Origin of the sequence: Nitrosomonas sp. ANs5, assembly GCF_050584665.1 — a bacterium.
GTDB lineage: Bacteria > Pseudomonadota > Gammaproteobacteria > Burkholderiales > Nitrosomonadaceae > Nitrosomonas.
This window is the reverse complement of record NZ_JBEUDO010000003.1, coordinates 57,672-107,959: the sequence shown is the minus strand read 5'-3', so window position 1 is coordinate 107,959 and position 50,288 is coordinate 57,672. Positions and strand designations below refer to the sequence as shown.

Below are 50,288 nucleotides of genomic sequence, written 5' to 3'. Positions count from 1 at the left end.
GGGCGGAAACAGATAAGCAAGTCCTAATGGCAATCAAAACCAGTCCTTTACTCTACCTTTTATACTTTGTTGATTAAAAATTAGACACGACAACTATTCTGACACAGGGGGATTTCCAAGCAGCTTCTAAGGAAGAATTTGTCGAAACCATGCAGCAGCATGTGCGACATGATAACAATATCAGTGAAATTTTACGCGTACTGCGAAGAGCAAATGCCAAGCCGCTTTCATATTATTCATCATTCAATGATAGAAATGCAGGGATTGCAGCAGCCTATCAAACAGGCGACTATACAATGAAAGCGATAGCGGATGAATTCGGGCTGCATTATGCGACTGTCAGCCGCATTGTGAAAATATCTCGGATATGATATTTCACATCAAGACCTGACCCCATTTTTATAAGGAGGTTGTATGCGTTCACAAGATTGTCATCATGAACACAAGCCAGGCGAGCGTCCGGCGCAATCTGCATCCGCTGTGGGTGCAGACGGGATCTACACCTGTCCGATGCATCCCGAGGTCCGGCAGAAAGGCCCTGGAGATTGTCCGATTTGCGGCATGGCGCTGGAAGCGGAAGCGATCACCGGAGAAGAGGGTGAAAATCCCGAGTTGACCGATATGCGCAAAAGGTTCTGGATCGGCCTGATATTGACGCTGCCTGTTTTTGTTCTGGAAATGGGCGCGCATGTGACCGACATGCACCGTTACGTGAGCGCGCCCTTGTCCGGCTGGATCCAGCTGGTGCTGGCGACGCCCGTGGTGCTGTGGGCGGGGCGTCCTTTTTTCACGCGCGGCTGGATCTCTTTGACAACGCGCAAATTGAACATGTTTACCCTGATCGCCATGGGGATAGGCGTGGCTTGGTTGTACAGCATGGTGGCGGTATTGGCGCCGGGTGTTTTTCCCGACGCTTTCCGGCAGGCGGATGGTACGGTAGCGGTCTATTTCGAAGCGGCAGCCGTCATCACGGTGCTGGTTTTGTTGGGCCAGGTGCTGGAACTCAAGGCGCGCGAGCGGACAGGGGGCGCGATTCGGGCATTGCTGGATCTGGCGCCCAAGACAGCCCGCCGGGCGGGGGATGAGGGAGAGGAAGAGGATGTGCCGCTGGCGCAGATTCAGGTGGGTGATTTATTGCGCGTGCGGCCGGGTGAAAAAATACCCCTGGATGGCGCCGTGAAGACAGGGCGCAGTGCCGTGGATGAATCGATGGTGACGGGTGAATCCATGCCAGTGAAGAAAATGCCGGACAGCCAGGTGATCGGCGGCACGATCAATCAAACCGGCAGTTTCGTGATGCGTGCCGAGCGCGTGGGCAAGGATACGATGCTCTCACAAATCGTGCAGATGGTTGCCGAAGCGCAGCGCAGCCGTGCTCCGATCCAGCGCCTGGCCGACCATGTTTCCGGTTGGTTCGTGCCGGTGGTGATAGGTATCGCGTTGCTGGCTTTTGTCATTTGGTCGCTGGTCGGTCCTGAGCCTGTCTTCAGTCATGCCTTGATTGCCGCAGTCAGTGTTTTGATTATCGCATGTCCTTGCGCGCTGGGGCTGGCCACACCCATGTCGATCATGGTGGGTGTCGGCAAGGGTGCGCAAGCAGGCGTGCTCATCAAGAATGCCGAAGCGCTGGAGCGTATGGAGAAAGTCGATACATTGGTGATCGACAAGACCGGCACCTTGACCGAAGGCAGACCCACCGTGACCCAAGTCGTAGTCACAGAGGATATGACTGAAGACAACTTGCTGGCACTTGCCGCGTCTCTGGAGCAGCAGAGCGAGCATCCGCTCGCGCACGCCATTGTCACGGCTGCGAGGGAGCGGTCGCTCGATCTGGCCACTGCAGAGGAATTCGATTCGCCAACCGGCAAGGGCGTGATCGGAAAAGTCGGGGATCAGGCGGTTGCACTCGGCAATGCCATGCTGATGGCAGAACTGGCCATCGATGTTGCCTCACTTGCGGAGCAGGCCGATGGGCTGCGTGCGGACGGTGCAACGGTCATCTATATGGCCGTGAATGGCCGTCCTGCCGGGCTACTGGCAATTTCCGATCCGGTCAAGGCAACGACTGCGGCCGCAATCGAAGCATTGCAGCAACAGGGTATCCATGTCGTGATGCTGACGGGGGATAACCGCCGCACTGCCGAGGCGGTTGCCAAGAAACTGGGGATTGATGCAGTCGAATCGGAGATTCTGCCCGAAGACAAAGGGAAAATTGTCGAGAAGCTGCGTGCATCAGGACGGGTGGTCGCCATGGCCGGCGACGGTACCAACGATGCACCGGCCCTGGCGGCAGCCGATGTCGGGATTGCCATGGGAACCGGTACCGATGTCGCGATGGAGAGCGCGGGCATCACGCTCCTCAAGGGAGACCTGACTGGCATTGTGCGCGCCCGCAAGTTGTCGATAGCCACCATGCGCAATATTCGCCAGAACCTATTTTTCGCGTTTGTTTACAATGCTGCCGGTGTGCCGATCGCGGCGGGCGTGCTCTATCCGTTCTATGGTCTTTTGTTGTCGCCCATTTTTGCAGCTGCTGCGATGTCGCTCTCTTCAGTCAGCGTGATTGGGAATGCGCTGAGATTGCGCTTCACTTTACTGCAGTGACTGGTCCGGGCGGGCTCGTTACGAGGACAAAGGTCCTGCCTGCCTGATTTTGAGTGTATCAATAAAGCGTTTGCGGAGTGCGGGAATTTGCTTGCTATGCGTGATCAGGACTACTTCGTCATCGTTCCTGAGTTTCGTTTCTGCATCGGGCAGTATGAAGTCTCCGTTACGGTAGATGCACATCAGGCGCGCATTGTCTGGTAGCGCCAGGGCTGAAACTGGCCCTGCCAGGCTTTCGTTAATGACGAAGGAGAGCACTCTGGCTTCGCCTTTAATGATCGATGATAATTCAAGAAGGTTCTGGCCTTCCGCTATGTCGGCGAGAAAGCTGCCGATTGTGCGTGCTGGCACGATGATGTTGTCCAGCCCCAGCTCGATGGCGACATGTTCAAACTCCGGATCCTCGAGTTTAGTAATGACTCTGGGGAAGCCGAGCGAATGGGCGACCAGACTCGCCAGAATGTTTGCTTGATCGTTGGCAGTCATGCAGTAGACGAGACGGGTGGTTTTTGCATCCACTTCACGCAGAATGTCCGGCCGTGTTCCATCGCCGAGTATAAAGCCGCAGTCCAGCTGGTCGGCCAGCTCATCGATACGGTCTTTATTTTTTTCTATGATCACCACGTCATAGCCACGATGGATAAGCTGCCTGACCGCCATGACAGAGGTTGCGCTGGCACCGATAAAGACCAGTTTCATCAAATTTTCCTTGTTTTGATCCAGGTTGCGGGATAGAGGAGTATCAACAATGCAATAATTTCAAGCCGTCCAAGCAGCATATCCATGCAAAGTATGATCTTGAGCCAGCCGGACAATTCTGGCTGTGTGATCCCGCTGGACAGTCCAACCGTGCAGATGGCGGATACCACTTCAAACAACGCCTTCAATGTATCATGGCCTGCGGCGACAAAGGCAAGCCAGGAGCAGAATATCACGGCGATGAACAGTAGAATCAGTGCTAGCGCACGATTGACATCATCATGATCGAGATACTCCCTGCCCAGATTTTGTGGAATAACGGCATGGGGCGCAATGGTGATGCGTTGCATGATCAGCCGGATCAAATGGGCAAAAGTGACCAGCCGCAGTAATTTGATGCCGCCAGCGGTCGAGCCCAGAGAACCGCCGACAAACATGGTGAAAATCAATATTAGCAACATGTCATGGCTCAGTCCGGTCAGGGGTAGGGTAGCGAAACCGGCTGTGCTTTGCGCGGAAATGGCTAATAGCGGAGCATGCCACAATGCTTCGGACCAGGGGAGATTCTGTTGCCAGATGAACATGCCGCCCAGTACCAGGCTGATAATGAGGCTCAGAATCAGTAAAGCGCGCAGCTGAATATCTTGAATGAAAGCTTTCCAGTCGCGTCGCTGGAGACGCTGATACAAAAGTATAGGCAGTGCGCTAAACAAGCATGCCGTGATGACAGTGAGCGCTGCGAGTTTGTTCTCAAAGCCAGCCAGGCTATTGTTATAGCCGGAAAAACCACCGGTCGAGACGGCCGCAAACGCGTGCGTGATGGCGATGAATATATCGCCCTGCGCAGCCCATATCAGCACAGCAACCAGTGCAGTCAGGATCAGATAGATCTTCAAAATTGTGCGTGCATAGGACCGGGTGGAACTGGCCAGATCTTCACTTTCATCCAGATGAATCAGGCGTTTTGCGGCAATACCGGGGCGGACAAGCAGTGCCACCGTCAGCACGACAATCCCGAGTCCGCCTATCCATTGCATGTAAGCGCGCGCGAAAATAAAGGTGGGCGGCATGGACTCCACATCCGCAATCGTGCTCAGACCAGTGGTTGTGACGGCCGAAATGGTTTCGAATAAGGCATCGATAAAGGTCAGCCCCGCGCCGCTGAACGCGATGGTCATGATGAGCGGCGCGGCGATGAAAATGAGACTGGTAACGACCAAACCTTCATTCGCCTGAATGTCTGCCGGCGCATCCAGTCGGGATAACAGCGCGCCACCCAGAAAAAGCATCAATTCTATGAGCAGATAGCGCAAAGTGCTGTCGAAGTCGCTGAAGTAGAGAGAGACCAGGCAGGGTACAAGTGTCAGGCAGCCCAGTACGACCAGTAATTGGCCGCTATATTTGGCAATGACATCGATTCTGGCTACTTTTTGTAACGGCGCAAGTTTGTGATTGAGAAACATGAGTCAGCTCCCTGCCGGGGTTTATCCTCAAGAAAGGCGCAAATTTTCATCCTGCCATCAGTATGCGATAAAATGAATTGGCCGACCCGGAAATAAGCAGCGTGATATGCTTTTCAAGCAGTTTGCCCATAAAGGAAGGAGCACGAACCCGCCATGAAGACCCCCCGCCTGCTGATGCAGTACCAGCAAGATTTGCCTGCCGACTTGTTGCCATTGGTGGAGCAGGTGACCGATTTGGCAACGGATTTGCGCTGGACCTGGAGTCATGCCGGTGATGTGGTATGGAAGGCGATGGATCCGCAGTTATGGGAGCTCAGCGAGAATCCATTTGTGGTTTTGCAGAACCTGTCGTATGAGCGGCTGGAAGAGTTGAATCGCAGCGCATCGTTCAAACAGCATCTTGATTTGCTGTCGGAGGCGCGCAGGCACTACTGCGAATGTCCTGGCTGGTTTGGGGAAGCGCATGCCGAGACCAAGCTCAAAGGCGTTGCCTATTTCAGCATGGAATTTGGGCTGGGCAAGGCCCTGCCACTGTACGCCGGTGGATTGGGTGTGCTGGCCGGAGATTATCTCAAAGCAGCCAGTGATTTGGCCGTGCCTGTCACTGCGATCGGTCTGCTCTATCAGGAAGGCTATTTCCGGCAAATGCTGGATGGCAATGGCTGGCAGCAGGAAATCTACACGTATAACGACTCCAACAGCCTGCCATTGCGTCCCGTGTTGACGCGTAATGGTACCTGGCTCTGTATTCCGATCGAGTTGCCCGGGCGTACCGTCCGCCTGCATGCCTGGGAGGCACGGGTGGGAAGGGTGAGCCTGTATTTGCTCGACAGCAACAACTTACTGAACAGCGCGCTTGACCGCGGCATTACCGGCAAGCTATACGGGGGGGGAGAAGAAATCCGCCTGGTACAGGAAATTGTGCTGGGAATTGGCGGGTGGCGCTTGATCGAAGCCCTGGGGCTGGAAATCGATGTTTGCCATTTAAACGAGGGGCATGCCGCTTTCGTGACGCTTGAACGTGCCCGTTGCTATATGGAAAAGAAGCGGGTGGATTTCTGGGAAGCACTGTGGGCGACCCGGCCGGGCAATGTATTTACCACTCATACGCCGGTGGCAGCCGGTTTCGATACCTTCCCGCGCGAGCTGCTGGCCAAGTATGGTCTGGTCTATGCCGGGAATCTGGGGGTGGCGCCCGAGGATCTGGTGGCACTGGGCCGCAGCAATGCGAAAAACGGTGATGAGTTTTTCAACATGGCCTATCTGGCGGCTCGGACCTGCGGCATGATGAACGGTGTCAGCCGCCTGCATGGCCAGGTCAGTCAGGGCATATTTCAGGACCTGTATCCCCACTGGCCCCAATGCCAGGTGCCGGTGAGTTATGTGACCAATGGCGTGCATGTGCCATCATGGGATTCTCCGTGGGCAGATGATATCTGGACGGAGACTTGCGGCAAGGGCCGCTGGCTCGGTAACGAGGAAACGCTGGCCGCCGCAATCGAGGCGCTGGACGATACGGCGCTGTGGACCTTGTGTGGTCAGGAGCGTGCCGATCTGGTACGCCACGCCCGGCAACGCTTGCGCTTGCAGCTGGGTCAGGGGGGGGCGCAGATGCATCTCATTGACCAGGTTGACCGGATTTTAGATCCCAACGTTTTGACACTTGGATTTGCGCGCCGCTTCACTGCCTACAAACGTCCTAACTTGTTGCTGCGTGATCCTGACAGATTGATCAGACTGTTGATGCATTCAGAACGGCCAGTACAGCTGGTTGTCGCGGGCAAGGCCCATCCTGCCGACAAGGAGGGCAAGCGTTTCATTCAGGCCTGGGCGCAGTTTGCCGCTCAGCCAGCGGTGCGCCAGCATGTTGTTTTCCTTGAGGACTATGACATTGCCTTGGCGCAGGAGCTGGTGCAGGGGGTGGATGTGTGGATCAACACGCCGCGCCGGCCCTGGGAAGCGAGCGGCACCAGTGGCATGAAAGTACTGGTTAACGGGGGGCTGAATCTTTCCGAGCTGGATGGCTGGTGGGCGGAAGCCTATACCCCGGAAGTGGGCTGGGCGCTGGGTGATGGCCAGGAGCATACCGAACCCGAGTGGGATAGCGTGGAAGCAGAGCAGCTGTATCGCCTGCTGGAAGAAGAGATCGTGCCGATGTTCTACAATCGTGATGCCACTGGCATTCCCCGAGCTTGGGTTGCCCGTATGCGAGCCAGTATGGCGGGCCTTACTCCTCAGTTCAGCAGTAATCGGATGGTGCGTGAATATGTCGAGAAGCTGTATTTTCCTGCGGCAAACGCTTTTCAGCAACGGTCTGGCGAGGGCAGCGAAGTTGCGCAGACGTTGCGTTTGTGGGACGAGCAGTTGAGGTGCAATTGGCATGAGATCCATTGGGGCAATCTGAGCGTATCCCACGAACGGGGCGGCTGGGTCTTTGAGGTGCAGATCTACTTGGGGGAAATGTTGCCCGATGCCATACAAGTCCAGCTTTACGCTGATCCGGCCGGGATGCAAGCGCTTGTCTGTGAGGTGATGACACGTCATGCCAGTATCCCAGGCGCTTTGCATGGATATCTTTACCGTTGCCAGGTGCGCACGACGCGCCCTTACACGGATTTCACGCCGCGCTGTGTGGCGTTTCATCCCGCTGCGTCCATTCCGACCGAGAACAACTTGATTCAATGGTGGTCGGGAACGGCAAACTTGCTTGCAGCCGCCCAATGAGGCTGAGAGGCCGTTATTAGCTTGCCTGCTGGTCGTAGACGCGCAGCACTGCCCGGGTAGACTGAGGAAGGGTGTCCCAGGCCTGCCGGACTTGCGCATGCAGACGATCGTGTGCCCGCTTGTTGCCGGGAGCCAAATAAGTGGAATGGCGCGTGGTGTAGTGAATCATCAACACTCTGCGCTCGATACCGGCTTGCATCCTCGAGCCGTGGTGATAACACCTGGCGGTATCGGTCAGGAACATATCGCCGCTGTTGCCCGTCAGTGATAAAAAATGGGGGCAGAAGGGTTCAAACAGGGCCTCGTCTCTGACTTTTTCAGAAGAGACAGGGCCAAGCTTTTCGGCAACCTGGTCAGAGTATCTGGTTGGCAGAATGATGGTGGGTCCGTTGGCTGGCGTGATTTCGGAGCACAGCAGCCAGAGCTTGAGTGTCGTGATGTCCTCTCTGTCGATATGCCATAGCTGACTGCCTTTCAGTTTGTTTGTATTCGATATGGGAGGCGGTGAGTACATAGCCGTGATGTTCCAGAGAACCGGGCAGCTTCCGAAATAACGGGCCACTGCACCGAGTATGTAAGGCGCGGTTGCAAGCTGAAAACAAGGGTTGTCTGGTGCATAGTCCTTCAATGAAGATGTTTCCGCCAAGTATGGCTTGGTATTCATCTGCATGCCGGCACCCGCGATGAAGTGTTCGATACGGGCATGCGTGTCGGCAATGCAGGCCGGTGCCGGCTGATCCTGTATGTCGAGGCGTGCCGCGCCCATTTGCGGGTCAACCGTAAGCGTCGTGGGGCAGGCGTCCAACAGTTGTGCGTGGTATTCGCGTTCCTGTTGTTGTGCTTCGGCAGGCAGGCTGGCCGCTATTTTTTCAACCAACTGCGCCCTGTGTGCGCGTGGCAGAATATTGTTGTTGCCAAGATAACGGTGCAGCTTGATATGACGGGGTGCATTGATATACCGGACATCAGAGATGTTCCTGGCCCAATTGGCGATTTTCCGGGCTTTAATTTTGGCACGGTCTTTGAATATTGCGAGGTCCACGATGCGCTCCCAGCCGCGAGTGATGGAAAAAGGCTACGCTTTTTTAAGTGGGGTGACTGTACTGAAAGCATCTGTGGTTGTCAAACCAGACGAGACCGGGATAGGAGATGGTCTCATCGTCCAGGCGTTGTAACGCTGTCATGTGGTTGAATGGTTGGAAATGCGACGCATGGCCGAAATTCAGAAATGGGAAGGAATGCGGGGCAGCCTGTGCGTGCGCAATACGTGCGGCTTTGCCCTGAAGCTGAAAGGCGTTCAGAGGCATGGTTCGTATTGTGCTGATGGGCTGACCTGAAACCAGTATTTACGAACTGCTTCCTACCATGATCATGGCGTATGGCAGGGATAGAATAGCGGTCCCAAAGCCACGTTTATTTGTATTTTGCGGCGGCCGGATGCATTCTATATTGCACAAGTGCCTTTCCAGGCACAATGCGATCCACACATACAGTTACCCAGGAGCGTGTTGGGCGTAGTAACCAGGATCCTGGGAATCTACTTGAGTTTGCTCGCCGATCTCGATGCTACGGTCAAGGAAGTGCTGGCCGATCCACAAGCATTCAAGGCGAGTCCGGCTGCCGCTTGTCAGCGGGGTAGCTGATTGGTTGTGCCGCGCCCCTGGGAGCGTCATCTATTCCAGGGGCGTTTCGTCATTCTCCCGGCATTTGAGCCAGCATATTCCGCAAACAGCTGTCCAATCCGGTGTTAAACCTGCCTTTTTATCTTGTTGTCTCGAACTAGAATATAACCAGGGGCAAGGACTTTTCTTTTTAAGACGGAACATTGCAGATGAATGAATCGGCAGGTGTGAATTTCATAAAGCAAGGCAAGGTGCTGCAACCTGATCGTGCATGGTCAGAAGCAGGCCAACTGTGGTTTTGGGGTTGAGTCAGTGCCATAACTATTCAGCCTGTTAATTGAGAAAAATTGAAATGCAATTGTTTTTTGATTACACGAGCATACGCAGAAAGCTGATCATGGTTTTTGTGGTTTCCCTGCTGTTGGTGCTCACGCTCATCAGTGCTGGAATTTTGCAGATGATCTGGGTGAAAAGAACACTCAATGCTGAATTTTATAATGCGATTTCAGAGATGCATTATTCGCTTACCCTGAAGGGCGTGCTGGAGCAAAGCCGGATTCAGCTGCTGACATTGCTGCTTGAACCGGATAACCGTAACCTGGCTCAGGAACACAAGGCGATCAAGCGTTCAACAGAGCATATCAACCACATACTGGGTGTTTTGCTGCGTGAAGATGGTGACAAAGCGCGGGAAATCCATGTGCAACGGGATGCGCTCAAGGCCATATGGGATCAATTTGTTCTGGCCCGGGACGAGGAAATCTTTCCCGCTTTGTTTAGAGGGGAAAACCACGCAGCGCTTGAATTGGTCATGGGAAAGCAGCGAGAAAGGTTCGAGACCTTTATGGCGCTGGCGGATGCGCTGGTCGAGAAGACCAGTCGAACAGCCGGGAATACCCAGACTTTTCTGGAAAATATGCTCCTGCAGACGATCACGTTGTATGTGATCATTTCCCTGCTCGGGCTGTCTCTGGCGACGATATTGGTTTATCGATTCACAAGAAATATTTTTTCAAGATTCAATATGATCGTTTCAAGGCTGGAGCGATTTAAAAGAGGGGAGAAACCTGCATGCTCCAGTCTTGTGGAGATCAGGAAAGATGAACTCGGCAATCTTGAAAGCATGCTCGAACATTTTCTAGTGGAGCTATATGAGCATCGAATAGAGCATGAGCGATTTCTGTTGTTGCTGCAGTCAGAAATGGTGGAAAACCGGAAGAAAAAAGATGCATTGAAAAAAAGTGAAGAAAAATACAGGGCTTTGGTGGAGACTACGACTGACTGGGTGTGGGAGGTCAATGCTGATCTGGTTTATTCCTACGCAAGTCCAAAGGTGGAGAATCTGCTTGGCTACAAACCGGAAGAAATCATTGGGAAATCCCCTTTTGCCTTGATGCCGCCTGAGGAAGCGGCAAGGATATCCAAAGATTTCGTCGAGATTATTGACAAGCGGTTGCCTATTTTCAATCTGGAAAACAGGAATTTGCACAAGGATGGCCATATCGTGGTTTTGGAATCGAGTTGCGTGCCGTTTTATGACTCCCATGGCGTTTTTCTGGGTTACCGAGGCATAGACCGGAATGTTACTGCAAGGAAAAAATCCGAAGCGGAGGCCGCGGCTATGCGGGAACAGCTTCTTCAATCCGAAAAAATGGCTTCTGTTGGGCTGCTCGCTGCCGGTGTTGCGCATGAGATCAATAATCCGGTTGGCTACATCAGCAGCAATCTGTATGCATTATCGGAAGATATCTCGAAAATCAGTGCCACTTGCCGGAGCAATAAAGCATCACTGCGTGCGCCAGAGCGTGGTGGCCAATATGCGGTCAAACAGGGTGAGACCGGGTGGATTCGTGATGTGGATGCGACCTTGCAGGAAATGGCGCAGGTCGTCAGTGAATGCAAGGATGGACTGGAGCGGATACAATCAATCGTAACGGGGCTTAAAGGCTTTTCGCATAGAGAAGCGGATGAGGCGAAAGTATACGATATCAACCAGTGTATCAAGGATGCGGTCAGACTTTCCTGGCACGAGGTGAAATATGGCGCCAGTCTTGAGAAGGTGCTGCAAACGCTGCCACGGGTCTTGTGTAAACCGCGACAGATTACCCAGGTCCTGGTGAATATGTTGCTCAATGCCGTTCAGGCGATGGAGCAGGGTCATATCAAAATCAAATCCTGGGCCAGCAGCGACCTCAAGGAAGTGTTTATCAGTATAGAAGATAATGGGCCTGGGATCAGCAAGGAGATACAAAGACGGATATTCGATCCTTTCTTTACCACTAAACCGGTTGGCCAGGGCACGGGCCTGGGTCTTTCAGTCGCTTATGGGATCGTTACCGAGCATGGCGGCAAGATTCAAGTGAAGAGCGCGCCGGGATGCGGAGCGGTTTTTGTGATCAGTTTGCCTGTAATGAATAATTTTGCCAGCACAGAGTAGGAGTGGTATGCACGAAACAATCATGATCGTTGACGACGAGCCTAACATTCTCAATGCCCTGGGACGCTTGTTTAGAAGAGAGGGGTTCAATGTCATCACCGCTGAAAGTGGGGAAGCCGGTCTTGAGTTGATAAGAAAAAATGAAGTGGCGGTGGTGATTTCGGATCAGCGGATGCCGGGAATCGATGGTGTGGAGTTTCTGCAGCGACTCATGGCCGTATCGCCGGATACCATCAGGTTCATGCTCACGGGTTACGCCGACATGAAATCGGTTCTGGAAGCGATCAATCGGGGAGAGGTGTACAGGTTCATTACCAAGCCCTGGGATGACGAAAAGCTCAAAGAGGTTGTCAGCGAAGCATTGGAAAAATATCGTGTAGCGGTGAGCAGCAAGAAGCTAGGTGACGCGATAAGGGGGCAATACTTGCGTATGCTCGAGCTGAATCAGCAGCTCGGCACTGAAATTGAGACCAAAACAAAATGTATCGAAGCAAATTTTTCGGTATTTGTCGAGCTCTGTGCCGATATGAGCATGTTGCATGACCGGTGTTCTGGCGAGCAAGCAAGGCGCGTGGCGGCGCTCGCCGAGAAGCTGGCGTTAAAACTTGGAGTTGGTGAGGCGGACGCAGAGACTATCCGGGCTGCGGCCTTGCTGCAGACTATCGGAAGGATGGCTGCTTCTGATGAAGGATATGTACAGGAAAATGAGGAAGTTTCCGTTAGTGCGCGCGTGCCGCATGGTGACCATGCCGCACTATCCCGAGCGCTGCTTGTGAAAATGGATGCGCTTAATCAGCAGGTGAGCGCAATCATGCGCAGTTATGCGGAGAGTTGTCAGCGTGATGAGTATTGTGATCTGCCGCAGGGGAAAACAGTCTCTTCGGGCGTAAAGATTATCGCGGTCTGCAAAGCGTACGATGGACTCAGGCACCGTTCTCGTCCATTCTCCCAATCTGAAGCGCTGGCGAGGATTGAAGCCGAGCGAGATAAAAAATATGACTCTGCCGTTATTGATGCTTTGGCTGAATGGGTGAGGGAGGAGGAATCCCTGCTTTGATCGGCTTGATTGCAATTGGCACGGCTGTTCGTGCAGTGTAACTGATGCCTACTTGTTCGTGGTGCCGCAGAGAGGAGTCGAACCTCCGACTTGCTGATTACGAATCAGCTACTCTACCAACTGAGTTACTGCGGCAACAGGCAATGCTGAAGTGGTCTTTATTGATTCGATAAACCCGGCGATTATAAAGCTTTATGGACATGTGAGCAAATGTTGCTGACAATGATGCTATTGAGTGCTGGTGATGATTTTTATAATTCTGATGGCCTGACTTGATCTGTCGCAGGCATATAATTTCATTCATCTGTATGAAAAATCAATAACTGAAATGATAGTATGATCATGAAATTGTGGTTATTGTCTCGACTCTGTTTTTGGTGTTCAATCCAGCAACTGGAATGAACATTTATTGCGCTGCTGCATAAATAACCGGGTGAATTTCAACCGTTTGTTTTGTGGTGTAAATCGAGCTGTACGTAGGTTGTTTGACTGATGTTTTTAATCAAGGAGATAAATATGAATAAGCAAAACGCCTTAACTGTATCTGCTTTACTTGGCGTGTGTGCCATCTTGTCGGGGTGTGCGACGACCGGTGACTTTAATGCCCTCAAGGCGCGTGTTGATGCACTGGAAGCCAATGTCTCCGCTGCCCAGTCGGATGCCGCGGCTGCGCATGCTGCGGCCAATGACGCGGTCAATACGGCGAATCGGGCGATGGATAAGGCGAATGAGGCCAATGCACGTTCTATAGAAACCGAGACCAAGATCGATCGCATGTTCAAACGGGCGATGCATAAATAGATTTTCCGATTTTCCTGGGTTTTACTTCACTGTCTGGCTGCCTGTTTTTAGGTATGGCGGCTGGGAGAGTGGGTGAAATCCGGGGCTGTCATTTTCCAGGTTTAATCTTCGGAAATCAGTCTCGGTATGCCATTGCGTTCCTGTATTGCCAAATCGAGTGCCTCCTGGTCGATCCTGACGAACTTGATGGTTTGGCCGTGCGCATCCCGGGTGGTTTTGTCCAGAAATTCGACAATTGTGTCATGCACCATATGGATATAGTCGGACGGTGCAACATTCTCTTCTTCCAGCGGCGGGTGGAGTTCGATAAACAATAGTTTGCCTACCCAGCCAAGTTTGATGGGCTGGTTGACTATCTGTACGGGTGTGCCTACCGGTACCATGTCATAGAATTTTTCAATGTCTTCGGGATACATGCGGATGCAGCCATGTGTGACCCGCATGCCTACCCCGAATGGTTTATTGGTGCTGTGTATGAGGTAGCTGGGTATTCCCAGATAGAGCGCATAACGGCCAAGCGGATTATCGGGGCCTGGCGGTACGATGTCGGGTAATGGGGGGCTGCCTTCTGCTATGGCTTTCTCGCGTAGTGACTGGGGGGGGGTCCAGGTCGGGTCTTTCTGTTTTCTGGCGATAGTGGTTCTGCCAAGCGGTGTATTCCAGTCCATTCTGCCTATACTGATAGGATGCGTGATGACTTGCGGTTTCTGTCCTTTTTCCGGCTTGGGGAAGTAATAGAGCCGCATTTCCGGCAGATTGATCACTATTCCAGTACGCTCTGCTGCTGGAATGATGAATCGCAAGGGCAGGATGACTTCATCGCCATCTTGCGGTAACCAGCGGTTGATATGTGGATTGGTCAACAGGATTTCATCCTGGCCGATGCCATGGCGCCGGGCGATATCAAGCAGCGTTTCTTCACGGCTGGCAAGCGTAGTCTGGACTTCACCAAAAAGATCCACGTCACGCGGAGGGAGTACCCAGCTGTTGGCGTGAACACTTCCGAGAAACAAAGTGGCCAATAATGCACACCACAGTCGAGGACCGGTTCCGAGCAGGTGCCGCAGGTTTTCGCCTGGGCGAGACGGAGCCGGCCGTGGTGATCTGTCGCTATTTGATTCTGACAACCTCCTGGATGGATTGGCTGTGTTGGCAGCAACTGTCTTGAAGTGCTTCACTGTATCCTTAAGTATGCGCATGTTCGTTAAATATTTTCATATGATGTGCTGCTATCCATGCCTGACCTAACGAGATGGCGCTGTCGTCCGGTAATAATTGTTCGGCAGACAGCACTTTCAGGCCATGTCTGGTGAGCCGATTGCCCAATTGCTGGGAGAGTAGCTTGTTGTGGAAGCAACCGCCGCCCAGCGCGATGTGCGATAGCCGGCGCTGCCCGGCAGCCTGTGCTGCCCATTCGGCCAGTCCCGCAGCGAGCGTAGCATGAAAAACTGCTGCGGCGTGACGGGTGTCGTGCTGGTCGCTGAGCCAGCTGATCAGCGGCGTGTAGTCAAGTATATTATCTTTATGGATTTGATAGCCTTGTGACAACGGTGCCGGTAAGTGGCCATATTCACTGGCCAAACTTTGCAATCTTATGGCCGCTTGCGCTTCATGTGTTTGAACCGGCGCAATGCCCAGCAATCCTGCGGCGGCATCGAATAACCGTCCCATGCTGGAAGTCGTGGGACTGTTCAGTTTTTGCTGCAACATGGTGGTGACCGTGCCTGCTGCAGATTGATCAGGGAATCTCTGCAGGATTTCATCGGCACGTCCCAGATGATGCAGTGCAGCAGCTGCCATGCGCCAGGGTTCGCGTGCCGCGCGATCTCCGCCCGGCATGGCCAATGGTTGTAAGTGCCCGATGCGTTCGAAGGTGGCGCCCGCACTGTACAGCAACTCGCCGCCCCAGGGGGTGTGATCTGTTCCCAGTCCTACGCCATCCAGCGCGATGCCGATCACTGCCTGAGTGATGCCATGCTCTGCACACAGTGCGGCAATGTGCGCGTGATGATGTTGTACCGCAATCACCGGCAGGTTGTGCTGGTGTGCGTAATAATGGGCGAATTGGGTGCTATAAAAATCAGGATGCAGGTCATGGGCGACATGCTCGGGCTGCGTGCCAACCGTTGCAATCAGCCTGGTGATGGTGTCAGTATATGCCTGACAGGCATCTGCGCTACCCAGGTCCCCAAGCAAGGGGGAGACATAAGCTGTGCGACCGCTTGTCAGGCAAACCGTATTTTTCAGCCAGGCGCCACACGCCAGTATTGTAGGCGCATCAAACGGCAGTCCAATGGTAATCGATGGCAATTCAGTCAGGACTGGGGGCCGGTTTGATGGGGTGCTCATTTTGGCTTGGGTGCTTGATCCAGTCCAGCCATTTGGGCATGCCTTCGCCGCTGGTGGCTGATGTTTGAATAATCTGGAGTGATGGATTGACGCGACGCGCATAGTGTACGGCAAGCGCTGGATCGAAATTCAAGTAAGGGAGCAGGTCGCATTTGTTGAGCAGCATGAGACTGGCCGCCCGGAACATATCCGGATATTTGAGGGGCTTGTCTTCTCCTTCGGTAACGGACAACACCACCACCTTGTGCGCTTCACCCAAATCGAAGGCAGCCGGGCAGACCAGGTTGCCAACATTTTCGATCAGCAACAGGCTGTGCTCGTCGGGCGCAAGCTGGTGAAGTGCCTGCTCGATCATATGCGCGTCCAGATGGCATCCTTTGCCGGTATTGATCTGTAGTGCGGGTGCGCCGGTTGCACGGATACGTTCGGCATCCTGATCGGTTTGCTGGTCGCCTTCGATCACAAAGATGGGCCGGGTATGCTGCAGGGCGCGGATGGTTTCGATCAACAATGTTGTTTTGCCGGAACCCGGGCTGGAAACCATATTGAGCGCAAGGATGCCACGTTCGGCCAGGTAGTGGCGATTTGCCACGGCGTATTGGTTGTTTCTGGAGAGAATGTCGCGTTCAATACGGACCATGCGCGATTGGCTGATACCGGGTGCATGGGTGCCCGCAATGCCTGCGCCGAAATCCATCAGACCCGGCCGAGGCGCAGTGGATGGATCGGGTGTCGATTGAGCAGCCAAGGGCGTGCGATATCGTATCGGCCCTTTGGTCTTGTGCAGGCTGTTGTGTGATGATTTGCCGGGTGAAATTGAACTGCTACCACATCCACAAGTGGTACACATATTTTTGCTCCCTATTCGACTTCAAGTTCCTTTATTCGTAAACTATCGCCGCCCGTGATTTCAATTCCATAGCTGCCGCACCGGGGGCAGGCATCATATGGCGTCGTTAAAGATACCTTATTTTGACATATGTGGCACCAGCCGTCGCCCGGTAGCCGGATGATTTCCAGCTGGGCACGGTATGCGATACTATGACTGTGCTGGGTAATGCTGTCAAAACAAAAGCGTAGTGCTTCAACTTCCACGCAGGAAAATTGACCGATTTCCAGCCAAATGGTTTTGACGCGAGTGAAAGATTGCTGCCGGGCTGCATCCTCTATAATGGCCAGCACTTCGGCCGCGAGAGACATTTCATGCATGGTGTTCGCGTGCGGGCGGGATGGCTGCGGGCGTTGCCGTCTCCAGGTTGCGTGCCTTGCATGCCTGTATGGCCCATTGGGAGGCAATTTCCAGATTTGCGGCCGCGCCGGCGCTGAGCGTGGCGCCAAGGTCGAATCGATATCCCCGGATTTGCAGCAGAAAAACTTTGGGCGGGGCGGTTCGAAAATGCTGTGTGTAGAGATATAACAATGCTGCAGGTGTCATCGCATGCGTCGAGTAGCTGTTATCTTTGACCGGCAGGACTCTCGAGTATTTGTAGGGCGGGTAGCACGAACAATCGGCATCGATGAACAGAACCTGGTCGTGGGCGTCCAAATCAGTGACATGTTCAATCTGTAATTGCATGTCGTTCTGGCAGCAGACTTGTTCCAGGCCAAGTGCCTCGATGCGTTCGACCAACTTGGGTCCAAGCATGTCATCCCCTCGACCAGGGTTGCCGTAGCCAAATACAAGTAGTTTTGTCATGCTTTAGCTTTATTTAGGTTGGCTGGTTACTTTTGTGGCGGCTGACCATTGGCCGGCGCTTGTGTTTTTGAAATACGGTAGAATCGATCGTGGACAGCGCTCGCAGCGTACTTTGATAACCTCTTTCGATGATTTTATCGGACTGATCGAAAGCCAGAAAATGTACATCGCCGAGTGGTGGCTGGATGATCAGATCAGGTGGGTCGACTTTCATTTGGCTTTCAGTGATTTTAGCTGCCATGATATTGATCGAAGAAAGGATGATTTCGAAAATATTCAGGCCCGTATCCATTTCAAGCCATTTCTTGAGGCGTGTGGAAGTGGAATGATCCAGTGTGGACATGACTTGTTTGAAACGCTGCATGGCTTGCAGTACCGATGCGGATGTGTCGTTGTCCAATCGGTGTGTCGCCGCGCTGTCCATCAATGGATTGGCGGCTGTTTCTGTTTTTTGAGTTAAAGAAGAAAGGGGCCTCTTGTCCCTGCTATAGGGCGCCTCATGATTGAGGTCGATTGCAATCACAAAATCTGCGCCCATCGCACGTGCCACACTTACCGGGACCGGGTTGACTAGGCCGCCATCCACCAGGATGTGTTCATCGTTATAAACCGGAGTGAAGATGCCCGGCACAGCAATACTGGCGCGTATGGCATGGATCAGGTCGCCTGTGCTGAGCACAATCTCTCTGGCAGTGAGAATGTCGGTTGCCACAGCCCAGAAAGGACGCGGTAATCGCTCGATTTCTCTGATTTCCAGGTGAGCACTGACGAAGTCCATGACTTTTTTGCCATCCATCAATCCTGATTTGGGCACGGTCAGGTCAAGCAGTGAGACCAGCTTTTTCCAGTCAAAGGCTCTAAAACTGGATTCTAGGGCATCGAGATTTCCTGCGGCGTATACGGCACCTATCAGAGCGCCAATGCTGGCGCCCGCGATCAAGTCGACTTCAATGCCATGTTCTTCGATGGCACGCAGGGCACCGATATGCGCGAGCCCGCGTGCGGAACCGCTGCCAAGCGCCAGGCCTATTTTTATGTCTGATGCCATCGATGTAGATGAGGTGAATGGTTTTTGCATAAATACGCGAATGGATCTGTTGTTGTCCGTTGTTGCCTGTTGTATTAAAACAACGCTGAATGTAACATTGTCTTGACAGTCAAATCGCCCTTATATAAGCTCGCTGCTCAAATAATTATGATCAAATATGACACACTTGTTATAAACAGGCAATGAGAGGGTATTCGCAAGCATTTGAGTGGATTAAGAAATTAGTTCCAACACTTACTCTGAAATACATTACGCTGAATACGCCCGGCTTTATCAAACAAGTTGGCCAGACCAATATTTCTAGGGGAAGATCTTGAGTTCGACAATAACTACGTTGGGCGTTCCGCTAATGCTAAAAACTGATTCTCAGCCTTCCAACATAGATCTCGATTCAGCAACGCCCACCATCCATTTGCTGTCACAGCGGAGAGCAGACTTCACGACCTTGGTGGAGGCATTGGAGTATGCCGCACAAGGAGATACTGGTTACAACTTCTACGACGCTAAAGGTAAATTGCGCGCCGTGCTGATCTATCGTGAGCTGTGTGCGCGTGCGCAAGTGACTGCAAAACGACTTTCCGGTCTTGGGCTGGCGCGTGGTAGCCGGGTCGCTTTGATCGCAGATACAACGCCTGAATTTGTTGAGATATTTCTTGCCTGCCGGTATGCGGGCCTGGTGCCGTTCGCTATGCCGGTGCCGGTCAATCTCGGCAGCCATGCGATCTATGTACGGCAGCTCCAGGGAATGCTTGAGAGCAGTCAGGCAAGTGTTGCGGTAGCCGGTCTTGATTTTGTCGGATTTCTTGAAGAAGCGGCAAGCGGGGGGAGCGGCAATGCGCTCAAATGGTGCGGAACGCCGGCGCAGCTGAATCTGTTGCCTGAAGCCAATGTGATTTTCGCTGCCAATTCCCCGGAAGAAACCGCCTATCTCCAGTTTACTTCGGGCAGCACGCGTGCGCCGCGCGGTGTGGTGATTACCGAGCGTGCGCTGATGAGTAACTTGCGCGGAATTGTCTGTAACGGATTGAAAGTCCGGCCGGGCGATCGTTGCGCTTCATGGTTGCCTTTTTATCATGACATGGGATTGGTGGGTCTGGTGCTGGCGCCCTTGGCAGCCCAGTTATCCGTTGATTATCTCGCCACCCGTGATTTTGCGGTTCGGCCGTTGCAATGGTTGAAGCTGATCAGTCGTAATCGCTGTACGATCGCTTTTAGTCAGCCTTTTGGACTTAAATTATGCACCCTGCGCGCACGTGAGACAGATCTGAAGGAGCTTGACCTGAGCTGTTGGCGCGCGGCAGGTGTGGGCGCGGAGATGATCCGTGTGGATACGCTAAAAAGCTTTGCTGCCAAGTTTTCTGCGGCGGGGTTTGACGAGCGTGCTTTCCTGCCCTGCTATGGTCTGGCAGAATCGACCCTAGCTGTCTCCTTTCCGGCGCTTGATCAGGGTGCGCAAAGTCTGTGTGTGGATACCAAGACATTGGTTGAAAAGAAAATGGCGGTACGCGTGCAGGCAGACGGTAGAAAGTTCAATGAATTTGTCAATTGCGGTCGGCCTCTATCGGGACACACAGTCAAGATCGTCGATGAGGATGGCCAGGAATTGCCGCACATGATGGTGGGGAGTGTCTGGGTCAGGGGCGATAGCGTCATGGACGGGTACTTCAATAACCCGGCCGAAACCACCCGAGCGATTAAACCAGGTGGCTGGCTGGATACCGGCGATATTGGTTTTGTGTACGAGGGGGATTTATATATCACGGGCCGGCGTACCGACGTGATCATTGTCAATGGCAGGAACATCCGGGCCCAGGATGTGGAGGAGCTGGCGGAACAGCAGCCAGAGGTAAGAAGTCGCGAAGCATCTGCTTTCGGTGTCAGCGACCGCGATGGTTCGACGATCGTTGTGTTGGTCATAGAGACTCGGCTGGCGTCAGCAGATGACCGGCAATCGCTGATCAACAGGCTGCAGCAAATGATTTATATGGCGTTCGGCGTGAATTGCCTGGTTGAGCTTGTGCCACCCCATACATTACCCCGTACCTCTTCTGGGAAATTATCGCGTTTTGCCGCCCGCCAGGGTTTCTTGCAACGCACAAATATCGAGAACCTTACTACTGCACGTACAGTTGGATAGGCGGAGCAGCTTGTTGCCTGCTGACATAATCAGCGCTGCCGGCACAGTAGACTGGCGTGTCAATAGCATTATTTTTGGAATTCTATAGTCTTATATGACCCGGATCGTGGCAGTGACGGGCGCCACAGGTTTCATTGGTCGCGCACTGCTGGATAAATTGGTTGCATCTGGATGGGCAGTGCGCGCGCTGACCAGGCGCGCGCTGCCCGAGAATAATCAGCCTGCGATAAACTGGGTACGGGGAGATCTCGATGATCTTGCCGCGTTGCACCGCCTGGTGAAAGACGCCCATGCTGTCATCCATTGCGCGGGGGCGGTGAAGGGCAAGTCCTGGCACGATTTTTATCGTGCCAATGTCATCGGTACGCGCAATATCCTGCAAGTTGCCGCTGAAGCCGCGCACGCTCCCAAATTTCTCTACATATCTTCCTTGGCTGCCCGTGAGTCGAGTCTTTCCTGGTATGCACGCAGTAAATTTGAGGCTGAGCAGCTGATGCCCTTATTCTCAGATCGATTGACACTGGCTGTGTTGAGGCCCGCAGCGGTATACGGTCCGGGTGACAAGGCACTGCGGCCGCTTTTTCGGTCGATGCGATATGGCATATTTCCTGCGCTGGGCGCGCCTGGTAACCGCTTCGGATTGGTGCATGTGCACGATTTGCTGGCCGCCATCAATTGCTGGCTTGACGCTGCGCGGCCCGTCACCGGGACTTATGAGATCGATGACGGCACGCCGGGCGGCTATGATTATGTGACCATTGCCAGAATCGCGCAGGCGGTCATGGGAAAACCCGTCCGGTATTTTTACCTGCCATGGGTGGGCATGCAGCTGATAGCCAACCTTAATTTGTGGCTTGCCCGCCTGATGAATTATGCGCCGATGCTGACTCCTGGTAAGGTGCAGGAGCTTCGGCATCCTGATTGGGTTTGTGATATATCGCCTTTGCTGGCAGCATTGGATAACTGGCATCCTGTCATCCGGTTGCAGGCAGCTTTGCCTGAACTGATCAAATCATAACGAGGGCCCTGTCGCAATACAATTTCAATATCAAGGCTTGTCACGCAAATAAGTGAATTGCCAGTGCGGTGGTGGCAGGCAGCGACCTGACTATTGCGCTTCGCTTGCCTTGGAAGAATGCACTTTGAGTTGTCTTGAAATCGATCAATCATGTCTGAAATTACTCAAGCACAAATTACCGAACAGCTTTGCCGGCGGTTGGCAGATTTTACCAATGCCGAGATGGAGATTTCTCCCGAAACCAATTTGATTACGCATCTTGCAATCGATTCAGTTAAGCTCCTGAATCTCGTCATGGAGATCGAGGATCATTTTGACATCTCGGTTCCGTTGAATGCACTTGTGGATGTACTGACTGTCCAGGATCTTTCCAATCTAATTTATAAAATCAAATCAGCGACAAAATGAGCTTGCTCGAAAAACTTGATACTGCTGCGGCAGCCAGGAAGGCGCAGTTACCCGATGGCCTGGGTGCCTTTGGTATCCCCATCGAGGAAACTTATTCCGCGACCGAGGCCAGAATTGGTGGGCGGCGTGTCTTGATGCTGGGCACGAATAACTATCTTGGGCTGAGCTTTACGCCGGAATGCCGGCAAGCGGCGCACCAGGCTATCGACCAGGAAGGTACGGGTACGACCGGCTCGCGCATGGCGAATGGTAATTATTCCGGGCATCGCGCCTTGGAACAGGAGTTTGCCGAATTTTATCAGTGCCGCGCGTGCATTGTGTTTACAACCGGCTACCAGGCCAATTTAGGCACGATCTCGGGATTGGTTGGCACGGGAGATGTCGTGCTGATCGACGGGGATGCGCATGCCAGCATATACGATGGCTGCATTCTGAGTGGCGCGGATATCATCCGCTTCCGGCACAACGATATGGCGGATCTTGAAAAGCGGTTGCGCCGCTTGGGGGAACGGAGCCGGAATGCCTTGATAATTGTCGAAGGGATCTATAGCATGCTGGGCGATCAGGCGCCGCTGGCCGAGATCGTGAAACTAAAAAATGCTTACCACAGCACCTTATTGCTGGACGAGGCCCATTCACTCGGTGTCCTGGGCGCGACCGGTCAGGGTCTGGTGGAGAAAACGGGGTTGATCAAAGAAGTTGATTTTATCACTGGCACTTTCAGTAAAAGCCTGTGTGGGATTGGCGGTTACTGTGTCAGTAATCACCCGCAACTTGATCAGCTGCGCTATGTGAGTCATCCCTATATTTTTACAGCTTCGCCTTCACCGGCCACCATTGCTTCAACGCGTGCAGCCTTGAAGTTATTGCGTGACGGACAATTGTTACGTGAACGTTTATGGCGCAATGCGCAGCACCTGTATGCATCCCTCAAAGAGATGGGCTATCAGGTGGGCCCTGAGCCCGGCCCGATTGTTGCCGTCATGCTCGACAGCCCCCAGCAGGCTCTGGCCCTATGGAATGGATTGATGGCGGATGATATCTATGTCAATCTGGTGCTGCCTCCGGCCGCGCCGGACGGTAAGTCGCTGGTTCGCTGCAGCATCAATGCCGCACATACGCTTGAGCAAATCGATCGTGTTTGCGAGACGTTCTCCAGACTGTATGCCAGTCTGGAACGGTAAGCGGCTGCCTCGACCCGTTCTGAATCCTGTTCGGTGATGTGCGACTGAACTCCCACCGAAATATTACCTGTCATGATCGATTGGATCGTCCCTGACTGGCCATCTCCCGGAAATGTAAAAGCTGTTGTCACAACCCGTCAGGGTGGGGTCAGCCAGAACATTGCGGGTGCTTATGCAAGTTTCAACCTGGCAACTCATGTCAATGATAATCCGGATGCTGTTTTGCAGAATCGCGCGCGGCTGCGCCGGTATTTGCCCGCCGAGCCGCGCTGGCTGACACAAGTGCATGGTAGCCGGCCCATTTGGGTGAACACAAGCAACGAATGGGAGGGAGATGCTGCAATCAGTCGCGATAGGGGCGTCGTCTGCGCAATTCTGGTAGCGGATTGTCTGCCAGTACTTTTATGTGACACCGCTGGCAGCGTGGTTGCTGTGGTCCACGCAGGGTGGAGAGGACTGGCCGGGGGTATTATTGAGAATACAATCAGAGAAATGCATAAATATGCGCCAGGCGAGCAAATCATTGCCTGGCTAGGTCCGGCCATTGGCCCTGGGCATTTCGAAGTCGGTGAGGAAGTGCGGGCGGCTTTTGTCGCCTATAATCGGCAGGCTGCTGGTGCTTTTGTTCCGGCGAAAGAAAAGGGGAAATGGTATGCGAACCTCTTTGATCTGGCACGACAGCGCCTTGCCGGCACTGGGGTAGGCCAGGTGTATGGCGGTGATGTCTGTACTTTCAGTGATGCGATGAGATTCTATTCATATCGCCGTGATGGGGTGACGGGACGCATGGCTGGCCTGGTATGGCTGGCATAAGCCTGCGCTTGATAGAGAGTAGGGCCGGTGTCTATCTCCATCGGCCTTCCTGGCAATAGTAACGCATGGCACGCATTTTCTGACTGCCTGTCCGAACAGATGGCCACATCGTTCTGCTGCTTCCAGCTTTTCTTTTTGCAGTGCTCCGGCGTTTTGTGCCCGAGCTGTCCGCTTCAATTCTTTATCCGTTTTGGTGACCTTGGAATTTAATATATGTCAGTTCTAGCATGGATCGTACTCGCCAGTGTTTTAGGCGGCCTGCTGAGTATAGGGCTTGCAGCATTATTGACGTTGAATGCCCGCAGCAATACATGGATATCCATCCTTATTTCCTATGCCATTGGCGCCCTGCTTGGCGCGGCGTTTCTCAATGCGTTGCCCGAGGCGCTGGAAATGACCGACGAACCTAAACAACTTACAATCATTCTGCTCGGCGGGATTCTGGTTTTTTTTATACTGGAAAAACTCCTGTTGTGGCGCCACTGTCATCTGGAGGAATGCGAGGTGCATGAATCCGCCCTGGAGATAGTTCCGCCTGCACCGAGCCACCATGATCATGGCCGGAGTGGCATGATGATCGTGCTGGGCGATACATTCCATAATTTTGTCGACGGCATCCTGATTGCTGCAGCCTTTATGGCCGACATTCAGCTGGGTATTGTGACCGCAATCGCCATTACCGCTCATGAAATTCCTCAGGAGGCCGGAGATTTCATCATCCTGCTCAACTCCGGATTTAGCCGGGCACGCGCACTCTGGTTTAATTTTCTGTCTGGTGCGGCGACGGTACTGGGCGCATTGCTCGCATATTTCATGCTGCATCAGCTCGATCATCTGATCGCTCCGATACTGGCATTCGCCGCAGCCAGCATGACTTATGTGGCCATGGCTGACCTGATTCCCAGTCTGCATAAACGCCCCGAGATCGGAGCTACCATTCAGCAAGTCGTTCTTATCGTATGCGGTATCGGTACCGTATGGTTAGTTGGGGCATTTTTTGGACATAATCACTGATCTGCGATCTTATTCCTGACTGGGCGTAACCAGCGTAGCTGCCGCATGACCAAGATAGCCGCTGGCCGTGCGGTAGTAGAGAGTCCGTAAAGGTACGCCGTCCTGCCGATAAATGGTGCGTGAGCCGATTTCTGCAGGTTCTTGCAGCATGTGACCGATGTTGCCATCGGTCCGATCCAGTTCGAGCGTCCGCCGTTTCATGCCAATCATCAGGATGGGACGCGTGGTGGGCGGTGCTGACGGATGCCAGAAATCATACATGGCGGCCGGCACACCAAACACATTGCGTGAACGAATCTCCAGCGGGGGGTCGCTGCGCTGATAGAAGGCGAGGGCACTGGCAATGGACCATTTGCTCATGCCGACTATGATCGGGGACTGGCCGGTTTGGTGTTCAATGTCCATGGCGATTTTTTCCACTTCGGCTGTAGTTTCTTTCCAGAAATAATGTTCGCTCAGGAAGCGGTAAGGAAGTCCGGGTATGCCGAGGGCGACATAGTGCAGCACAAACGCATAAGCCAGCAGCAAGAGGATAAGGGTGGGCTGCCAGGCAGCGCGCAGCGCGTGGGCGACTTTTTGGTGTGTGTTGTTTTGCCCGAGCATCCATGCCATAGTCGGGATGAGTGCCAACCAGAGCGGGCTGTTCCAATGAAAACGGGGCGCGTCAAAAGTGCTGACCGCTATAAAAAACAATAAAGGAACGCCAGTAAATATACCGATAAATAGGCGTTTTCTGGATGCCTGAGATGGATCGGACACGAGGGTTCGTAACGCGAGCAGGGCCGCGACCAATCCGATTGGCGTCAGCACAATGGTGATGTAAAGTATCAGTTTGTGGGTGGAAAACACATGCTGTGGACCACCAATCCTGTTGGTCTGGAACAGAAAAGAGGCCCAATTGTTTTCCATATTCCAGATGATGACGGGGCTGAATAGTAAGAGCGCCAGCAATGCTGCCAAGTAGGGGTGTGGCCGTGACAGCCAGCGGCGTGCTACCGGATCCAGTAAGACAAAAATGAGCGCCGCAATCCCTAGCAAACCGAGTGTATATTTGGACAGAATGCCCAATCCAAAGGCGATGCCCATGCCTATCCAGACCCGGCCAGTCTGGCCGGCAAGCAACGCTCGTTCCATGTAATAAAGCGTGGCGACCCAAGCGGCAATCAGCGGGGCATCTGGCGTCATGGCCAGGCCGGTTGCAAAGCCGAACGGCAATATCGCCAGCAGCAATGCCGAACGCATGCCGGTGGATTTATCATAGAGATTGCATGCGAGCGCATATAGATACCCCATGGCGGCCAGGCCGCAGACAAATGCACCTAATCTGACGCCAAACTCGTTCTGGCCGACTAGTGTGGTACCCAGCCAAATCAACCAGGCAACCATCGGTGGATGATCGAAGAAGCTGAGATCCATATGCTGCGTATACTGCCAATAGTAGGCCTCATCTGGGATGAGTTGGGCAACGCCCATGTAGACGAGGCGCAGCAAAATGACAAAGCCAATGATGCCTATTGCTGCAGTGCGCCAGCGTATGTCCAGTGGAACAGGGGGATCTGATTTCGGGAACACATAGAAGGCTGATCCGAGGTAGTTCACGCCTGCTGCCGCAATAATTGCCGGGAAGATTGCCCATTCACTGGCAACCCCCCAGCCATAGACCAGCCAGGCTAGCACCCCGCCGCGTAGCAGCAGTGCGAACAGCCCAACCGTCAGGAAGCGAATGAACTGGCTCCAGCGCAGGTGGCCCGGATGATGGAGACGGAAGGACCACTTCGAGTTCAGTGTGTAATTAAAGGTCGCGGCAGCGATAAAACTGGAAATGTGGGCCAGGGCAAGACCGCTATCCTGGCTGATCATCCATTGATAAATCAGGACGTCGACAAAGACGCCGAGAAATCCGACCACGGCAAAGCGGCTTGCTGTCCGGATCGAGACGGTGCCGCCGGCCAGGGCAATCAGCCGTTGCAGAAAAATCAGGTTGTGCGAGAACGCGAGTTTTGAGGTGCCTCGTGTCCGGTCCCGGAAACAAATGGGTATTTCTTTCACGCGCAACCGGCCCTGTCCTGCCATGAGTAACTCGAGCAGAATTTTATAGCCGCGAGCATGGTTGGGTATATGTGTGGCAAGCGCTCGCCGGAAAGCAAAGAAGCCCGAAGTTGCATCATTCACATCGCAGATCGCGCGGGCTAGCAGGCCGCCGGCGCGGGATAGCCATTCCCGATAGAATGGCCAGTTTTCAGTGCCGCCACCCGGGATGTAACGGCTGCCAACCACCACGTCATGGCTGCCCTCGACAATGGGTTGCACCAGCGCTGCCAGGCGATCGCTTGGATGGCTCATATCGGCATCCATGACCGCAATGACCGGATGTCTGGCGGCAGCTACGCCCGCAAGAATGGAGGCGGTTAAGTCCGGCTCGGCATGTCTTTCTATCAGGCGGACATTATGGGTGGCTTCCCATGATTTGACCTTCTCAGGCGTGCCGTCGGTCGAGCCGTCATCGACGATGATCACTTCAAATTGATCGCCCAGGCAATCAAGGGCGAACAGGCTTTTTAAAAGCGGGTCGATATTGCTGACTTCATTCAGCGTGGGGACAATGAGGGAGAATTGCATGGTAACGTTCGCTTATCCGAATTTTTAGTTATTTGCAGTTGACCTACTCATGGCTTGGCCATTCTGTTATGCGGAGAACCGAGGTGCCTGCTACTGCGATCTGGTCAGCCAGGCAGAATCGGGGGTATTTTATGGGCGGTTTTTCTGATATTTCAGAACGGCGCGATTATGTTCTGCCAGGGTAGCCGAGAACTTGGAAGTGCCATCACCTCTGGCAACAAAATAAAGCGCATCGGTCGAGGCAGGATTGAGCGATGCTTGTATGGACGCCAGACCGGGCATGGCTATCGGGGCAGGGGGGAGGCCAAAGCGGGTATAGGTATTGTAGGGGTGATCGGTTCTCAGGTCAGCCTTGCGCAGATTACCATCAAATTTATCGCCCATGCCGTATATTACCGTGGGGTCGGTCTGAAGCTTCATGCCGCGTCGCAGGCGATTGACAAATACACCGGCGATCATCCTGCGTTCACTTTCTACACCGGTTTCCTTTTCAATAATCGAGGCCAGGATCAAGCCTTCGTAGGGATTTTGCAATGGAAGCGATTCTTGTCGGGAGAGCCAGGCTGCTTCAAGATGATGCTGCATGGTTTGGTAGGCGCGTTTCAGAATGGCTATATCGCTGCTGTGCTTACGAAAAAAATAAGTATCCGGAAAAAAAAGCCCTTCGGCTGCGGTTTCATGCGCGCCGATCAGGCGCAATACTTCCAGCTCACTCAAGCCTGATGCATCATGCCGGATTGCGGGGTGCTCATCCAGTGTCTGCCTGAATTGCGAGAACGTCCAGCCTTCGATAAAGGTGATTTCATGACGCTTGACGTCACCTTGTACCAGGTAGTCAAGCAGCTGCAAAGGGGTCAGGTTTCCGGTGAGTTCATAGTCACCCGCCTTGATGGATGCCTGGTTGCCTGTCACATGGGCCAGCAGCATGAATGACCAGGCATTGGGAATCACTTGCTCATCGGCCAATTGTCTGGCAATCCCCCGTAAACTATCTCCTGGTGCGATCGAAAATGTGTAGGGCACTGCAGGCAGCCTTGACGGCGATATGACAAGGAAGCCGGTCCAGGCGGCAAGCAGGAGACTACCGATCAATATTACACGCAGCAGGAAACCCAGCCAGCGCGCTAGGCGTATCGATTTCGGCATGTCAGCACATTCAGGCGTACCATTTCATTCTTGGGGGCTGCTCTGCGGCCAATCAGCCATGGATGAAGCCGGATGCCTTGTCATGGTGTCAAACTTTGCGGAACACGAGTGTGCCGTTCGTGCCACCAAATCCAAATGAATTGGAAAGGGCAACATTAATTTTCATTTCCCTGGCCTCGTGCGGGATATAATCCAGATCACATTCAGGATCGGGATGGTCAAGATTAATCGTTGGCGGGGCGATCTGATGAAAAACAGCCAGTGTGGACAGCACTGCTTCGACACCACCGGCCGCGCCCAATAAATGGCCTGTCATCGATTTAGTGGAACTGATTGCCAGATTCTTGGCGCGCTCACCAAAACATCGTTTTACGGCAATGGTTTCGGCGATATCGCCTAGCGGGGTCGATGTGCCATGTGCATTGATATAATGCAGCTCATCCACATTTACGCGCGCATTGGCTAGTGCGTTGGTCATGCAGCGTGCGGCACCTTCCCCGTCTTCACAGGGTGCGGTCATATGATGTGCATCTGCGCTCATGCCAAATCCTGCCAGTTCTGCATAGATTCGTGCGCCGCGTTGCCGGGCATGTTCCATTTCTTCCAGAACCAGAATGCCTGCACCTTCGCCCAGCACGAAGCCATCCCGTTTGATATCCCAGGGCCGGCTCGCGGCAGCGGGATCATCGTTACTTGAAGAGAGCGCGCGCGCGGCAGCAAACCCCCCGACAGTCAAAGGCGTAATGCATGATTCCGTGCCGCCGCAAATCATGATATCCGCATCACCGTATTCGATCATGCGCGCCGAATTGCCGATACTGTGGGTGGCAGTGGTACAGGCCGTGACAATCGCTAAATTGGGCCCCTTGTAGCCATACATGATGGACAGGTTGCCTGCAACCATGTTGATGATGGTGCTGGGAATAAAGAAAGGTGAAATCTTGCGGGGACCCCCTGCATGATAGGCGGCATCAGTCGCCTCGATCATGGGCAGCCCGCCGATCCCGGAGCCAATATTGACGCCAATACGCTCCGCGTCAAATTGGGTTGCATCTTCGATTTCCGCATCCCGGATTGCCTGGATCGCTGCTGCCATGCCGTAGTGGATGAATACATCCATGCGGCGTGCTTCCTTGGCAGAAAGGTATTGCGTGATATCAAATCCCTTGACCTCACCGGCAATCTGGGACGAGAAATTGGAAGCATCAAAGCGCGTGATCCGGGTAATGCCGGACTTTCCGGCAGTGATGTTCTCCCAGGCATCGGAAACAGCGTTACCGACCGGTGATATGACACCTAGCCCGGTAATGACTACTTTGCGTTTGGACAAAATGGCTCCAGTGAATCAGTGTAGATAAAATCGATATTTATTGAGAGGCATTGGATGCGACATAGTCAATCGCTTCCTGAACAGTGTTGATTTTTTCTGCTTGTTCATCAGGGATTTCGCATTCGAACTCTTCCTCCAACGCCATGACGAGCTCTACTGTATCGAGTGAATCGGCACCGAGGTCATTAACGAAAGAGGATTCATTCTTAATTTCCGCTTCATTGACGCCCAGCTGTTCCGCTACAATTTTTTTGATGCGTTGTTCTATTTCTGCAATTTCCATTGATGTGCCCATCCTTTTCAGGTAAGAAAATTTCCGCAAGTTTAACAAATTTCAAACACCAGCAAAACCCACGTGAATTTGTGAGTTAAACGCCTCTTACTACTACAAAAAAACAACCTCATCCTATCATCATTTTTAACCATAAAAAGATGATTGGAATTTCTGGAGCGCATCCAAGACTCAGCATGGACAGGCCTGAATTGATGATTAATCCATATACATGCCGCCATTGACGTGCAGTGTCGTTCCGGTAATGTAATCCGCTGCCGGGGAAGCCAGAAAAGCGACCGCTGCGGCAACATCTTCCGGTCGGCCCAGTCGCCCCAATGGAATATGCTGGATTAGGGCTTGCTGCTGATCTGGGGAGAGTGAGCGGGTCATGTCGGTATCGATGAAACCGGGGGCAACACAGTTGACCGTAATATTTCTGCTACCAATTTCTTTCGCCAGCGACTTGCTGAAGCCGATCATGCCTGCCTTGGCTGCCGCGTAATTGGTTTGACCCGCATTGCCCGTCGCGCCGACGACTGACGAGATATTGATGATGCGCCCGCTACGTGCTTTCATCATGGCGCGCAAGACGGCCCGGCTGAGATGGAATACAGATTTCAGATTGGTTTGCATGATCGCGTCCCATTCTTCATCTTTCATACGGGCCAACAGGTTATCACGTGTGATGCCGGCATTGTTGACCAGGATGGATATGCTGCCCAAGGACTTTTGCACCCTGTCGATGCTAGCGTTGATCTGTTCAACATGATTGACATCCATGACCAGCCCCATTCCTTTGATATTGGCATCCTGTAAATATTGATCGATTTGGCGGGCACTGCTTTCGGTCGTTGCGGTACCCGAGATAGATGCGCCTTGCTTGCCAAGTTCAAGGGCGATGGCTTTGCCAATGCCGCGGCTTGCACCGGTAATCAATGCGACTTTATGCTCGAGTAACATCATGGGGTCCAAAAGATTGATGGGAAATCATTATTCTGCTGAGAATGTCATGCCACCGGACTATTTCAAGGTGCCGGCGTTTTGCTGGAGCAGGCCGGAATCACTCAAGGCGATAGTCGTCAGATTCTTATTGATGCGACGGTTGAGTCCCGACAATATTTTCCCAGGACCGCATTCCACGACATGGGTCACACCTTGATCTGCCATCGCCTGAATCGTCTCTGTCCACCGGACTGGGCAATAGAGTTGCCGGGCAAGTATCTCCCGGATGGATGTGGCTTCGGGATGTGGCTGTACATCGACATTGTGTAAAACGGGAATATGCGGTGGCTGCAGCGAGGTCTGTTCCAGCAACCGTGCAAATTTATCGGCTGCAGAGCGCATGAGCGCGCAATGTGATGGAATGCTCATCGGGAGCAAAACCGCCAGCTTCGCTTTTCTCTGTTTGGCGAGCGCAATGCCTTGCATGACAGCCTGTTTGTGGCCCGCTATGACGACCTGGCCGGGTGCGTTGAAATTAGCCGGCTCAAGGAAAGTGCCTGGCAGGTCCTGAACGATTTCAGAACATATCGTTGCCACGGCGTCGTCATCTAATCCGACGATTGCAGCCATGCCGCCAGTACCTTCGGGCACGCTTTCCTGCATGACTTCTGCCCGATAGCGTACCAGCTTGAGTGCATCGGAGAATGTAAGCGATCCAGCCGCGACCAGGGCGGCATATTCACCCAGGCTATGGCCCGCCAGCAGATGCGGATGAATGCCGCCTGCCTGTTGCCATGCACGGTAAATGGCGACATCGGCCGTTAACATGACGGGTTGGGTGTGAGTGGTGAGATTCAGTTTTTCTTCTGGCCCGTCATGGGTCAATGACCAGAGATCTTCCTGCAGAATGTCGCTGGCTTCAGCGAATGTGGCACGTACCGACGGCAATGCCGCATAGCCTTGCATCATGCCAACTGACTGTGATCCCTGCCCAGGGAAAATAAAAGCAATTTTCATGATCTACCAGCGTATTAGAACTGAACCCCAGGTGAATCCGCCACCTACGCCCTCAAGCACAACGTTGTGCCCGGATTGAATGCGTTTATCCCGCACGGCGATATCCAGCGCAAGTGGCACAGAAGCAGCTGAGGTGTTGCCATGTTGTGCAACGGTTATCACGACTTTCTCTTGAGGAATGCCAAGTTTTTTGGCGGTGGAGGAAATGATCCGGATATTGGCTTGATGCGGTATCAGCCAATCGATATCGGAAGTTTGCATTTGGTTTGCATCCAGTGCCTCATGAACGGCTTCTTCCAGAACTTTGACTGCGAATTTGAACACGGTGTTGCCTTCCATGGTGATAAAAGGCTTGCCTTGTATTTTTCCTGCGCTGATATTGCCAGGCACGGCCAGGATCTGGCTATAACTGCCGTTGGCATGCAGATGTGACGAGAGAATGCCAGGCTGCTGGTCCCGTGTGAGTATGACAGCGCCTGCGCCGTCACCGAACAGGACGCAGGTGCTACGATCGTTCCAGTCTATGATGCGGGAGTAGACTTCAGTGCCGACCACCAAGGCATTGCGGCATTTTCCAGAGCTGACGAACATATCGGCCGTAGCCAGCGCATAGATGAAACCACTGCAAACTGCCTGCACATCGAATGCCGGTCCGTTGGTAATGCCGAGTTTATGTTGCAGGATACAGGCAGTACTGGGAAAGACCATATCGGGCGTGGTCGTGGCAACAATGATCAAGTCGATTTCGTTGGGCTGGAGGCCCGATGCGGCTATTGCCTTGCGGCTTGCCTCCAGAGCCAGATCGCTGGCCATCTGGTCTTCAGCAGCGATGTGGCGCTGGGTGATGCCAGTCCGTGTGCGTATCCATTCGTCACTGGTATCTACCATCGATTCAAGATCCTGATTGGTCAGGATTTTTTCTGGCAGATAACCGCCGGTCCCAATGATGCGTGAATACATAGTTATAATCGGCTCACTTTACTGATACTGGGTTGGGAATATTTTGTCCAATATTATGGCGCAGCAGCTCGACATGTTCGCCAATATGACGCAACATCCCGCCACGCACTTCACCGGCTGCGCGCCCGATGGCGCAGCGAAATGCGAAGCTGTCGGCCGAACCATGGCTTTTAATGACGATGCCACGCAGACCCAACAAGCTTGCGCCATTATAGCGGCGGTGATCGACGCGCCGTTTGAAGGCATTGATGACAGGCAATGCGACCAAACCAGCCAGTTTGCTGAAGGGGGTGCGTTTGAACTCTTCGCGCAAATAGCTGGCCAGCATTTGTGCCAGTCCTTCCGACGTCTTGAGCGCAACATTGCCCACGAACCCGTCGCACACCACTACGTTGGTGGTGCCTCGGTAAATATCATCGCCTTCGATATTGCCATAAAAATTCAGGCCGCTGGAGCGGAATAATTCTGCCGCCTGCTTGACAATGTCATTGCCCTTGATGTCTTCCTCGCCAATATTCAACAGGCCTATGCTTGGATTGGGTTTTTGCTCCACCGAAGAGACCAGTGTGGCACCCATCATGCCAAACTGAAGCAGGTGCTCCGCGGTGCAGTTGACATTCGCACCCAAATCCAGAACATAAGTATGTCCAGAGATGGTGGGCAGCACTACGGCCAATGCAGGCCGGTCGATACCAGGAATGGTCTTCAATACGAATCGGGAAGTGGCCAGCAGCGCACCCGTATTGCCCGCGCTGATACATGCCTGGGCTTCGCCACTTTTGACTAGATTGATGGCAATGCGCATGGAAGAGTCTTTCTTGTTGCGCAGGGCAATCGCCGGCGACTCATCCATGCCAACGACTTCGCTGGCTGGATGCAATCTGAGCCGCGGGTTGGGAGATATTTTGAGCGCATGCAATTCCGCTTCAATTGCATCCGGTATCCCAACCAGAATGATATCTGCCTCAGGATCCTGACGCAGGTATTCGACAGCGGATGGAACAGTGACATGCGGGCCATGATCACCGCCCATGCAGTCGATCGCTACAGTTATATTCACTTGTTACAAAGGGCTAGGCAATGACGAAAATAAAGATTAAATGGATAGAGATCAATCGTCGTTCTTGGTTTTGATGACCTTTCGTCCGCGATAGTAGCCATTGGGGCTGATATGATGACGTAAATGCGTTTCTCCGGTGGTTGCTTCGATCGCCAAGGACGGATTGGTCAATGCATCATGGGAACGATGCATCCCGCGTTTGGAAGGGGATTTCTTGTTTTGTTGCACAGCCATAAGTTTAACTCCAGAATAAAGAACGTCTGTAAAACGTTGAGAATCTAACACGATATCGCATCTGAAAGACTGCGGAAAACATGCTTGCTTTGTTTATCCCGTTTTCAGACATATTCGTGACTTGTTCCAATACGGTTGATTAATGTGATTGCTTCAGTGTTGCCAATGCCGCAAAAGGATGTTCGTCGGTGGCAGCTCTATAAATTTCAAGTTTGCTTGTCGTCAGGCATGCAATATCTTGATGCCGGGGCGAGTTTGGCAAGCTCAAAATGATTTCATCCTCGACCAGGGTCAGAATATCAAGTGCTGCCGAAGCCATGATCGCATCAACGGCTACATCCTCGTCGTAGCGGCATAATTCATCCTCATTCCGGGCCAGGAGCAGTTGAGATTCAAGCTCAAGCGCATGCTCCAATTTTTCCAGGCAACGCTGGCAACTCAGATTGACTGTGCCGCGGACCGCTATCCTCAACATCGGCCTGCTTTGATTATCGCATAACCCCTCGATCGAGTAGACAAGCTCACCTGCCTTGTCTGCCAGGTAATCCTGCAAACGTTGAAGATCACATGGATACACTCTGCCATGTAGTGAACCGGCATTACGGACAAAATCTAATGTATCGATAACTATTTGGTCAGACATAAGGCGCGCATGTTATATTTTTTATCTTCAAGTGTCAAAAATTGCCAATAACATACTACTATAATATTTTGAAAACGCACACGATTCATCCTCCATTGATATTGGGTTCCAGTTCTGTTTACCGGCGCGCGCTACTCGAGCGCTTGCAAATTCCCTTCAAAACCGCCAATCCTGCTATCGACGAAAGCGCGTTGCCTGATGAGACGCCGGCTGCCACCGCGCTCCGGTTAGCGCAAAACAAAGCCCGTGCAGTGGCTGAAATATTTCCTGATGCGCTCATCATTACGGCAGATCAAGTGGCTGTGCTGGAGGGCATCCAATTGGGCAAACCCCTGAATCATGCCAATGCGACCCGGCAACTTCGGCTGATGCGCGGAAAGGAAGTGATCTTTCATACCGCGCTGTGTTTGCTTAATAGTCGATCAGATCACTTACAGTCGCGTATTGTTCCATGTTCGGTAAAATTTCGTGAGATGACCGATCTGCAAATAGCGGGCTACCTTGCAAAGGAACAGCCCTATCATTGTGCCGGCAGTGCCAAAACCGAGGGACTGGGGATCGTCCTGATTGAACGCATCATGGGCGATGATCCCAATGCCTTGATTGGATTACCGTTGATTGCGCTGACGGAAATGCTGATGTTGGAAGGGGTGGTAATCGTGTAAGCCGAGAGAGTCGTTGCTTGTCAGCTTATTCACCGTATGCAGCGTACCCGATAATCCACACTGCGTTCGATCCTGGCTCAACTAGGAGGCTGTCCGAGAATAGACTGATCTACTGCGGACGAACCTGATTGGCCGGATTTTACGATCTTTTTCGTTAAATAGAACGACTATTCGCCTCAAATGATCGAAAAACCCAACTCAACCAGCTTCGCCCTCGCTACGATCGCTATTCTCGGACAGCCTCCTAGCATGTCCTATACTGCGCGCCGTCTGGCTTCTTTCCCGTTTGCGTTCCCGGGTGCGGTGCATGCGTATCTGGATGGGACAATGGGGAGCATGGCATGAGCGGCCAACCTGGAGGTGTTTCGTTGCGCGTGATGGCGCTTTTGGCAGGGTTGATGGGGGGGGGCACGGGCTTTTCGCATCCTGGCCTGGCAGCTTACCCTGGTGCAGAAACTTACCTGAATGCAGCCGCAGAAGCCTTGAATCTGGATGACCCGGGAGGGTTAACCTTGCACCTGGCGCTCCAGCGTGTTTTGCAGCGCAATCCGGAACTCGCTGCTTTTTCCAAAGAAGTGAGTGCATTTGAAGGCAGCAAACTGCAGGCCGGTTTGTTCAAAAACCCTGAGTTTAATATCGAAGCGGAAGATATCAATTCATCCAATGCCGCGCTGCAACGATTTGCCACCTTTCGTATCAGTCAGCTGATAGAACTTGGCGGCAAGCGGCATGCCCGTGTGAATGTGGCGGTGACGGGCCAGGCGCTCGCTGATCAGGCTTATGCAGCGAAGCGGCTAGAAATGATCGCACGTACCGCCAATGCCTTCATCGATGTGCTGGAAGGTCAGGCACAGGTGGGGGTGGCGGAGGATACCTTGCGGTTGGCCGAAGCTGCGATGCAGGCAGCTGTCAAGCGGGTGGATTTGGGGCGGGCCCCCCCCATGGAGGCGATGCGCTCGAAAGTCGCGCTGGCCACGGTCAAGATAGAGCTTGAGCAGGCAAAGCGCGATCTGGCTGCCGCCAGGACACAATTGGCACTGCTTTGGGGAGATAACGAGCCGCGCTTCCATCGAGCGCTGGGGGAGTTGGAGGCGTTGGTTGAGATCCCCGGTTTCGATCAACTGGCCGGGTATCTGGCGCAAAACCCGCTGATGCTGCAGAGTTCGCAGCAAATCGTGCAACGTCAGGCGATGGTCGAGTTGGAAAAGGCGCATCGTATTCCCGACATTACGCTGGGTGCCGGTGTGCGGCGTTATCTGGAAACGGACAATACCACTGCATTGCTGGATATTTCGATTCCCATTCCAGTTTTTGACCGAAACCAGGGTAACTTGCTGGAAGCGCGCCAACGTTTGCATAAGGCCATGGATGAACGGCTGGCGGTTGAGTTACAGCTGAAGACCGAATTTGCACGGACCTACGAGAATTTGCTCGCCGCCCAGAATGAGATCCGGGTGCTGCGTGATGAAGTGCTGCCGAGTGCACAGCAGGCCTTTGAATTGACCAGCCGGGGCTACCAATTGGGCCGGTTCGGCTTTTTGGAAATGCTGGATGCCCAACGTACTTTTTTTCAGAGTCGCACCCTTTATGTGCGGGCATTGGCCAATTATCAACGATTGATCAATACCGTCGAACAGTTGGTGGCAGCGCCGATCGAAAGTCTGCGGCATCCCGCAGCGTATGATCGCAAGGAACCGGAATAAAACAACGTTAAGCGGTATCCCGGCGCATGCAATGCCACCCTGCACGAATTTTGCGGCAGCAACCATTGGGCGGGGTGCGCTTGCGCACCATGGCGCTGACGAGAGCTCATCCCAGGCTTCGCACATTCTGCTGTAAATTGTAGAGAGGCCTATCATATTTTCATCAAACGAATGCACAAATTGAATTTCATGTTTAAAGTAAATTGGCTGCAAGCCAAACTGCATGGATTTTTGGAGTCAGAGCTACGCTGCAGCATGTCGGTAGGGGGCGGGCGCTTCATGTCATTACCCTTTGCGCTGCAGCCTGAATACTGTGCAGGTGGACAGTCCCTGTCGAGGTTGTGGGGATGAACGCCAGGCGCAGCCTGCCGATTCTAGCAACCATTATGGTCGGTGTCCTGCTGGGGGTCTGGATCATTTTCATGAATGAACCCGATTCGCCGGATATTGCCGAACGACCGCAATTCGGTGAGGAGGAAGGCTCTGCAGGAATGACGGGTCCGCAGGGCGGGAAGCTATTTGTGCAGGATGATATGGGCCTTGAGCTGATTATCCATGAAACGGCTGCTTATCCGCATTTCCGACTCTATCCTTATCATCAAGGCCAACCATTGCCGCCTGCCGATATGCAAGTGACGATTGCGCTGATGCGGCTTGGCCAACCGGCGCAGCTCTACGCTTTCAGACCCGAAGGCAATTATTTGATCAGTGATGACGAAGTCGAAGAACCCCACTCCTTTGAATTGGTTATCACTGCCGAATGGCGGGATAAAAATTATCGCTGGGGTTACAGTCAGGTTGAAGGGCGAGTGCAGATGAGCGATGAATCGATGCATGGCAATGGCATTCAACTGGCGACCGCCGGGCCTGTTGTCATCCAGCCCCGCGTCACCTTGCCGGGTGAAATCATATTCAACGAACATACGATTGTGCATGTTGTGCCGCGGTTGCCGGGCATGGTTGTGGCGGTCGAGCGCCATCATGGACAGGCGGTTGAAAAAGGCGAGGTATTGATTGTCATGGAAAGCGCCATGCTGGCCGATTTGCGCAGTCAGTATCTGGTTGCCCGCCAGCGTCTGGCATTGGCACAGACGGTTTATGACCGAGAAAAGCAATTATGGCAGGAAAAAATAACCGCCAAGCAGGATTACCTGGTCGCAAAACAGCAATGGGAAGAAGCCCGAATCGAGTCGCAGCTGGCTGCCGAGCGTTTGCAGGCGCTCGGCGTCAGACCGGAATCCAGCTTGTCTGGCAAGAATTTAGCGCGCTACGAAATTCGCTCTCCGATCAGTGGCATTGTCATCGACAAGGCGGTGGTGACGGGCGAAGCGGTGAAGGCGGACAAAACCGTCTTCATTGTCGCGGATGTGTCCACGATCTGGGCGGCCATCAGAGTTTTTCCCAGGGATCTGCATCGGATCCACGTGGGACAGCGCGCTACTGTCCACGCTGACGCGCATCAGCTCGTGCGCGCAGGAAAAGTGATCTATATCACGACGCTGCTCGATGAGCGAACGCGTACTGCCACCGCTCGAGTGGAACTCGATAACCACGACCAGGTGTGGCGGCCTGGCATGTTTGTCAAGGCAGACTTGCTGGGCGAGGACATCGCAGTGCCGCTGGCAGTGCCATTGGCTGCCTTGCAGAGAATAGCGGATCAATTGGTGGTATTTGGCCGTTATGGCGAGTTTTTTGAAATGCGTCCACTCAAACTGGGGCGCAGCGATGGACAGATGGTCGAGGTGATTTCGGGGTTATCTGCTGGCGAGCGTTATGCGGTGAGCAACAGTTTTATTATCAAGGCGGAGCTGGTTAAGGCGGGGGTGGCGCATGACCATTGAAGCAACGGATTGCAGCGGCCTGTGTCAGCCAGCTGCATTATGGTGCAGCGACCCATTGAGCCGGGGCTGTTCGCGGGCTGGGTCTTGCGTGCATGTTTGAGCGCATTTTACGAGCGACAATTGAGCACCGTGGGTTGGTGCTGCTGGCAGTGCTGGCGATGGCCTGGCTGGGGGTCTACAATTATCAAAAACTGCCGATCGATGCGGTGCCGGATATTACCAATGTCCAGGTACAAATCAATACGGCCGCGCCAGGCTATTCGCCGATAGAAGTCGAACAACGTATCACTTTTCCGCTTGAGACGATCATGGCCGGATTGCCCGGGCTTGACTATACCCGGTCGTTGTCGCGTTACGGGCTATCCCAGGTGACGGTGGTATTCCGGGATGAGATCGACGTATATTTCGCTCGTCAATTGGTCAGCCAGCGCATCCAGGAAGCAAAAGGCCGGTTGCCGCCTGGTATCGAGCCGGAAATGGGGCCGATTTCTACTGGTCTTGGCGAAATTTTCATGTGGACGATCGAGAGCCTGGAGGGTGCGCGCAAGCCGGATGGCACGGTCTATACGCCGACCGATTTGCGTGAGATCCAGGACTGGATCGTCCGCCCGCAATTGCGCATGGTCAGAGGCGTGACCGAGGTCAATACCGTAGGAGGGTATGTCAAGCAATTCCATGTGACGCCTCATCCGGAAAAACTGATCGCCTATGGGATTACGCTACAGGATATCGTTACCGCATTGGAGCGTAACAATGTCAATCTCGGCGCAGGCTATATTGAAAAAAGGGGCGAGCAGTATCTGGTGCGTCTGCCGGGACAGGTCGCCAATCTCGAAGAGATTGGTGAGATCACGCTAGGCAGCAGGCAGGGAACACCGCTGCATATCAGGGACCTAGCCGAGGTCCTGATTGGCAAGGAGTTGCGCACGGGTGCGGCCACCCAGAATGGCGATGAGGTCGTGCTGGGTACGGCCCATATGCTGGTCGGGGAAAACAGCCGTACCGTCGCGCGCGCGGTTGCCGAGAAACTGGCGGAAGTCAATCGCACGCTGCCGGCCGGCATTGTCGCCACCCCGGTTTATGACCGGACCAAACTGGTGGATGGCACGATCCGCACGGTCAGCCTCAATCTAATCGAAGGCGCCGCGCTGGTGATTGTCGTGCTGTTTTTGTTTCTGGGCAATATCCGGGCAGCGATTATCGCCGCGCTTGTGATCCCGTTATCGATGCTGTTTACGTTTAGCGGCATGGTCGCCAACCAGATCAGTGCGAATCTAATGAGTTTGGGGGCGCTCGATTTCGGCATTATCGTCGATGGCGCGATCGTGATAGTCGAAAACAGCATTCGCCATCTTGCACAGGCGCAAGCCAGGCTGGGGCGCAGTCTGAAGCGGGAGGAACGGCTGGCGCTGGTGTTCACAGCGACCCGACAGACGCGGCGTGCGCTGATCTATGGGCAGATTATCATCATGATTGTTTATCTGCCGATTTTTGCACTTTCGGGTGTCGAGGGCAAAATGTTTCATCCCATGGCGTTCACTGTCGTGATCGCATTGCTGGGTGCGATGATTTTATCGGTGACATTCGTACCGGCAGCGCTTGCGCTTTTCCTGACCGGAAATGTGGCCGACCGGGAAAGCTGGATCGTCGTGTGCTGTAAACGCGGCTATCAGCCCATGCTCGAAAAGGTGATGCGCAATCAGGGATTGGCCATTACCGTTGCGCTGGTTGCAATTGTACTGTCTGCGTTATTGGCGACTCGTCTCGGCAGTGAATTTATTCCCAGCCTGAATGAAGGGGATATTGCCTTGCACGCGATCCGCATTCCAGGCACCAGTCTTTCGACCGCGATTGCCATGCAGAACGAGCTCGAGAAAACCATCCAGTCCTTTCCCGAAGTGGAGCGCGTTTTTTCCAAGATTGGCACCGCGGAAATCGCAACCGATCCCATGCCGCCCAGCGTGGCGGATATTTTTATCATGCTGAAACCGCAGGCAGAATGGACGGGCCGGTATCGCACCAAGGATGCGCTGATCCAGGCGATGGAGCAGGCAGTTCTGCAGGTGCCAGGCAATAATTATGAATTCACGCAACCGATCGAGATGCGTTTCAATGAACTGATCGCCGGGGTGCGCGCCGATGTGGCTGTCAAAATATTCGGTGATGAGCTCGACCAGTTGCTTGCCTTGGGAGTGCGTGTCGAGTCGCTGCTTGCAGCTGTGCCGGGTGCGGCCGACGTGAAGGTCGAGCAGGTGACGGGATTGCCGGTATTGTCGATTGATGTCGACCGCGCCAGTGTCGCGCGCTATGGCTTGAATGTTGCCGATGTGCAGGACGCGGTATCTATTGCTGTCGCCGGCAAGCGTGCCGGCCTGATTTTTGAAGGGGATCGCCGTTTTGAATTGCAGGTGCGGCTACCCGAGTCGCTGCGGGCCGATATCGAGATTCTCAAGCATTTGCCAATTGGTTTGCCGGTCCAGGCTGAAAGGCCAGAGGCGATCGGGGCTGGTCAGCTGGCGCAAACCGGGTTGACCGCTTTTGTCACACTGGGGGAAGTCGCGCAGCTAGAGATTGTTCAGGGCCCGAACCAGATCAGCCGGGAAAATGGCAAGCGGCGCGTGGTGGTGACGGCTAATGTGCGGGGGCGGGATCTTGGCTCCTTTGTCAAGGAAGCCCAAGGCCTGATAGATACAAGTATGCAAATCCCCCCGGGTTACTGGCTGACCTGGGGGGGTCAGTTCGAGCAAATGCTCTCAGCCGCGCAGCGGTTGCAAATAGTTGTGCCCATTTCGCTGGGGCTGATTTTTATTCTGCTCTATAGCATGTTCGGTAATTTCCGGGATGGATTGCTGGTATTTACTGGTGTGCCGTTTGCGTTGACGGGAGGGGTATTGGCTCTGTGGATGCGCGATATTCCGCTATCCATTTCCGCTGGGGTTGGCTTCATCGCTTTGTCAGGGATAGCGGTGTTGAACGGGCTGGTCATGCTTTCGTTCATCCGTGAATTGCGTCAGCAGGGCGTCGCGTTGACAGAGGCGGTGCAGACGGGTGCGCTGACACGGCTGCGCCCGGTGCTGATGACCGCACTTACCGATGCAATCGGTTTCGCTCCCATGGCGCTGGCAACCGGTGTGGGTGCAGAAGTGCAGCGCCCGCTGGCAACGGTGGTGATCGGCGGCGTTTTTTCTTCGCTTGCGTTGACTTTGCTGGTTTTGCCGGTGCTGTATCATATGGCCTATCGGGCGAGAGTCAGGAAGTAGGTGTGTTTTTCAGGAACGGTCGGGCGCGCCAGCCTTGCGGAATAGCAGGCGAATTCAGCCTGAATTCGCTGTCCGCCATAGATACTGCTGAGCGTACAATAGCGACTTGTGTTACCTCTGCCTGGATCTGTCAGGCACGCTGGCCACGAAAAATGTCGAGACTTTTTACACTTTTTGAAGCTGATGGTCTGGCATATGGAAGACTGATTTCTTATCCTCATGTTTTTACGGATATAAAACCTTTTTATTGGGATTGGCATGGATCATGCTTGTCTATTAGGCAGGCGCTATAAAACTATTTCGCTTTTGTAGCAGGTTGTTATACTAATAAGCTTCCATTTTCCCCGAAGTTTTGCGTGAGAGGTGACAGACATGTCAGACAAGAAAATGCAAGAATCATCAGATCAGAGTTTGGACAATGACCAGATCCGCAACGCCCCCCAGCCGATTCGAAGAAAATTGCTGAAGGGCACAGTCGCGGTTCCAGTCATCATGACACTGCATAGCGGTGCAGTACTGGCACGGACAAGTAATCTTGTTGGGGCGGCGGTGGATAGCGAAACTGCAAAAATTGGTGACCAATATGTCTGTGCTCATAATGCTGATCCGGATCCGTCAGGTAAATATGATTTAGGTGATTCTCCTCAATTAGAGCTTGTAGATAATGTTGAAGAATGCCTTGGAACCGTGGATGATCCCAGGAGCGGAATACTGATCTCCGTTACCGCATATAATTCTCTCCAAGGCAGAGGATTTTCTACTGATCTTTAGTCAGTATGTTTGCGAACAGGAAATGTTCCTAGTACTCCGTTCCGTCAATTAGCTTGCAAATGAAATCGATGGATTCGCCTGCCAGGCTAGGCGCAAACCGCAGTCATAGCGTAGCTATGGCGAGGATTTGCAACAACGCATGACAGGCGAATCCATCGATTTCATGTAAGCATTTTGGCGGAACGGAGTACTAGCTTGAAACTCAAGTCAGGTAAAGCAACCGGAGTTGAATTAAAGCATATGGGCTCCAAGTAAATAAACTTTTCTTGATTCCCGGCTGTACTGACTTTGCTGCAAAGAATATAGGAGGTCTAATGAATCCGGAATTGGAGTTCTGGCACTATGAATCACTGGTATTCAGTCCTTTTTTCCTCATTGCGAATAGAAAACTGGGATGAGGAGTACACTGTTTTCCAACTAGCCTCTGGAAAAACGCATTTTCTGAACGCAATGGGCTTGCAAATCCTGGTCTTGCTTGACCAGGCGCCTGCGACACTTGATACCGTTTGCATCAAACTGGCCGAGTCATTTGCCGTAACCAATGATGCTCGGTTTCGGCAACAAATTGCTTCCACCTTGCAGCGTTACGAGGCGTTGGGACTGATCGCAAATGCCCGGAACGCTCCTTTGTGAGAATCGGCGAACTTTCTTTCGGACAATTCCGGGCCAGGCTGGCTGGCGAGGGATTGCGGGCGGGAATCGGTCCGTTCAATATCCACATCCAGACCCGACTCATGTCGCTGGTCAAAAATCTTTATACTTTGTATGCGCTGTATCCGTTGGCAGACGGTGAGCTGGCCGAGTTTCATGCCCGGGTGGTGCCCAAATATTCTCTGCGGCGTCCGTTCACGCCTTTCATTAGCTTTCTGGTCGACAATCAGGCGCCATTTCCGGCAGCGCCGGCGGCGCATGCGCTGCCCACCCTGGAATGGGGGATCAATCTGGCGATTGCCCTGCGCATCAATCATCTGCTGCTGTTTCATTCTGCGGCCGTGGAACGTAACGGTCATGTTCTGTTGCTGCCAGCCTGGCCCGGGAGCGGGAAGACGACGTTGTGCACGGCGTTGATGCATCGTGGTTACCGCCTGTTTTCCGATGAGTTTGGATTGATGGCGCCGCAATCTGCGCAATTCATGCCGATTCCCCGGCTGATGCCGCTCAAGAATCAGGCGATTGATGCTATTCGTAAATTTCTGCCGGAAGCGGTGTTGGGGCCGGAAATTCACGGCACGCAGAAAGGCACGGTCGCGCATGTGCGCCCATCTGAAGAAAGCATTGCGCGCATGCATGAGCCCGCCCAAGCGCGCTGGATTGTGTTTCCGAAATGGGTGCCCAATGCCGCGCTGCGGCTGGAATCGCTGCCCCGTTCCGAAGCATTCCTGCTGCTGGCGAGCAATGCTTTCAACTACGAGATGCTGGGAGAAAGCGCGTTCGATGCTGTTACCCGACTGGTGCGTAACTGTGAGTGCCGCCGACTGGTGTATTCGGATTTCGACAGCGCCCTGGCAGCACTCGACCGGTTGACCGATGACTGAGCATTTTTCCTCTCACCATCAACTGCTGCTGACAGCCCTGCGTGATCCTCGGGCGCTCACCGCTTATAGTATCGAGGAATGGGAGCTGTTGCTGCGGCTGGCCCGGCGCGTGAAGCTGCTCGGCTACCTGGCAGTCAGACTTGACGAACACAATTTGCTGGAGGTGATTCCGGCACGTGCCGCCAATCTGATACGCTCGGCTTTGATCCGGACCCGGAAATTCCAGCAACTGGCGCGCTGGGAGTTGGATCGTGTCCAGTGGGCGCTGCAGGATGATGCATCGTCCCTCATTGTGCTCAAGGGCATGGCCTACCTGCTGGCGGATTTGCCGATTGCCCGTGGCAGGCTGTTCGCCGATGTGGATCTGCTGGCGCCCAAGGGTAGTCTGCCTGGCATCGAGGCTACCTTACTGCAGAAAGGCTGGCGTCATCATCAAAATCTGACATCCTACGATGAGCGCTATTATCGTGAGTGGAGCCATGAATTGCCGGCCTTTGTGCACCGGGAGCGGGAAACCGAGGTGGATATCCACCATACGTTGGTCTCGCCTCTGGGCAAGCTCAAGCTGGATGCCACCGCTTTTAGGCAGGCGGCCATTCCGTTGGAAGGCGGGTGGTGTGTATTATGCCCGGAAGATATGACCCTGCATTGTGCGCTCAATTTATTCCAGAATAATGAGCTGGCGGATGATCTGCGGCATTTGCTGGATTTACACGAAATGTTGCAGTTTTTTAGCGACGGTCAGCCGCTATTCTGGCAAAAACTGGTGGATCGCGCCAACCAACTCGGATTGGGGTGGCCGCTGTTTTACGGCCTTTATTTCAGCCGCTTGCTTTTTCAAGCCACGCTGCCGGAGGGGCTGGAAGAAAAGCTGCATCAGCGGCCTGGCAGGCTGGCGCGCCGAGTGATGCGCGCTTGCGTACCGCTGGCTTTGTTGCCTCTGGATCCGGACAAGCCTTCGAGGCGTGCCGGCCTTGCCCGCTTGTGGCTTTATTGGCGAAGCCATTGGCTGCGCATGCCGTTCTCTGTGCTGTTGCCGCATCTTGCTTACAAATCTTATTTGTCGATTTTTCTGGGCAAGCCTGCAGAGAACAGACAGGCAAACCGGTGAATGTCAACACGTCCGAGCGCAGAGCGCATCCCTTGCACCCTATTGAAACAGAAAATGGTTCAACGGCATATTACAGTAAAAACAATGTTGCCAATCCAAGGAAGATGAAGAAACCACCGCTGTCGGTTACTGCGGTAATCATGACGCTCGAACCAAGTGCGGGATCGCGCCCGAGCTGCTTGCGTACCAATGGGATGAGCACGCCAACCAGCGCGGCCAACAGGAGATTCAGCAGCATGGCCAGCGCCAGCACCAGGCCCAGCTGTGCGTTCTGATAAATGATATAGGCAATAAACCCAATGACGCTTCCCCAAACGATGCCATTGACGATGCTGACGCCGATTTCCTTGGTAATCAGTTTGAAGGTGCTGTCCTGATTGACTTGGCCCAGCGCAATGGCACGTACGATCATGGTGATGGTTTGATTGCCCGAATTGCCGCCGACCCCGGCGACGATAGGCATTAATGCGGCCAAAGCCACCAGTTTCTCTATCGAATCCTCAAACAGGCCGATCACACGCGACGCGATGAAGGCTGTGACCAGGTTAATGGCAAGCCATGCCCAGCGGTTTTGGACGCTTTTCCAGATCGGGGCGAACAGATCTTCTTCTTCGCTCAGGCCGGCCTGGTTCCGGGCCTCATAATCAGCGCGTTCGCGCATGAAATCAATGACTGCGTTGACCGTGACCCGGCCCAGGAGCTTGCCGTCAGGCGTGACCACCGAAGCGGATACCAGATCATAGCGTTCAAAGGCCTGTGTGGCTTGTTCGGCTTTGTCATCGGGGTGAAACTTGACCATTTCCCGTTTCATGACCTCAACTACAGCCGTCTCCGGATCGCTGACCAATAACTGGTTTAGCAGCAAGACGCCTTTCAGATGTTCGTCGCGATCCACCACGAACAGTTGATCGGTGTGATCGGGAAGCTCGCCCAGGCGGCGCAGATAGCGCAATACGACTTCAATGCGCACATCCTCGCGCACGGTAATGACATCGAAATCCATCAATGCGCCGACTGCGTCCTCAGGATAGGACATGGCAGCCCGCAAATGTTCGCGTTCCTCCATGGGTAGCGAACGGAACACGTCCTCCATGACGTAGCTGGGCAGATCCGGTGCCAGATCGGCAATTTCGTCGGCATCGAGCTGTTCCGCCGCAGCAACCAGCTCCTTGCTGTTCATGTCTTCGATCAGTGTTTGGCGTACCGCGTCGGAGACTTCGAGCAGGACTTCCCCGTCATGCTCCGCCTTCACCAGTCCCCAAACAATCAAGCGATCATCGAGCGGGAGGGCTTCCAGAATATGCGCAATATCGGCAGGGTGCAGTCTGTTAAGCATGTTCTGCAGGCTGGCGAGATTCTGTTTTTGTATGACGGATTCAACCAAATCCGGACGAGGTGTATCTTGCAGGCGCACTAATCCGTCTACCAGCTTATATTTGCGCAGCAGGTAAATGACTTTTTGCAGTTTGTCTTCTAGGTTTTCGTTTTCGTGATTCTCTGCTGTCATGAAAGAAACTAGTAGTCGTCGAGATTAGGGGGCAGTGGAGAAAGCATGCGCTGTGATGCTTGTACCGAGCGCATCAGTATAGATTCTGCCGCGTGTGCCGGTTAGCGAGATGTACACCCAGGGAGTTTGTGACCTGGCATCCATGCGGCAGGTCTTGTCATCGTGCTCTTGTCGCATGATCCAGCGCGCTTCGCTACTATTGCTTGTCAGGCCAGAAGCTGATGCCAGACAGCCAAGAGCGCACAGAACATCCGCGAAAGAGAGAATCTAGCATCCGCTAAAATATTCTATCACGGAACCTTGGCAGCGCGCATGCGCGCCAGAATGATGCGCGTTTTGCCGAGTAGTTTTGGTGCGTTGCGGTGGGCATCGTAGTAACGTGGGTTGGGTATCATTGCCGCGAGCCAGGCCGCCTGTCTGGTAGTAAGAGATGAGGCCGGGACTCCGAAGTAGTGCTGGGCAGCGGCGCCGGCTCCGAATACACCTTCTCCCCATTCAATCACATTCAGGTAGATTTCCAGGATCCTTTGTTTTGAAAGCAATTCTTCTATCATGAGGGTGATGATCGCTTCCTGGAGTTTGCGCCATAGCGTTTTTTTATCCGATAGAAACAGGTTTTTGGCAAGCTGTTGACTGATGGTCGAGCCGCCGGCCGCCCATTTGCGTTGTTTGAGGTTTTTTTTCCAGGCAGTTTGGATGGCATCGAAATCAAATCCCTGGTGTTGCAGAAACCGGCCGTCTTCGGATGCGATCACCGCGCGTTTGAGATGATCCGAAATCTGTGCGTAGGTCACCCACTGATGACGCAATCCGGCATCAGGATTCTGTTGACGCAGAACGGCCAGCCGATTCTCCATGAAAGCGCTGGAAACGGGATTATGGGTGCGCCAGTAAACAATGTGTAACAGGAACCAGACTTGGTAGAGCAGGGCGCACGCCAGCAGAAATAACACTGTTCGCAGCAGCCATCGGCTGAGCCATCCTGAACGATGCGCGGACAGGCGGGGAGCCTTTGCAGCACTCACGAGGCATGGTGCAACTTGTCCCGGAGCTGCTTGATGACTGTTTGTGTTTCTGGACGGATGCCGCGCCACAGGAAAAAGGATTCGGCTGCCTGTTCGACCAGCATGCCTGTTCCATCCGCCAGGTGCTGAGCCCCTTGGGCCTGGGCAAATATCAGAAATGGGGTCGGCTTACTACTGTAAAGCATGTCGTAAGCAAGCGCAGTGGTTTTAAACAATCCCGCTGGCAGGGGAGGAAGCGCGTCTTGCAGACTGGCTGAGGTGGCGTTGATCAGGATGTCGAAATCCGCCCCGGCAAAATCCTGGTAATGGCCGGCCGCAATGTTGCCGTGACCGGCAAATTGCTGTTGCAGCGCCAGTGCCTTGGCAGGGGTGCGATTGGCAATTGCCAGTAACGCGGGGTGTTGCTGAAGTAGCGGCAAAATGGCGCCATGGGCGGCGCCGCCTGCGCCCATCAGCAAGATGCGCTTGTGCGCGATCGGAATACCACGGTTGATTTCGATATCACGGACTAATCCAGCGCCATCGGTATTGTCGCCCAGAATCATGCCGTTTGCCCTGAATTTGAAAGTATTGACGGCTTGCGCGGCCTTGGCGCGATCGGTCAGTTGAGTGGCTAGTGCATAGGCTTCCAGCTTGAAAGGGACGGTGATGTTCATACCTTTACCGCCCTGCTGCTGAAAGGTTTTGACTGTTTGAACGAAACCGTCCAGCGCTGCCAGGATGGCTTCATAGCGCATGATCTGGCCGGTTTGCCGCGCAAATTCATGCTGAATGAAGGGCGACTGGCTATGTTTGATGGGGTTGCCGATGACGGCGTAAGTATCAGTCATTCTGGTGGCCTCGGCTGAATGTATCGGAATATGCAGAATGCATGGTGCGGAATCTGGCGGCCGGATTGGTTCATTTGCTCAATAGCTTGTCTGCCCGCGAAAAGACCCAGGTGCGGGTAATATGCAAAATATCGGTATCGCGTTTGATGTCTGGAGGAAAGGGGGCGAAGCCATTGCGTGCAGCGAGCCTGACAATCCGGATGGCGGCATCATCCAGTATCTGTATGCCTGATGAGCGGTCGATGCCTATCGATTCCAGACTGCCGTCAGAACGGATGCCTACCGTCAGTTGCAGACTGCCGTAAAGTTTTTCTTTCCTGGCGGCTTCCGGGTAGTTCAGATTGCCGATACGCTCGACTTTGAGGCGCCAATCCTCCAGATAGCGGGCGAAACGATATTCACGCGTACGGGCGCCAATAAATTTGCGCTTGGGACGCTTCTGGTAAGCTTCGTGCTCCTTGGCGATTTGTGCTTCCAGGCGAGCAATTTCGCGGCTGCGTTGCAGTAAATCGGTATTTTTATCCGGGCTGGCTGGTTGTGCTTGCGCAGATTTGGCCTGGGGAGGTGTTTGCACAACAGTGGTTGCGTTCTCGGCCGCTGTCAACAGCTTCCTGACTTCTTTTTCCAGCTGCTGGGTTTTCTGTTCGGCCTCGGCGAGCTCGACCACCGGCTTGACGCCAGGCAATACCGGAAGCGGCGTTTTGGCACGCCGGTCCTCATCAATGTTGCCGCCTCCGTCGA

Annotated in this window: 46 protein-coding genes and 1 tRNA gene (1 of these 47 only partly in view); 22 read left to right on the top strand and 25 right to left on the bottom strand. The window is 53.6% G+C overall.

Annotation, left to right across the window (positions count from 1 at the left end; all coding sequences use genetic code 11):
- Nucleotides 1-149: 149 nt before the first annotated feature.
- Nucleotides 150-371: a hypothetical protein gene (locus ABTW62_RS01690; RefSeq protein WP_430902844.1), complete on the top strand. Its 222-nt coding sequence runs from the start codon at nt 150-152 to the stop codon at nt 369-371.
- A 43-nt stretch (nt 372-414) separates the two neighbouring features.
- Nucleotides 415-2,604 carry a copper-transporting P-type ATPase gene (locus tag ABTW62_RS01685; RefSeq protein ID WP_430902843.1) on the top strand — a complete coding sequence of 730 codons (2,190 nt, stop codon included), beginning with the start codon at nt 415-417 and terminating at the stop codon, nt 2,602-2,604.
- Between the two features lie 18 nt (nt 2,605-2,622).
- Here ABTW62_RS01685 and ABTW62_RS01680 read toward each other — a convergent pair whose 3' ends face one another.
- Both ABTW62_RS01680 and ABTW62_RS01675 read right to left on the bottom strand, forming a co-directional pair.
- Complete coding sequence (locus tag ABTW62_RS01680; RefSeq protein ID WP_430902842.1) at nt 2,623-3,303, bottom strand: potassium channel family protein; 681 nt, start codon at nt 3,301-3,303, stop codon at nt 2,623-2,625.
- Entirely contained in the window at nt 3,303-4,766 is a 1,464-nt protein-coding gene (locus ABTW62_RS01675) for a TrkH family potassium uptake protein (RefSeq protein WP_430902841.1), read from the bottom strand. Before ABTW62_RS01675 ends, ABTW62_RS01680 begins: the two co-directional genes overlap by 1 nt.
- A gap of 153 nt (nt 4,767-4,919) precedes the next feature.
- On the opposite strand from ABTW62_RS01675, the gene glgP reads away from it, so the two are divergent.
- On the top strand, nt 4,920-7,490 hold the full coding sequence (glgP, locus tag ABTW62_RS01670; protein WP_430902840.1) for an alpha-glucan family phosphorylase: 2,571 nt from the start codon (nt 4,920-4,922) through the stop codon (nt 7,488-7,490).
- 16 nt (nt 7,491-7,506) lie between these two features.
- On the opposite strand, the gene ABTW62_RS01665 is transcribed toward glgP, so the two are convergent.
- Nucleotides 7,507-8,532, bottom strand: coding sequence for a hypothetical protein (locus tag ABTW62_RS01665; protein WP_430902839.1), 1,026 nt, complete (start codon nt 8,530-8,532; stop codon nt 7,507-7,509).
- A 1-nt stretch (nt 8,533) separates the two neighbouring features.
- Here ABTW62_RS01665 and ABTW62_RS01660 point away from each other — a divergent pair, with 1 nt between their 5' ends.
- The 3 genes from ABTW62_RS01660 (at nt 8,534) to ABTW62_RS01650 (ending at nt 12,606) form a co-directional block, all read left to right on the top strand.
- On the top strand, nt 8,534-8,665 hold the full coding sequence (locus ABTW62_RS01660; protein ID WP_430902838.1) for a hypothetical protein: 132 nt from the start codon (nt 8,534-8,536) through the stop codon (nt 8,663-8,665).
- Between the two features lie 799 nt (nt 8,666-9,464).
- Entirely contained in the window at nt 9,465-11,549 is a 2,085-nt protein-coding gene (locus ABTW62_RS01655) for an ATP-binding protein (RefSeq protein WP_430902837.1), read from the top strand.
- Between the two features lie 7 nt (nt 11,550-11,556).
- The gene (locus ABTW62_RS01650; RefSeq protein ID WP_430902836.1) at nt 11,557-12,606 is read left to right on the top strand and encodes a response regulator; all 1,050 of its coding nucleotides are present in this window, start codon (nt 11,557-11,559) and stop codon (nt 12,604-12,606) included.
- A 59-nt stretch (nt 12,607-12,665) separates the two neighbouring features.
- Here ABTW62_RS01650 and ABTW62_RS01645 read toward each other — a convergent pair.
- Nucleotides 12,666-12,741, bottom strand: a tRNA-Thr gene (locus ABTW62_RS01645).
- 381 nt (nt 12,742-13,122) lie between these two features.
- Here ABTW62_RS01645 and ABTW62_RS01640 point away from each other — a divergent pair.
- Nucleotides 13,123-13,407, top strand: coding sequence for an Lpp/OprI family alanine-zipper lipoprotein (locus ABTW62_RS01640; protein WP_430902835.1), 285 nt, complete (start codon nt 13,123-13,125; stop codon nt 13,405-13,407).
- Between the two features lie 101 nt (nt 13,408-13,508).
- On the opposite strand, the gene ABTW62_RS01635 is transcribed toward ABTW62_RS01640, so the two are convergent.
- The 6 genes from ABTW62_RS01635 to ABTW62_RS01610 all read right to left on the bottom strand — a co-directional run bounded on the left by ABTW62_RS01635 (nt 13,509) and on the right by ABTW62_RS01610 (nt 18,500).
- Entirely contained in the window at nt 13,509-14,429 is a 921-nt protein-coding gene (locus ABTW62_RS01635) for a L,D-transpeptidase family protein (RefSeq protein WP_430902834.1), read from the bottom strand.
- 163 nt (nt 14,430-14,592) lie between these two features.
- Entirely contained in the window at nt 14,593-15,756 is a 1,164-nt protein-coding gene (locus ABTW62_RS01630) for a carbamoyltransferase HypF (RefSeq protein ID WP_430902833.1), read from the bottom strand.
- A complete protein-coding gene (hypB, locus tag ABTW62_RS01625) occupies nt 15,719-16,606 on the bottom strand; it encodes a hydrogenase nickel incorporation protein HypB (protein ID WP_430902832.1) in 888 nt (295 codons plus the stop codon). Before hypB ends, ABTW62_RS01630 begins: the two co-directional genes overlap by 38 nt.
- 11 nt (nt 16,607-16,617) lie before the next feature.
- Nucleotides 16,618-16,965 (bottom strand): hydrogenase maturation nickel metallochaperone HypA, encoded by a 348-nt coding sequence (gene hypA, locus ABTW62_RS01620; RefSeq protein WP_430902831.1) that lies wholly within the window; start codon nt 16,963-16,965, stop codon nt 16,618-16,620.
- Complete coding sequence (locus tag ABTW62_RS01615; protein ID WP_430902830.1) at nt 16,958-17,452, bottom strand: hydrogenase maturation protease; 495 nt, start codon at nt 17,450-17,452, stop codon at nt 16,958-16,960. The genes hypA and ABTW62_RS01615 overlap by 8 nt, the downstream gene beginning before the upstream one ends.
- A 13-nt stretch (nt 17,453-17,465) precedes the next feature.
- On the bottom strand, nt 17,466-18,500 hold the full coding sequence (locus ABTW62_RS01610; protein WP_430902829.1) for a patatin-like phospholipase family protein: 1,035 nt from the start codon (nt 18,498-18,500) through the stop codon (nt 17,466-17,468).
- Nucleotides 18,501-18,849: 349 nt separating this feature from the next.
- On the opposite strand from ABTW62_RS01610, the gene ABTW62_RS01605 reads away from it, so the two are divergent.
- From ABTW62_RS01605 to ABTW62_RS01580, 6 genes are all read left to right on the top strand, one after another.
- Entirely contained in the window at nt 18,850-20,637 is a 1,788-nt protein-coding gene (locus tag ABTW62_RS01605) for a fatty acyl-AMP ligase (protein ID WP_430902828.1), read from the top strand.
- 94 nt (nt 20,638-20,731) lie between these two features.
- On the top strand, nt 20,732-21,655 hold the full coding sequence (locus ABTW62_RS01600; RefSeq protein ID WP_430902827.1) for an NAD-dependent epimerase/dehydratase family protein: 924 nt from the start codon (nt 20,732-20,734) through the stop codon (nt 21,653-21,655).
- Between the two features lie 150 nt (nt 21,656-21,805).
- Entirely contained in the window at nt 21,806-22,063 is a 258-nt protein-coding gene (locus tag ABTW62_RS01595) for an acyl carrier protein (protein WP_090413188.1), read from the top strand.
- Entirely contained in the window at nt 22,060-23,247 is a 1,188-nt protein-coding gene (gene spt, locus ABTW62_RS01590; protein WP_430902826.1) for a serine palmitoyltransferase, read from the top strand. Before ABTW62_RS01595 ends, spt begins: the two co-directional genes overlap by 4 nt.
- A gap of 72 nt (nt 23,248-23,319) precedes the next feature.
- The gene (gene pgeF / locus ABTW62_RS01585; RefSeq protein ID WP_430902825.1) at nt 23,320-24,060 is read left to right on the top strand and encodes a peptidoglycan editing factor PgeF; all 741 of its coding nucleotides are present in this window, start codon (nt 23,320-23,322) and stop codon (nt 24,058-24,060) included.
- Nucleotides 24,061-24,273: 213 nt separating this feature from the next.
- The gene (locus ABTW62_RS01580; protein ID WP_430902824.1) at nt 24,274-25,074 is read left to right on the top strand and encodes a ZIP family metal transporter; all 801 of its coding nucleotides are present in this window, start codon (nt 24,274-24,276) and stop codon (nt 25,072-25,074) included.
- A 9-nt stretch (nt 25,075-25,083) separates the two neighbouring features.
- Here the strand turns inward: ABTW62_RS01580 and ABTW62_RS01575 are convergent, their stop codons facing one another.
- The 10 genes from ABTW62_RS01575 to ABTW62_RS01530 form a co-directional block, all read right to left on the bottom strand.
- Nucleotides 25,084-27,693: a glycosyltransferase family 39 protein gene (locus ABTW62_RS01575; RefSeq protein ID WP_430902823.1), complete on the bottom strand. Its 2,610-nt coding sequence runs from the start codon at nt 27,691-27,693 to the stop codon at nt 25,084-25,086.
- Nucleotides 27,694-27,822: 129 nt separating this feature from the next.
- A complete protein-coding gene (gene mltG / locus ABTW62_RS01570; RefSeq protein ID WP_430902822.1) occupies nt 27,823-28,839 on the bottom strand; it encodes an endolytic transglycosylase MltG in 1,017 nt (338 codons plus the stop codon).
- Between the two features lie 88 nt (nt 28,840-28,927).
- A complete protein-coding gene (gene fabF, locus ABTW62_RS01565; RefSeq protein WP_430902821.1) occupies nt 28,928-30,169 on the bottom strand; it encodes a beta-ketoacyl-ACP synthase II in 1,242 nt (413 codons plus the stop codon).
- Nucleotides 30,170-30,206: 37 nt separating this feature from the next.
- Complete coding sequence (gene acpP, locus ABTW62_RS01560) at nt 30,207-30,446, bottom strand: acyl carrier protein (protein WP_090413219.1); 240 nt, start codon at nt 30,444-30,446, stop codon at nt 30,207-30,209.
- 213 nt (nt 30,447-30,659) lie between these two features.
- Complete coding sequence (gene fabG, locus ABTW62_RS01555) at nt 30,660-31,403, bottom strand: 3-oxoacyl-ACP reductase FabG (RefSeq protein WP_430902846.1); 744 nt, start codon at nt 31,401-31,403, stop codon at nt 30,660-30,662.
- A 60-nt stretch (nt 31,404-31,463) separates the two neighbouring features.
- A complete protein-coding gene (gene fabD / locus ABTW62_RS01550; RefSeq protein WP_430902820.1) occupies nt 31,464-32,402 on the bottom strand; it encodes an ACP S-malonyltransferase in 939 nt (312 codons plus the stop codon).
- A 3-nt stretch (nt 32,403-32,405) separates the two neighbouring features.
- Entirely contained in the window at nt 32,406-33,362 is a 957-nt protein-coding gene (locus ABTW62_RS01545) for a beta-ketoacyl-ACP synthase III (protein ID WP_430902819.1), read from the bottom strand.
- Nucleotides 33,363-33,375: 13 nt separating this feature from the next.
- The gene (gene plsX / locus ABTW62_RS01540) at nt 33,376-34,422 is read right to left on the bottom strand and encodes a phosphate acyltransferase PlsX (protein WP_430902818.1); all 1,047 of its coding nucleotides are present in this window, start codon (nt 34,420-34,422) and stop codon (nt 33,376-33,378) included.
- Between the two features lie 51 nt (nt 34,423-34,473).
- Nucleotides 34,474-34,656, bottom strand: coding sequence for a 50S ribosomal protein L32 (gene rpmF, locus ABTW62_RS01535; RefSeq protein ID WP_430902817.1), 183 nt, complete (start codon nt 34,654-34,656; stop codon nt 34,474-34,476).
- Nucleotides 34,657-34,795: 139 nt separating this feature from the next.
- Nucleotides 34,796-35,299 (bottom strand): YceD family protein, encoded by a 504-nt coding sequence (locus tag ABTW62_RS01530; RefSeq protein WP_430902816.1) that lies wholly within the window; start codon nt 35,297-35,299, stop codon nt 34,796-34,798.
- Nucleotides 35,300-35,367: 68 nt separating this feature from the next.
- Between ABTW62_RS01530 and ABTW62_RS01525 the strand changes: the two genes are divergently transcribed.
- From ABTW62_RS01525 to ABTW62_RS01485, 9 genes are all read left to right on the top strand, one after another.
- Nucleotides 35,368-35,964, top strand: a complete 597-nt coding sequence (locus tag ABTW62_RS01525) for a Maf family nucleotide pyrophosphatase (protein WP_430902815.1) — start codon at nt 35,368-35,370, stop codon at nt 35,962-35,964.
- A 180-nt stretch (nt 35,965-36,144) separates the two neighbouring features.
- Nucleotides 36,145-36,309 (top strand): hypothetical protein, encoded by a 165-nt coding sequence (locus tag ABTW62_RS01520; protein ID WP_430902814.1) that lies wholly within the window; start codon nt 36,145-36,147, stop codon nt 36,307-36,309.
- On the top strand, nt 36,306-37,667 hold the full coding sequence (locus ABTW62_RS01515; RefSeq protein WP_430902813.1) for a TolC family protein: 1,362 nt from the start codon (nt 36,306-36,308) through the stop codon (nt 37,665-37,667). Before ABTW62_RS01520 ends, ABTW62_RS01515 begins: the two co-directional genes overlap by 4 nt.
- A 347-nt stretch (nt 37,668-38,014) precedes the next feature.
- Nucleotides 38,015-39,508, top strand: a complete 1,494-nt coding sequence (locus ABTW62_RS01510) for an efflux RND transporter periplasmic adaptor subunit (protein WP_430902812.1) — start codon at nt 38,015-38,017, stop codon at nt 39,506-39,508.
- A gap of 92 nt (nt 39,509-39,600) precedes the next feature.
- Complete coding sequence (locus tag ABTW62_RS01505) at nt 39,601-42,768, top strand: efflux RND transporter permease subunit (RefSeq protein ID WP_430902811.1); 3,168 nt, start codon at nt 39,601-39,603, stop codon at nt 42,766-42,768.
- 372 nt (nt 42,769-43,140) lie between these two features.
- Nucleotides 43,141-43,539, top strand: a complete 399-nt coding sequence (locus tag ABTW62_RS01500) for a hypothetical protein (RefSeq protein ID WP_430902810.1) — start codon at nt 43,141-43,143, stop codon at nt 43,537-43,539.
- A 342-nt stretch (nt 43,540-43,881) separates the two neighbouring features.
- The gene (locus ABTW62_RS01495) at nt 43,882-44,172 is read left to right on the top strand and encodes an HPr-rel-A system PqqD family peptide chaperone (protein ID WP_430902809.1); all 291 of its coding nucleotides are present in this window, start codon (nt 43,882-43,884) and stop codon (nt 44,170-44,172) included.
- Nucleotides 44,169-45,074, top strand: coding sequence for an HprK-related kinase A (locus ABTW62_RS01490; protein WP_430902808.1), 906 nt, complete (start codon nt 44,169-44,171; stop codon nt 45,072-45,074). Before ABTW62_RS01495 ends, ABTW62_RS01490 begins: the two co-directional genes overlap by 4 nt.
- Entirely contained in the window at nt 45,067-46,185 is a 1,119-nt protein-coding gene (locus tag ABTW62_RS01485; protein ID WP_430902807.1) for a nucleotidyltransferase domain-containing protein, read from the top strand. Before ABTW62_RS01490 ends, ABTW62_RS01485 begins: the two co-directional genes overlap by 8 nt.
- A 70-nt stretch (nt 46,186-46,255) precedes the next feature.
- Here ABTW62_RS01485 and mgtE read toward each other — a convergent pair whose 3' ends face one another.
- The 5 genes from mgtE to ABTW62_RS01460 all read right to left on the bottom strand — a co-directional run.
- Nucleotides 46,256-47,692 carry a magnesium transporter gene (gene mgtE, locus ABTW62_RS01480; protein WP_430902806.1) on the bottom strand — a complete coding sequence of 479 codons (1,437 nt, stop codon included), beginning with the start codon at nt 47,690-47,692 and terminating at the stop codon, nt 46,256-46,258.
- 24 nt (nt 47,693-47,716) lie between these two features.
- A complete protein-coding gene (locus ABTW62_RS01475) occupies nt 47,717-47,869 on the bottom strand; it encodes a hypothetical protein (protein WP_430902805.1) in 153 nt (50 codons plus the stop codon).
- A 113-nt stretch (nt 47,870-47,982) separates the two neighbouring features.
- Nucleotides 47,983-48,717, bottom strand: a complete 735-nt coding sequence (mtgA, locus tag ABTW62_RS01470) for a monofunctional biosynthetic peptidoglycan transglycosylase (RefSeq protein WP_430902804.1) — start codon at nt 48,715-48,717, stop codon at nt 47,983-47,985.
- Nucleotides 48,714-49,547 (bottom strand): shikimate dehydrogenase, encoded by an 834-nt coding sequence (gene aroE / locus ABTW62_RS01465; RefSeq protein ID WP_430902803.1) that lies wholly within the window; start codon nt 49,545-49,547, stop codon nt 48,714-48,716. Before aroE ends, mtgA begins: the two co-directional genes overlap by 4 nt.
- 70 nt (nt 49,548-49,617) lie before the next feature.
- Nucleotides 49,618-50,288, bottom strand: the 3' portion of a protein-coding gene (locus ABTW62_RS01460) for a TonB family protein (protein ID WP_430902802.1). It continues 223 nt past the right edge of the window; only the last 671 of its 894 coding nucleotides appear in the window; its start codon lies off the right edge, out of view; it ends in the stop codon at nt 49,618-49,620.

Excerpts from the sequence above, each read along its gene's own strand:
- ABTW62_RS01500 (WP_430902810.1), top strand. The coding sequence starts at position 43,141 with ATGTCAGACAAGAAAATGCAAGAATCATCAGATCAGAGTTTGGACAAT.
- ABTW62_RS01595 (WP_090413188.1), top strand. The coding sequence starts at position 21,806 with ATGTCTGAAATTACTCAAGCACAAATTACCGAACAGCTTTGCCGGCGG.
- ABTW62_RS01505 (WP_430902811.1), top strand. The coding sequence starts at position 39,601 with ATGTTTGAGCGCATTTTACGAGCGACAATTGAGCACCGTGGGTTGGTG.
- hypA (WP_430902831.1), bottom strand. The coding sequence starts at position 16,965 with ATGCATGAAATGTCTCTCGCGGCCGAAGTGCTGGCCATTATAGAGGAT.
- rpmF (WP_430902817.1), bottom strand. The coding sequence starts at position 34,656 with ATGGCTGTGCAACAAAACAAGAAATCCCCTTCCAAACGCGGGATGCAT.
- ABTW62_RS01650 (WP_430902836.1), top strand. The coding sequence starts at position 11,557 with ATGCACGAAACAATCATGATCGTTGACGACGAGCCTAACATTCTCAAT.
- ABTW62_RS01510 (WP_430902812.1), top strand. The coding sequence starts at position 38,015 with ATGAACGCCAGGCGCAGCCTGCCGATTCTAGCAACCATTATGGTCGGT.
- ABTW62_RS01610 (WP_430902829.1), bottom strand. The coding sequence starts at position 18,500 with ATGGCATCAGACATAAAAATAGGCCTGGCGCTTGGCAGCGGTTCCGCA.
- fabD (WP_430902820.1), bottom strand. The coding sequence starts at position 32,402 with ATGAAAATTGCTTTTATTTTCCCTGGGCAGGGATCACAGTCAGTTGGC.
- ABTW62_RS01660 (WP_430902838.1), top strand. The coding sequence starts at position 8,534 with ATGCGCTCCCAGCCGCGAGTGATGGAAAAAGGCTACGCTTTTTTAAGT.
- ABTW62_RS01545 (WP_430902819.1), bottom strand. The coding sequence starts at position 33,362 with ATGTATTCACGCATCATTGGGACCGGCGGTTATCTGCCAGAAAAAATC.
- ABTW62_RS01615 (WP_430902830.1), bottom strand. The coding sequence starts at position 17,452 with ATGACAAAACTACTTGTATTTGGCTACGGCAACCCTGGTCGAGGGGAT.
- ABTW62_RS01515 (WP_430902813.1), top strand. The coding sequence starts at position 36,306 with ATGAGCGGCCAACCTGGAGGTGTTTCGTTGCGCGTGATGGCGCTTTTG.
- ABTW62_RS01600 (WP_430902827.1), top strand. The coding sequence starts at position 20,732 with ATGACCCGGATCGTGGCAGTGACGGGCGCCACAGGTTTCATTGGTCGC.
- fabG (WP_430902846.1), bottom strand. The coding sequence starts at position 31,403 with ATGTTACTCGAGCATAAAGTCGCATTGATTACCGGTGCAAGCCGCGGC.
- mltG (WP_430902822.1), bottom strand. The coding sequence starts at position 28,839 with ATGCCGAAATCGATACGCCTAGCGCGCTGGCTGGGTTTCCTGCTGCGT.
- ABTW62_RS01630 (WP_430902833.1), bottom strand. The coding sequence starts at position 15,756 with ATGAGCACCCCATCAAACCGGCCCCCAGTCCTGACTGAATTGCCATCG.
- ABTW62_RS01580 (WP_430902824.1), top strand. The coding sequence starts at position 24,274 with ATGTCAGTTCTAGCATGGATCGTACTCGCCAGTGTTTTAGGCGGCCTG.
- ABTW62_RS01520 (WP_430902814.1), top strand. The coding sequence starts at position 36,145 with ATGATCGAAAAACCCAACTCAACCAGCTTCGCCCTCGCTACGATCGCT.
- ABTW62_RS01685 (WP_430902843.1), top strand. The coding sequence starts at position 415 with ATGCGTTCACAAGATTGTCATCATGAACACAAGCCAGGCGAGCGTCCG.
- pgeF (WP_430902825.1), top strand. The coding sequence starts at position 23,320 with ATGATCGATTGGATCGTCCCTGACTGGCCATCTCCCGGAAATGTAAAA.
- spt (WP_430902826.1), top strand. The coding sequence starts at position 22,060 with ATGAGCTTGCTCGAAAAACTTGATACTGCTGCGGCAGCCAGGAAGGCG.
- ABTW62_RS01640 (WP_430902835.1), top strand. The coding sequence starts at position 13,123 with ATGAATAAGCAAAACGCCTTAACTGTATCTGCTTTACTTGGCGTGTGT.
- ABTW62_RS01675 (WP_430902841.1), bottom strand. The coding sequence starts at position 4,766 with ATGTTTCTCAATCACAAACTTGCGCCGTTACAAAAAGTAGCCAGAATC.
- aroE (WP_430902803.1), bottom strand. The coding sequence starts at position 49,547 with ATGACTGATACTTACGCCGTCATCGGCAACCCCATCAAACATAGCCAG.
- ABTW62_RS01690 (WP_430902844.1), top strand. The coding sequence starts at position 150 with ATGCAGCAGCATGTGCGACATGATAACAATATCAGTGAAATTTTACGC.
- ABTW62_RS01680 (WP_430902842.1), bottom strand. The coding sequence starts at position 3,303 with ATGAAACTGGTCTTTATCGGTGCCAGCGCAACCTCTGTCATGGCGGTC.
- ABTW62_RS01495 (WP_430902809.1), top strand. The coding sequence starts at position 43,882 with ATGAATCACTGGTATTCAGTCCTTTTTTCCTCATTGCGAATAGAAAAC.
- ABTW62_RS01575 (WP_430902823.1), bottom strand. The coding sequence starts at position 27,693 with ATGCAATTCTCCCTCATTGTCCCCACGCTGAATGAAGTCAGCAATATC.
- ABTW62_RS01530 (WP_430902816.1), bottom strand. The coding sequence starts at position 35,299 with ATGTCTGACCAAATAGTTATCGATACATTAGATTTTGTCCGTAATGCC.
- ABTW62_RS01475 (WP_430902805.1), bottom strand. The coding sequence starts at position 47,869 with ATGCGACAAGAGCACGATGACAAGACCTGCCGCATGGATGCCAGGTCA.
- mgtE (WP_430902806.1), bottom strand. The coding sequence starts at position 47,692 with ATGACAGCAGAGAATCACGAAAACGAAAACCTAGAAGACAAACTGCAA.
- ABTW62_RS01485 (WP_430902807.1), top strand. The coding sequence starts at position 45,067 with ATGACTGAGCATTTTTCCTCTCACCATCAACTGCTGCTGACAGCCCTG.
- ABTW62_RS01605 (WP_430902828.1), top strand. The coding sequence starts at position 18,850 with ATGCTAAAAACTGATTCTCAGCCTTCCAACATAGATCTCGATTCAGCA.
- ABTW62_RS01655 (WP_430902837.1), top strand. The coding sequence starts at position 9,465 with ATGCAATTGTTTTTTGATTACACGAGCATACGCAGAAAGCTGATCATG.
- glgP (WP_430902840.1), top strand. The coding sequence starts at position 4,920 with ATGAAGACCCCCCGCCTGCTGATGCAGTACCAGCAAGATTTGCCTGCC.
- hypB (WP_430902832.1), bottom strand. The coding sequence starts at position 16,606 with ATGTGTACCACTTGTGGATGTGGTAGCAGTTCAATTTCACCCGGCAAA.